Below are 57,671 nucleotides of genomic sequence, written 5' to 3' on the forward strand. Positions count from 1 at the left end.
TCTTATTATCCCATTTTAATTCTTTTATATTATAAAGCATTGTTCTAGAAGCATTTGTATAATCTGTAACATGTACTTTTCCATTAGTAAGCTTCCATACAAGCCATGTATCTACAGTTCCAAATAATAATTCTCCTCTTTCAGCTTTTTCCCTGGCACCTTCAACATTATCTAAAATCCATTTTATTTTAGTTCCTGAAAAATAAGCATCCACAACTAATCCTGTACTTTCTTTAATATAGCCTTCTAATCCTTTTGCTTTTAAATTATCACAAATATCAGCTGTTCTCCTACATTGCCAGACTATTGCATTATAAACTGGATTCCCTGTATTTTTATCCCATACTATAGTTGTTTCTCTTTGATTTGTTATTCCAATAGCAGCTACTTCATCTTGACTAATATTAGTCTTAGCTATAACCTCTTGAAGAACTCCATATTGAGTAGCCCATATCTCTAAAGGATCATGTTCTACCCAACCTTCTTTAGGATAGATTTGATTAAACTCCTTTTGACTTACTCCTAATATATTTTGCTCTTTATCAAATACTATTGCCCTTGAGCTAGTAGTACCTTGGTCTAAAGCTATAATATATTTTTTCATAACTTCTCACTCCTTCATTTATAATTTTATAATAAAATCAAATAATAGACTACCAAATACTCCCCCAAGTATAGGTGCTATAATTGGTATTAAAGCATATCCCCAATCTGAACCTATTTTATTTTTTATTGGTAAAATAGCATGTATAATTCTTGGGCCTAGATCTCTTGCTGGATTTATAGCATATCCGGTTGTTCCCCCTAATGATAAGCCTATTGCCCATACTAAAATACCGACTAAGAATGATCCCATTATTCCTACAGTTCCTACTATTTCTCCTGCTGAACTTTGAAATGTTGTTTTAAATACTTCACTATAAGTTATTCCTCTTATACCTATCAATAATATAAAGCTTCCAGTAAACTCAGAAATAAAGTTATATAAATTACTTCTTATTGCTGGCACTGTACAAAAAGTTCCTCTAATATCCTCCCCATTAGTTGTTTCATCATAATGCAATTTGTAGTTAATATAAACTAAAAACGCTCCTGCCATTGCCCCAAGAATTTGACAAATGATATACATTGGTACCTTACTCCATGCAAATAATCCTGATGAAGCAAGTGAAATAGTAACTGCTGGATTTAAATGAGCTCCACCCATCCATCCTGTAATATAGGCTGCTATGGCAACAGCAAATCCCCATCCTGCTGTAATTACTATCCATCCAGATGAATTTCCCTTTGTTTTTTTCAACACAACATTGGCTACCACCCCATTACCAAGTAAGATTACAATAAGAGTACCTAAGAATTCTGAAAAATAAGCTTGCATTTTTTTCTCCCCTTCTAATTATTTAAAAAATCTTTAAGACGACTTAGAGTCATCGATTTTTTTCAATGTATTATGAATATTAAAGGATTTTTAAATAGTAAAAATAAAAAACTACATAAAACTGCCAGAGCAATTTTATGTAGTTTATCTCTAAATCTCTACTACATTGACCATATTTCTTTTTTAGTTGTAGATATACAAGTTGCACCACTTTTTAATGTCTCAACTACATCTTCCTTATCAGATATTAGACCTCCTGATATTAGAGGCTTGTCTAATGTTGATGAAATCTCCTTAATTATCTTAAAAAGTAATCCTGGAAGTATTTCTACAGCATCACACTCTTTTACTAGATGATTTTTCATATTCTCTTTAGATAAGCTATCAATCATAAATACTCTTTGAATAACTATGAAACCAAGCTTTTTAGCATTTCTTAATACCTGTGGCTTTATACTTATTACGCCTTTGAAATCAGTATTTTCTTTAAGAAATTTTAAAGCAAACTCATTACTAGAAAGTCCCTCTACTAGGTCTATATGCAAAATACCTATCTTATTATTATCAGATATTTTTTTACCTATATCTTTAACACTAAGAATATTCCCAAATAACACAAAGATAACCTTCAAATCACTTTTTAGTGCTACTTCTAGGGCCTCATCATCTTTTACAGCAGCCACCACAGGATTTTCTTCCAACACTTTCTTAAAATTATTCACTCTAACCCCTACTTTCAAAGTCGTTTTGTAATCATTTACAACAACTTTATTCTAACACTTCGATTTCTCAGCTGTCAATAATATAAGTTTTACTTTTTCTTACATATTTTTTATAACCATTTAGTATTTCAAATTAAAGTGTCATATTAATATTTAGTATCATTAGTAATTATTTAGAACTACATACTAATTTAAAATAGACTTTTAACTATATCAATTATAAAATATATAATCCCCAGCTAAAAAGTAAAAAAACTCAGCCAAAGCTGAGTTTTATCAATAATTATTACTTATCAACTATTAATTACCTATAGCACTTTAGATAAAAAGTCCCTTGTTCTTGAGTTTTTAGGATTATCAAATATTTCTTCAGGAGTTCCTTGTTCTATTATATTTCCGCCATCCATAAATATAATTCTATCTCCAACTTCTCTTGCAAAGCCCATTTCATGAGTTACAACTATCATAGTCATACCTTCCTTTGCAAGGTCCTTCATAACACTTAGAACTTCACCTACCATCTCAGGGTCTAAAGCTGATGTTGGTTCATCAAATAACATAACATCTGGTTCCATAGCTAATGCTCTTGCTATAGCTATTCTTTGTTTTTGTCCACCTGATAATGATGCTGGATAAGCATCTGCTTTTTCTAAAAGCCCTACTCTTTTTAGCAATTCTTTTGCCTTTTCTTCTGCTTCAGCCTTTGATTTATTCTTTACATTTATAGGTGCTATCGTTATATTCTCTAAAATCGTCTTATGTGGGAATAGATTAAATTGTTGGAATACCATCCCCATTTTTTCTCTTATTTTATTTATATTAATGTTTTTATCTGTTATATTTTGTCCTTCGAATATTATTTCACCTTTAGTTGGCTCTTCTAATAAATTTAAACATCTTAAAAAAGTACTTTTACCAGATCCTGAAGGCCCTATAACAACTACAACTTCACCTTTTTTTATTTGATCATTAACACCTTTTAAAACTTCATTTTCTCCAAAATATTTATGCAAATTTTTAACGTGAATCACTAGCCTTCATTCTCCTTTCTATATAATTAACAACTCTTCCAAGAGTGAATGTAATAACAAAATAGAATACTGCTGCTACAATTAAAGGTTCAAAGGATCTATATGTTTGTCCTGTAATAACTTTTGCGCTATACATAATTTCTCCAACACCTATTACTGATGCCATTGAAGATTCCTTTATTACTGTAACAAATTCATTACCTATAGCTGGTAAAATATTTTTAATTGCTTGAGGTATTATTATAAGCCTCATAGCCATAAACTGATTCATACCTAGACTTCTTGCAGCTTCTAATTGTCCTTTATCTACAGCATCTATACCTGCTCTTATAATTTCTGAAACATATGCTGCTGAATTTAAAGAAACTGCTATTATACCAGCTGTTATAGCCTTCATATCTATTCCAAATAATTGATCAAATCCATAGTAAACTAACATTATTTGTAATAACATTGGTGTTCCTCTAATTATTTCTATATAAGCTGTTGCCAATATACTTAAAGGCTTCACCTTTCCAATTTTAAACTTTGATCTTTTCATAAGAGTTAATAATGCACCAAATATAACTCCAAGTAAAACACTTAGAAGTGATATTAATAACGTCATTTTAACTCCATCATAGAAATATTGCATATTTCCAGCTAATATACTAAAATCTAGTGACAAAACTTACACTCTCCTTACTAATTTTGTTTTGGTGCTAACTCAGTAGCATCTATAATAAATTGATCTAATAATCCTTCTTCCTTGATTCTATTTATTGTAGCATTTACTTGTTCTACTAAAGCTTCTTGACCTTTTTGAATTCCTACTGCTGATCCACCTTCAGAATCTGTTACCTTTTCTTCTGCCAATGCAAGCTCTGGATTATTTTGAACTATCATTTCTGCAACTGGTAATTCTACTACTAATGCTTCAATTTTTCCACCTTTTAAAGCCATAACTAAATCATTAACATTAGATAAAAGTTGAATATCTCCATCTTGAACTTTTTCTTTTGCAATATCGGCTTGAATAGCTCCCATTTGTGCTCCAACTTTCTGACCTGTTAAATCTTCAAAAGTTTTATACTTATCCTTATCTTCTGCTCTTACTAATATTCCATGTTCAGCAGTATAATAAATATCTGAAAAATCTATTGCTTTTTGTCTTTCTTCATTTGGCGTAATACCAGATATAGCTAAGTCTATTTTACCTGTAGAAACTCCAGCTACTAAATTTTCAAAGTTCATATCTTGTAGTTCTAATTCTACTCCAAGATCTTTAGCTATTTCTTCTGCTATATCAACATCAAATCCAACAATTTGATCTTTTCCATTTTCATCTACTATATGAAATTCATACGGTGCATAGTCAGCACTTAAACCTACTACTAACTTTCCTGATTCTTTAATTGCTGATAGCTTGTCTTCTTTTGAACCACAGCTTACTAAGCCAAATCCCATAACCCCAACAATAGTCACAGCTAATAATTTCTTTAATATTCCTTTTTTCATTTATTTATCCCCCTATTATTTCCTCTTTATTTAACATAGCATAATTATACACTAATTTATTATTTTTATGCAATAGTTTTTTTATAAATTTTAATAAAAAATATATAATTATAATTTTTTATTAAAATCATTATAAAAATTGTAACCATATTTCCTATAATATCTTGATTATTGTCTATATAGTCGAATTTTGATGTTCATATTTTCAAAAAATTTATGCATATAATATATTTCGAATTGAAAATTTATGCATAAATTCAAGTTGTCAGATATAATTAATTTTAATTTGTTTATATAGTTTCATTTTAAAATTAATAGAAGTAGAAATAAATTATAAAAGTTTATTCACAGAGTAATATTTTTATAACTGTTCTAAAGAGAAATATAGGCTCCCTCAAAGACAGCCTATTTTACTGAGTTCATTATAAAAAATAAAGAAATAATAGAAATATTTATGCATATTATTGAATAAATATACTTTTCCTTTCCATATCTATTTAATATAAATACTACGGCCCACAATGCCATAGTAATACATAGACCTATTTGTAAAGGAAGGTATGAGTTAAATATAGGCATATTATTTATGAAATGATATGTCGTTAAAAAAGTAAGTATAATAATTACACTTGTTACAATTACTGCTATTGTACATATAAATGTAAAAAAATCCTTAATATCAAACTTTTTCATTTCTTCTACTCCTTTATTAACCTCTCAAACTCCTCTTCGCTTAATACTTTTACACCAAGTTCAAGGGCTTTATTTAACTTTGATCCTGCTTCTTCACCAGCTATTACAAAGTCTGTCTTTTTACTAACACTACCTGATACTTTAGCGCCTAAAAGCTCTAATTTAGCTTTTATTTCTCCTCTTGAATAGTTATTTAATGTACCAGTAACTACTACAGTTTTGCCTTCAAAAGGACTTGCTATTATTTCTTTTTCTTCGAATCTTGGATTAACTCCAAGTTCTAACAGCTCATTAATAGTATTTATAGCCTTTTCTTCTTTAAAGAATTCTATAACACCTTGAGCTACTATATCTCCAACATCTTGCACAGATACTAAATCTTCAAAAGTTGCACTCTTTAATCCTTCTAAAGATTTAAATCTATTAACTAAGTCTTTTGCAGTTTTTACTCCTACATTAGGAATTCCTAAAGAATATATAAATCTATATAGTTCACAATTCTTACTTTTTTCAACTGCATCTAAAAGATTTTGAGCTTTCTTTGGTCCAAATTTATCTAATTGTAATAACTCTTCCTTATTAAGCTTATATAAATCTGCCATAGATTTAATATCTAACTTCTCAAATAATTGTTCAGCAGTTTTTTCAGAAAATCCTTCGATATTCATAGCATCTCTAGACGCAAAATGAACTATACTCTTAACCATTTGAGGTTTACAAGACAATGTATTTTCACAGAAGTGATGAACTCCATTTTGTACTAAGTGACCCCCACAAGCTGGACAATTATTAGGAACATTTATTTCTTCTGTTCCTTCTAATGACTCTTCAACTACTCCCATAATTTCTGGAATAACATCATTAGATCTTCTTACAAATACTTCAGCACCAATCCTTACACCTTTTCTTCTTATATCATCTATATTATTTAAAGTTGCTCTCTTTACAGTTACTCCTGCAAGTTCTATTGGTTCTAATATAGCTGTTGGTCCAACTCTTCCACTTCTACCAACATTCCACTCAACATCTAAAAGCTTTGTTGTAGCTTCTTGAGCTTCAAATTTATACGCTATAGCCCACTTAGGAAACTTAACTGTATATCCAATAAGCTCTCTAGTTCTTATATCATCAATAGCTATAACTACTCCATCAATATCATAATTTAAATCAAATCTTATACCATTAATATAATTTATTTCTTTTTCTATTTCCTCAATAGTTGTACAGTATCTAACATAGTCATCTATTGGAAAGCCCTTTTGTTTTATAAAGTTTAGCATTTCTTCGTAAGTCTTAAAAGGTTCTCCTTCTTTATATCCTACATCATAGAAAAATGCAGATAAATTTCTCTTTGCTGTTTCCTTTAAATTTAAGTTTCTTAAAGCTCCAGCTGCTCCATTTCTTAAATTTTTAAGAGGTACATCCGCAGTTTTATTATAATTATCAAAGGCTTCTGTAGTCATTATAGCCTCACCATGAATCTCAAACATATCACTATTATCTATTTTTAATGGAATAGATTTTATAGTCTTAACTTGAGCTGAGACTTCTTCTCCAACTTCCCCATTTCCTCTTGTAGCTGCTGCAACTAAAATTCCTTTTTCATCATAAGTTAAATTTACTGTTAATCCATCGAACTTTTTAGTTAATACATATCTAAGAGCTGGTAAATTTTCTCCCCTTGCATTCATTTCATTAATAAATTTAAGATTTCTATTATGCCAATCCTTAAGCTCTTCAATACTTTGAGCCTTATCTAAACTCCAAAGTCTAGCCTTATGAGTATATTTAGTAAAGCCTTCTAATACTCTATCACCAACTCTTAATGTAGGAGAGTAAGGAAGAACATAATTAGTTTCTTCCTCTAAAGCCTTTAATTCATAATACTTTTCATCATATTCTTTATCTGTAACAGATGGATTATCTAAAGAATAATACTCATAGGCATATCTATTTAATTCATCTACTAATTCTTCTATTCTCTTTTTCTTATCCAAATAAAACACCTCTGATTATAATTGATAATTGGTAATTGATAATGGATAATTGTTGAAATAATTTAGCCCTACTAAATTATGAAAATCCCTTTCTAAACTCCTTCGGAGTTTATTCCTTAATTATCAATTATGCATTATCAATTATCCATTCTTTAGATTTTGCTTTGCAAAATCTAAAGTAGTTCTAGGTTTGCTAATGAAAGCATAAGTATCTTTATCCCTTGATTATCAAAGGCTATAGTTATTTTTTTATCGCTTCCTGTATCTGTTATTGATACTATTGTTCCAACCCCAAATTTACTATGCTTAACTTTTCTTCCTACAGTAACATCAGCTCCTGATACATTAGATGTTTGCTTTGGAGCTTGTGGCTTTGTCATAGTCATGGAGCTTCCTCTTAAGCTATGTGGATTATTAAATCTATTATTACTTGGGAACATTGACTTTCTAGTCTCTTGTGCTCCTCCAGTAGCTGAAACATATTCTTTTAAATCTGATTTAATTTCTGCTATAAAGTCAGATTGAGGATAGGCTACAGTTCTTCCAAATTGTCTTCTAACCTCTGCTGAAGTCATAAATAATTGTTCTTTAGCTCTTGTTATTCCAACATAGCATAACCTTCTTGATTCTTCCATTTCAGATTCACTATCAAAAGAAGCAACTCCTGGGAATATTCCATTTTCCATTCCAACCATAAATACTACTGGGAACTCTAGCCCCTTAGCACTATGAACAGTCATTAAAACTATTGTATCATCTTCCTCTTCAAGCTTATCTGTATCTTGAACTAAAGAAACTTTTTCAAGGTATGCAGATAAACTCTTATCTTCATTACTTTTTTCAAAATCAACTGCATCAGATACTAATTCCTTTAAATTTTCTATTCTACTCTTATCTTCTATTTCCTTTGACTTTTCTAATTCAGATAGATATCCTGTTTCCTTTAATATAGTTTCAATTAAAACTGATACAGGCAGAACTTCACTCATATCAATGAATCTATTCATCATTTCCATGAATACTTCTATTCCTCCACAGTTTCTTGCAGTAAGAGTTGGAATATTTCTAACTGTACTTAAAGCATCCCATAAAGGTATTTCATAATCGTCAGCAAAATCAGCAACTTTATTAACAGTTGCATCTCCTATTCCTCTCTTTGGAACATTTATTATTCTTTTTAAACTTATGCTATCTGTTGGATTCACCAATACCTTTAAGTATGAAAGCATATCCTTAATTTCTTTTCTATCGTAGAATCTTGTTCCTCCTAGAATTTTATAAGGAATATCATTTCTTCTTAGGCTTTCTTCAAATATACGTGATTGAGCATTAGTTCTATAAAGAATTGCAAAATCCTTAAAGTTCTTATTTTCTTCATTCTTTATTTTATTAATTTGGCTTGCTACAAAATTTCCTTCATCTGAATCTGCATATGCTCTATAAATTTTAATTTTATTACCTGACTCTTGCTCTGTTCTTAAAACCTTACTTTTTCTATTTGCATTATTAACTATAACTACATTAGCTGCATCTAGTATATTTCCCTTTGAACGATAGTTTTGCTCAAGTTTTATTACTTTTGCATTAGGATAATCTTTTTCAAAGTCTAGTATATTTCTAATGTCAGCGCCTCTCCATTGATAGATACATTGATCATCATCTCCTACCACACAGATATTCTTATGACTTTCTGCAAGTAATCTAATTAATTCATATTGAACCTTATTTGTATCTTGGTACTCATCTACCATAATATATTGAAATTTTCTTTGATAAAACTCTAAAGTTTCTCTATCTTTTTTAAATAATTCTACTGTCTTAAATATTAAATCATCAAAGTCTAGAGCATTATTTTCTTTAAGTCTTTTTTGATACATTTCGTAAACTTCAGCAATTTTCTTCTCTCTAAAATTACTTTCATTTTCTCTCATAAAGCTAGAAGGACTTTGCATATTATCCTTTGCCTTACCTATCTTACCCATGATTTCTCTATCCGTTATATCTTTATCATTTATATTTAATGCCTGCATGCATTCTTTTATAAGAGTTTTTTGATCTGAAGTATCATAAATTGTAAAACTCTTTTTATATCCAAGCTTCTCTATTTCTCTTCTAAGTATTCTTACACAAGTTGAATGGAATGTTGATATCCACATGTCTTCAGCTCTTTCACCTATTAGCGCTTTAACTCTATCTTTCATTTCCTTAGCAGCTTTATTAGTAAAAGTAATTGCTAAAATTTTATATGGTAAAATTCCTAAATCATCTATCATATGAGCCATTCTATATGTCAAAACTCTAGTTTTACCTGAACCAGCCCCTGCTAGTATTAATACTTGACCTTCTACAGTAGTAGCTCCTTCGTATTGTTCTTTATTAAGTAATGACTTTAAATCCATCTATACAGCTCCTTTCATATTACTAACATATTATATCATACATATCTTTTATATTGTTGCCTAAAAGTGTTAAATCAATTATATGATTTTTAATCTATAAGTTCCGGACACAGTCTAAAGCAAAAAAACTCCCTAAGGAGTTTTTAAAATCAAATACTTAGAATATCTGTTACTCTAATACTTCCTTCATTCTAAGTTAATCTAATACATTTTATGCAATATTAATTTCATGTTTTATTTATTTTGATTTTTTATATTCATATTTTAAATTAAATATATACTATTATGCAATTATTGTTAAAAATCCTATCAAATACATATAATAAATTAATTAATTTCGTTTTATTTGAAAGTTCACTGTAATTGTTTTCCTATTATCCTTAATAACAATTGCAATATAGAAAACAATTACATTTGTTTATAAAAACAAAAAAACGCAACCCTTGGGGCTAGGTTGCGCCTTAGCAATAAGCAATAAATAAAAAGGGGGCTATTTATTCCTTTTATTTATCCTTGCAAAATTATTATAGTGCAAATCTGTATAAAATGCAAGGTATTTTGAAAATATTATTGTATATTTATCATATTATGAATGATTTCAATTCATTTTTTTCAAATATTCGTTAAAATCCTTTTAAAATGTTAACTTCCTCTTCTGTTAACTCTCTATATTCGCCTTCTTCTAAATCCTCATCTAGTTTTAACGTTCCAAACTCTACTCTTTTTAAGTAAATAACATTTTTATCTACAGCTTCAAACATTCTCTTTACTTGATGATACTTTCCTTCTTGAATAGTAATCATTACTTCTGATCCTTCTTCTGAAGCTTCTAATATTTCAAGTATAGCCTCTTTACATAAGTATCCATCATCTAATGTTATACCTTTTTTAAACTTCTTAACATCATCTTCTGTTACTTTCTTATCTATCTTTGCATAATAAATCTTATCTACCTTCCATTTAGGCGATATTAATCTATGATTTAATTCACCGTCATTAGTTAGTAATAAGAGACCTACAGTATCCTTATCTAATCTTCCAACTGGAAACGGATTAAAGACTTGATGCTCAATTTCTAATAAATCAACTACAGTTTCATCCCTATTATCAAAGGTTGCAGATACTACTCCATCAGGTTTATTCATCATTAAATAAATATATTTTCTATAAAATATTTCTTCACCATTAACTATTATTCTGTCACTTTCTGGATCTACTTGCATTCCATTGTCTTTTACTATTTCTCCATTAACTTCTATAAGACCTTTTCTTACAGCTTGCTTAATTTCTTTCCTACTTCCATATCCTAAATTAGATAAAACCTTATCTAGTCTTTCCATAAAAGCACCTTCCTTCTTAAGTTTTATTTTAAGCCTTTATGCTTTATTTTATTACTTATAGATGAAAGACACAAGGAATAATAATTAAAAGTTAAGAATGAAGAATGTATAATTAAGAGAAAAATCTCTTAGGAATTTTCAAGATCAAATGTCCATCCCATTTCTTGTAGTTTATCTAAGGTATCCTTAGGTATGTCATTTATACTGCCTCTTTCTATAAATGTACAACTATATATTTGAGTTTTGCCAGGATAAGTCTCCATAATTGAATCATAAGTTATTTCAATTTTATCTCCGCTTTTCAAATCATCAAAAATATTTTCATTTCCTGTTTTATTGCTCATTACAGTGGGACCGCTATCATCACTGACAATAATATTGATTCCGTTATTTGACCTTAAATATATACCAGTCATATAATTTCTACTATTTTCAGAGCATCCTACAATTAAAATTATACTGAATATAATTAGTGAAAAATATACTAATAGTTTTTTCATATTTTATACCTCCAATTGTAGATTTAATTTTTTTATTCTATATTCAATTGAGGCTTAACAGTAAACTCTAAATCAGTATAATCTTCATAATTAACTTTTTTGTAATAACTCTTACTTAAAACCAACATTCTATAATCTCCACTTCTATAGGGAAGAAAGGTATAATAATTTTTTCTGCTATAAGGTTGAACTCTAATCCAATTTCCTTTTTCCATCATATAAAACTCATAACAAACTTCTTTTCCACCTTCACTACTAACTTCAAAGGTTGCTTCTTTTCCTGCAATCACCTCTAAGACATCCAATTTTATCTTAGTATTAGTTACTGGAGTTGCTTCGTTTACATAAAAAGAAACTTCTTTTTTCACATCATACTCATCTTTACATAATATATTCTTAGCATAAATCTCAAAAGTGTATTTTCCTGGACATTTTGGTTTTATTTTAACGTGCTTACTATTAATAAATCCTGTATCTTCAACTTCATGCCCATTAATTTTAGTTACATATCTTAGTAGGACATTTTTAGTATTTTGAGTTATTAGCTCTGTTTCTATTGTATCTCCAACTAAATAAAATTCTTTTTCTGATAATAGTAAATAATCTATTTCTGCTTCTTGATAATCTTTTACTTTAAAGAAAATATATTCATGTGCATCATACTCTCTTGACGAATATTTATCTATTACCCTTACTTCAACCTCATACTCTCCACTATCCTCTGGAGTAAAATTCACCCAATTCATTGCTCCATAGCTACTTCTTTCCTTTTCAACTCCATCCTTATATACAACAAAGGAGTATAGAAGCTGTGTACCACCATCTGCCTTAACTTTTAAGTTTATTGGCTCGCCTTTAATACACCCTCTTGTTTTACTTGAATTTATCTCCAATATATTAACTGGTTTTTCACCTTTTTTATCTATTTTAAAACTTAATTCCTTGGAATCTTCATAGCCTTCATTAAAAGATATATCCTTAACCTTTAAAATAATCTTATATTCTCCCTCTACCTTTGTATCCCAACTAAAATTCCTTGCTCTAATATACCCGGTATCTTCTGCTACAGGTCCCTCAACAATATACCTATATAAAATTTCATTTCCTCCTATTACAGAAGATTTAAAATTCACGGTATTACCAGCTAATTGTGGTGAACTTAATTCTGAAGAAAAACTTCTTATTTTAATTTCCTCATATGGTTTAACTAAATAAATAATAGCAGCTCTATCATCATAAGCTTTATTTGAAAAAATATCCCTAACATAACATAATATCTTATACTTTCCCTTTTCTCTTTCACATATAGATACTGTATTTTTAGTAGAATAATCTTGAATACAACTTATTCTTCCATTTAAATCTACTCTTAAAAACTTATATAAAATAGTTCTTGTCTTTTCATAATTAACTCCAACCTTAAATATAAGCTCCTCACCTACTAAAAGACTTTCAGAAAGACAACTAAATGAATTTATTTCTAAAACTGGTTGATCATTGACCTTAAATTTAATAGTAATAAAATCATCTATATTATTTACTGAAGATGGTCTTTTGCATTCAATTAATATTTCTTCATCTCCAACCTTCGTAGTAGTATAAGTTAACTTATTCTCAGTACTATAGTCTTTTAAAGGTTCCCATCCTTGAAGGCCTCTAATCCAAAATCTATATAACAACAACTCTTCATCATCTTCAGAAAGTACATCTAAATTAATTTTTTCCCCTAAAGTTAAAGTTGTTTTATCTATAGCTACATCTCTAATTAACTTACTATTTTTATTGTTAACTTCAATAATTCCCTTTTCTTCCATATCATTAATTATATATTTAATTCTCCTACTATTAGTCGAGCCTGAGGATTTATCCCTAGCTTGAACCATTATCATATACTCTCCAGGATTTTTAGGATTCCATTTACATACACTATTATCAGAAAAATCTTCAATTTGCTTCCAAACTAAGTTTCTTTCTCCAGGAATACCCTCTAGAAATTTATACTCCAAGTCTTCATTTCCTTCTGATATTGCTTTTATATTAATTGTTTCATCTATTAAAGATGGACTTTCCTTATCAAAAGTTATAATTAATTCACTCATTCTCTCACACCCTATTTTTCTCAATATTACCTAATATTATTATACAATTTACATAACAAAATATATAACGAATTTTGTCAACTGGCAAAAAAAATAAGAATAAACCGTATTTTATATTTCTACAGCTTATCCTCTTATATTACATTCTATTATCTTTATTAAGTTTTTCTCTAATCTTAGGTCGTCTTCTTTTGTCCTTTTTTTAGGATTATTAGTTCTTCCACCTGCACGCCTTATTTTTTGAGATATGTGTCGTTCTTCTAATAATCTATCAATATTCTCTTCATTATAATAATATCCCTTAGGATTAATAACATAAGCACCTTTCCCTAGCGCAATGGCTGCAACTCCATAATCTTGACTAATAACTATATCTTTTTTCTTAGAAATATTAACTACATACATGTCAACACTTTGAAAGCCACTATCTACTACCTTAACTTCTCCATATTCTAATTGTATGTAATGATTAATATCACAAAAGACTATTAATTCAAGCCCATATTTTTTTGCTATATTTTCAATAATGGAGATGCCTGGACAAGCATCTCCATCTACTATAATTCTCATTATTTTAATTTAGCTTCTAATTCAGCCTTTAATTCTTCAAATCCAGGCTTTCCAAGTAAAGCAAACATATTCTTCTTGTATGCTTCTACTCCTGGTTGGTCAAATGGATTTACTCCTAGTAAATATCCACTTATTCCACAAGCCTTTTCAAAGAAGTAAACCATATATCCAAAGTAATATGGGCTAAGCTCTGGAATGTTTACTACCATGTTAGGAACTCCACCATCATTGTGAGCTAATAAAGTTCCATTAAATGCTTGCTTATTAACGAAATCTATAGTCTTTCCAGCTAAGAAGTTTAATCCATCTAAGTTTCCTTCAACTTCTTCTATTGAAACTTCTCTTTTAGCCTTTTCTACATTAAGAACAGTTTCAAACATTATTCTGCTACCCTCTTGGATAAATTGTCCCATTGAGTGTAAATCTGTTGAAAAGTCAACTGCTGCTGGGAAAATACCTTTTTGATCTTTTCCTTCTGATTCTCCAAATAATTGCTTCCACCATTCATTGAAATAGTGTAAACCTGGTTCATAGTTAACTAAAATTTCTACATTTTTACCCTTATTGTATAAGATATTTCTCATTGCTGCATACTTGTAACAATCATTGTTTTTGAAATCATCAGTTGCATATACTTCTCTTGCATCTGCAGCCCCTTGCATCATTTCATCTATACTAATTCCAGCTACCGCTATTGGTAATAATCCAACTGCAGTTAATACTGAGAATCTTCCACCTACATCGTCAGGAATTACAAAAGTTTCATATCCCATTTCATCAGCTAATGATTTTAATGCTCCTCTGCTCTTATCAGTAGTTGCAAAAATTCTTTCTTTAGCTCCATCAACACCATATTTCTTTTCCATATAGTCTTTAAATACTCTAAATGCTATAGCAGGTTCTGTAGTAGTACCTGATTTAGATATAACATTTACGCTTATGTCTAAACCATCGATTGCATCTAAAAGATCAGCTAAATATGTTGAACTAATATTATTTCCAACAAAGAATACTTGTGGAGTATCTCTCTTATCTTTTCCTAAAACATTATAGAAATTGCTATTTAACATTTCAATAGCAGCTCTTGGTCCTAAGTATGATCCACCTATACCTATAACTATTAAAGCATCTGAGTTTTTCTTTATCTTTTCTGCTGCATTTTTTATTCTTTCAAACTCATCTTTATCATAGTTAACAGGTAAGTCTAACCACCCTAAGAAGTCATTACCTGCTCCTGTACCATTTTGAAGAGTGCTGTGCGCACATTTCACCATTGCTTCCATATTGTTTAGTTCTTGTTCTAACTTAACATATGGCTCTACCTTAGATAAGTCTAATCTTAAACCTTTATTCATCATTCTAACCTCCGAATCTTTCTTCGAATTTCTATCGATTAATTCTACGCTGATTAATTCTACTATATTATAACATAATTTAAATTATATATATATATTTTACAAATAAAAAGCTTCTTATGTAAATTTTAAACCCATAGATATCAAAAGATTTTTTTAACATTTAATACCAAAGCTAATATAAAGTATAACAATAAGATAGCGTAAATTTTTGCATTAGAAAATATAACTAAGAAGATTTAAATATGCTATTAATGTACTCTACCATTTTCCAATAATATTTAGAAGATTCATAAGCATCATTAGTAAAATCAATGACTTGTATTAAATAAAGCTATTTATTTTATGTTTTTTCTTTAACTTATAGTTTGTATAACCAGTCAGTAATAAACTTTAAGGATTCGCTGGAAAGTCCTTTTACTTACCCAAATGTCATTTATGTTGCTAAAATACAAATATCTACAAATATTGTGTCATATGATTAATAACATAAAATAGATTTTTTCAATCATCCCTTATAAAACAAACATAATGTTTAATCCACCTATCTCATTTACAGTTAATATATAATTAATCAAAAATAAGTAATTTAATAAAAAATTTGTATTAAAAATATATAAAACAACCTTTTTATAATGTAAAATTATTTTGTATATAAAATTTACAAAAGAATAGTGATTTCTATGCTAAACGTTCAAAAATATTTTGCTACATAATAAAAAACAGTAGAAAAAAATAATAATATATCACAGATTTTTGATACTTTAGTTTTTATTTAAAGTATAGACAAGAACTATCCTTCTTTGATTTAAAATATTTAGATATAAGCAAGATGATACTAAATATTTTATCCATATAAAAGAATAAATTAAATTCTTAAACAAGATATTAACTCCTTATAGATTTATATGCTACCATACTTGCAGATAGATTTTAGAAAATACATGGAGTAATTATTTTAACTATGCAAATATATTATATCTCTTTGTTTGTATAGTTCATTTTTATATAATTTCACTTGGTGTTTCATTTGTTAAAGATAAGAAAAATAAATTATTAGGTTCAACTAATAATATTAAAGAAAAGGAAGTTAGTATTTATTCTTTATTTACCAAAGGTATTAAATAGTTTAAAAATATATATTATTAACGTCTAAAGAAAGCTTCCAGTAATTCTTTTTTGATTGTAGCAAGTTTAGGTGCTGGAAATTCAATGAAAACTAGTTACACAAAATAAATTATAAGAGGAGATTTAAAATGAATCAAATTGATTTAAGTATGCAAACTAATAATTCAACACCTATAAACAAAAAAATTATTTTAAGTGCTAACATTCAAGAAAAAAATAATTTTTATTCTTTTCCAAAACATATACATCAAAGTATTGAAATATATTACTTTATAGAAGGCTCTTGTAAAATGGATATTGGAAAGGAAACTGTAATGTCTGAAGCCGGTAACATTATTATTATACTTACTAATACCGTTCACTCTTTTTATCTAGATTCGAATATATCTTGTAGATTTATTCATATTCATTTTGATCCATACAAATTAAGCTCTATTTTTATGGATAAAGAAGTTTTTAATATAGATCTATCCTCAATTCTATCTTCAATAAATAGTTACTATAAATTAGTAGCTGATGAAAACATGATTTCATTGCTATTTTTAATTATCGACGAAGTAAACGATTCAAATCAATTTTCAGAAACACTATGTACTCTACATTTAACAGAACTTTTAATATATTTTATGAAGAAAGAAAATATCTCATCATTATTTTCAACTTCTAAATCGAATGGTACTTCTAACTATGTTTTTCTTGCCTTTGAATACATAAAACAAAATTATTCTGAAAAGATATTGATCTCTGATATTGCGAATTATCTTAATATATCATCTCGATATTTAAGAAAATTATTTTATGAAGCAACTAATTTAACAGTACTTCAATATATAAATATTTATAGAATTAATAAGTCGATAGATTTAATGGCTACTACAGATAACTCATTAACTGATATATCATTGAGTGTTGGGCTTGGAGATATACAACATTTTTCTAGATTATTTAAAAATATTATTGGTATTAATCCTAGTAAATATAAAAATATGCTAATTCAACATTAATGCAATTTAATAAATAAAAAAAAATCCATGTATATCATTTAAATAGTTAAAGTAATAAAATAAACTCATAAATAAATTTTTATAGTGATAATGGATTATGTAAATAAAAAATTTATAGATATACTATTCTGAAACACTTACTAAAAAGACTGTCGTAAGTCTGATTTATTAGCTCAAACGACAGCCTTTTATTATATTTTAATTTTTAGTTATAAAATTTTCTCCTCTTCTTAACTATAATGATGATCCCTAATGCTGTAAGTGATAAAACTGCCATCGGTATAGCTGCTGAACTATCACCCGTTTTAACAGCTTCTTTCTCATCAGAAGCCTGTGGCTTTGTATCCTGTGCTCCATTTGTATTCTGTGGTTTCTCAGGGTCTGTAGGTTTTTGTGGCTCCTCTGGTTTTTCTGGAATCGGAGGTATTACTATTCCGTCATCCTTCTTAACAAGCCCTTCAATGGCAGCTCTTAATGATGCTATAGCTACATCTATTTCATCCTGTTTTGCATCTGGATTATCAAACACTTCTTTTGCTTGAGCCAGTGATTCTTCCAATATTTCTATAGTTTCATCCGTATACAGTGTTTTATCAATTTCTTCCGCTTCTTTTATAGTTTCTCCCAATTCAGCCTTATCAGATGCTACATATTCTGCTGCCCCGATATCTGTCTTTCCATCAGTAAGTGCTATTCCAAAGTAATCTTTTCCACCATTATTTTCAATATTCACGCCTGCATCGATTGCTGAAGAACCACTCTTAAGCTTATATCCCTCCAGACTATCAATACCTTTTTCCCCAGTTCCTGGTGCAACAAGCATTGGATCTTCCTGAATTATAGTACTATCATTAGACGGAACCTGATCAAAACCGTTAAAGATATTGCTTTCATAATCAATTTCCTGTTCATTGAAAGAATCTACTGTCATTTTTCCTTTATTAACAACGATATTGTTATAGAATTTTCCATCACTCTTTCCACCTGTATAACCATTGTTCATCCATGTTCTTTCAACACTATCATCCAGATAGATCGTGTTGTTGTAAGCCATACTTCCTTCGTGTCCTGGGCGCCAATCAATTACGCCGTGTTTTGCGCCATCATTCTGGCTGATATTATAGCGGTAAATTCCATCAAAGGCTCTTAAATCTTCCGTAGAACACCACATAAACACACCTCCTGCATTATTATGCAGATAATTGTACTGTACAAGTGTATTCTGATTCAGAGCATCAATTTCAATTCCTTGTCCATCACCTGCTCCAAGAAGAGCATCAGCTGGTGATGATTCATACACTTCATTGTATTCAAAAACTACATTGTCTGAGTTCCAGTTAAACAGACCTACACCAAACCAGCAATTATATACCGCACGGTGTACTGTATTATGATCTACAACCGCATCCTTACATCCATCTATGATTGCTCCATCACCATCAATATTATAAATTGTATTGTTGCTAAGATGGAAGTTTTCATATGGTTTCCATGCTCCAACACCATTATATCCAAATGGTTTATATTCATTCCACTTCTCTCCTTCTCTTGTAGTCCAAGGAGATATAAAGTTCACTCCTGATCTTCCTAAATTATACATTTCACAATTTGTTATGCTTATGTCATGTACTGCTGTTGGAATTCTCTTCGAAGCATCATACAAGTCTGTTGTAACAGTCATAATAACTCCGCCTGATGATTTTCCTTCATTTGATATCGGTCCACGGAATCCATGAATTGTCAGATTATCGAACTTAAAATAGTAAAGGTCACCTTGATCTTGGGCACTTATATTAATTCCCCTACGATATACATTGGTATTTGAATTCTGTTCATAAGTTGGATCCCATAGTTCCAGATCACTCACTTCCCAGTACTGCTGATTGTAAAATGTAATAACATTGTTTACTCTCGGAGAGCGTACAATTTTATTTGCAATATTCATATGTGAAATTGTCCAATCTTCACCTGGTTTTAATAAAGGCTTTTTACCTTCCCCATAACTTGCAATTATTATTGGCGCACCATCTACACCAGAACCCTGTGGTTTCAACGCTCCAGTCCATTCTTCACCTGCTTTGAATAAAATCTGGTCTCCTGGCTGAAACACAACTGTATTTACTTTATTAATTGTTTTCCATGCAGTAGCTTCGCTCATTCCGTCATTGCTATCATTTCCTCCAGAAGCATCAACATAGTATTTTATGCCACTTCCAATTTCTACTATAAAATCATCAGTCTTTGATACGTTTTTATATGTTACTTTTACCGTAACATTCTTAGCATCAACTTCTGCTGATATTTTATCAAACTGTAAAGTAACTGTTTTATTTGCTTTATCGTATGCAAATTCTTTAATCTCAACTGGAGTAAATTCTCCGTCATTTACTTTGTACTCTAATGTAAAATCACCTTTTACCGGAGCAATTGTAGGAATTTTATCAATATTTGCTGTTACAGTTCCATTTTCTGCTGAAATTTCTGTCAGTGCATCCTCTACAATTTCCTCTCCGGATGCATCCACCTTAAAGTCTACAATCAATGGTTGATTGTTTGGTTTGTATGTTGATGTTACTGTAATGTTCTGCTCTACAGGTTGTGCTACAATCTGGTCAAATTTCATTGTCAAAGTCCTGCCAGATACACTTTCTTCTGTAATATCTAGCTTTTTCGCAACGTCCGGTTCTAGTGAAGACGTATAAGAAATATCAAAATCTGTACTCTTCATTTCACCTGTATAATCTTCTTTATACTCTGCTTTTAAAGAACCATTGTCTACACTTAGGCTCTTTAGGTTGCTAGATATCTCAAATGCCCAGTCATCTACATAAATATTACCGTTTGTTCCACTTTCTACCCATATTGCAGTTCTCGTATTTTTGCCCGATGTATCTCCGGTATATATAAACTCCACTTCATACTTTTTGTACTCTGTTGAGTCAATCACTACCTTTTTCTCATTTCCTCCATAAAATTTCAGACACAGATATGCTCTAACATTACTCGGATTGGTGTTCTTTGCCCACACAGATACCTTGTAAGTTGCACCTTTCTGAAGATTTGGTATATCCTGCTCCAATGCATCATTTGTCTTTCCAAGAGATACGGCCCACTCTCCAGTATGCGCATTTCCTTGTTCTTTCTTCACCGTATTCTGATAATAGAACCAGTTTCCAACTTTATTATTCTGATTACTGTCATTATGCTCTTCCAACGGAACATCTTCCTCAAATGTTGGATATTTGAAAAGATTCTCGTTTGTTACTATAGATGCTGCATTTGCAACAATAACTCCTGATCCATCCCATGCCGGAAACATTGTTACCACCATCGCTGCTGATAAAACAGCTGCCAGAAGACGTTTTACAGTCTTTCCTTTCATAATTCTATTCCTCCCCTTTATATATATTCTTAAATTAGGAATGTTTTTATACTATTCCTTATTTAATTCAAACTCCAATGGGTTTGCCTCTGTCATCCTATCAACTAGCTGCCCATAATATACATCTGAAATATATGTTCTTAGTACAGCGGCTTTATCTTTCCCAAAATCGATTACATTCAACTCTTTACTTATTATTTCTCCATCAATGATTTCTTCATTTAGTACAATTGAAAATGTATCTCCTTCTTTTCCATTATATAAATATTCAAACAGCTCACTGTTTGTTTTTTCCAATGTCGGCAGTTCAGCTCTGGAAATCGTTTTTATTTCATCCCCTAAGTGGTATTCAATCTTTTCAACAGTCTCAAATTTATCTGGATTTTTATCCAGATATTTTTTTGCTTCTTTTTCCAAATCTCTGTCATGGCTTTTCACAAGATAATCTACAGTTTTCAGCTTTAGATTATTCAATGTATATCGAAGATAGCCGTCCATACTATATTCCAATACTCCATACACAACTTCTCCCTCATCATTTTTTGTTTTTCTTTGCTGATTTTCAGCTTCCACATCCATTTTCAGCGACTCATATGAATACGGCTTGCACAAACGATATTCTGTTCCTAATGCAAACTGTGCATAAACTTCTTCTGCATATTTTTTTGCTTTTTTGTATAACTCTTCTTCATCTGTGCCTTTATATTCTTTTTGTACAATATCACAATAAAACTGGAACTCTTCTTCCTGTATGACAGTCACAACTTTCTGTATCTGTTCCTCTTCACTTGACTGCCCCTCTATTACCAGTATGATTGTCATTATAATCATTACAAATACACATATGCCAATCCAAGATTTCTTCATTTTCAAAGCATTACCCCCTCCATGGTCTTACTCTATATCACGTTTTTCAATTAATATTCTTGTATATTACTATAATAACTCTTCTATCTAAAAGTTTCTTGCACAATCCAACTATCTTTAAGGTTATTTTTATACAATTCGGAACTATTACTCTTTTATTACATTCTTTCACTTCAGACAATCCTTTTACTGTAAATTATGTAAATAAAAAAAGTAACTTATATAATTAATTTGATATTTGTCCTGTGTATTTTATACATAATTTTTTGCACTTCTCAAATTTAAAACCCTTCAACCAAAATTTGTGATTTATTAATTTAAGTATCTAGCCAAGCTTTAGCTTCCATTGGATTTATCAAAATATGAACGTCTTCACTTAGCTACAGCTGATACCTGGGGGTTATTGATGAGAAATGACTGCCCATTAGCTACAAAGCTATTATTGAGCCAAAAGACTTGGAGACTATTCCTATTATTGCACCAAAGCGTATAGGACTTCAAAGATAATTTTCTAGTTGGATGAAAAGGGATTTGCAAAATCTAAATATCGTTGCAACCTATAATTTAATTTACAATGCTTCTTTGCTTGTGAAAGAGGGATTTGGATATGCCATAGCACTTGATAAGCTTATTTATACAGGAGAAGATAGTGAATTATGCTTTCGTCCCTTTTCACCTATAATGAAAGGCAACCTTAGCATTGTATGGAAAAAATATCAGGTATTTTCAAAAGCCTCTAAAAAATTTATTGAAGCATTAACTGAGAGTGTTTCAAAAAATACTCCATAGCTGTAAATTCATATTAAATTAATAATTAGCTAAAAAATATAAACCTCATTCAAATAAAAATACAAGAAATTTCATTAGCTATTATTGTATCATTTGCAATATTATGAATACAAATTCCCCTCGGTATCATTGAATATGGACATTTTAAGCTATACTTATCCGATGAAATAAGTCTTTGAATTAAAGCCATTTAAAATCCTCTCCTTTTATATAATTATTTAAGGAAGTTATCATCCTCACTTATTAAATACGTAGTTTGAGAGATATTTTAAAAAATACCCTAAAATTTATTCAAAATTTAACTCTAACAAATATTTCCTTATAATTATTAATTTATGATAAAATCAAATCATCATATTATATTAAAGGGGAATAGACTATGAGTATAAAAGTTCAAAATAATTGTGCAAATATAAATTGGCATGAAGTTAGAAATATATTAAAAACAGTTGGTATGTCTTATGTCGATGTAGATATTCATAAAAAATCTTTTGAAAATAGCTATACTGTTGTATTTATTTTTGATGATGAAAAACTAATTGGATTTGGAAGATCTATCTCAGATGGAGTTCGCCAATCTGCAATTTATGATATTGCAACACTTCCTGAATATCAGGGTAAAGGCATTGGAAAGTTAATTATAGAAAATATAATTAAAAATACTCCAACTTGTAACTTTATTCTATATGCATCTCCTGGTAAAGAAGGCTTTTATGAAAGCTTAGGTTTTAGAAAATTAAAAACAGGTATGGGGCTTTTTATAGATATGGAAAGAATGAAAAATAAAAATTTTATAAAGTAAAATTTTTAATCTAATATCATTTATGTAACATATAGCTTCTCAGCTACATATTATAGAATATGTGCAATACAGAAATGTAATGCTCAAATACGTTATAATTAATGGGGATGAATATAATATGATGTACAATAAATGGTGTAAAGAAGATGAAGAGAGAGAATTATCTTATGAAGATTATTACAACTGGCGTAAAAAATATGAAAAAGAAAAAGAAAAAGAAGAATTAGATAAATGCTGTAAAAAGCATGAAGACAAAGATAAAGACAAGGATAAATATTGCAAGAAAGATGATGACAAATACGACCATTGTAAAGATAAAGACAAAGATGAAAAAAAGAAAGATTACGAAGATTACAATGAATGGCATAAGAAATGTGAAGAAATCTACTATAAAAAATATTGTAAGAAGTATGAAGATAAAGATAAGGACAAAGACAAAGATAAATGCTGTAAAAAAGATGATGATAAAAAGAAAGAGCATTCTTACGAAAATTACTACAACTGGCGTAAAAAATGTGAAGAAAAAGATTATGGCAAAGATTACGATGATTGCTGCAAAAAGCATGACGATAAAGACAAAGATAAGGACAAGGATAAATGTTGTAAAAAAGACGATGACTACAAAAACTATGACAAACATTGCAAGAAAGATGATGACAAATACGATCATTGTAAAGATAAAAAGAAGGATGAAAAGAAAAAGGTATATTGCTGCGAGTACTCCTACAAATGCTGCAAGTATGTTGATGAACCTTCAAAAGATAATGAGTAAAACAAATGTCATTTTAAATAATATTTAATTATGTATTTTAAAATTTAGATTGGTTATATCTAGGTGTTTTTTTATCCACTTAGATATAGCCATTTTTTATTATAAGATAAACTTTTAAGTGAATGAATAACATTTATATAACATAAAAAAGATAGTAAATATATACTTACAAATATACTTACTATCTCAAAATTTAGACTTAACTAGAATAATATATTAGAATTAAATTCATCTCTACTGCACTGCCAATTTATAATAAATCTAGCAGTGATCATTTTCACCTATAGGATTTTCAATTAAAGTTGCAATCCTAAACATATGCTTATGACCATCTCTTTCCTTTGTACAGGCATAAACAAAATGAACATGTCTTCCATTACCTACTGGTATTGCTGGGCCAGTAAATACATCAATTATATGAAAATGATCATTAAAAAAATCTGTTCTAGTTAATATTCTGTGAATATGGCTTCCCTTACAAGGTACAGCTTCCCCAGTAACCCCTGCAAAGCGATGATTATGAACGTCATCACTATTAAGTTCAGCTAATTTTACACTTCCAACAAATTCATGAACGTGTTTTTGCTCTGATTCGCAATATTTCATGGCTTAACCCCTTTCTCTTTTGTTACATAATATATAGTATTTAAAACATATCCATTTTGTTACTATGATATAAAAAATCGTAAAGATTATCGTTATTAAGCAATGAAATTTTATGGTATAGTATTCTCTATTTTTTTCTATTCCTCATCCTGTAATGCATCGTATCCATGTTCATTTGTACGAATCTTAATTACATCTTCTACATCGTAAATAAATATTTTTCCATCCCCAATTTTCCCTGTATAAAGTACCTTTTGAACAGTTTCAACAATGGTTTGAATTGGAATTTTACATATTATAACATCAATCTTAACCTTTGGAAGAAGTCTTGTATCCATAGGTACACCTCGGAAATAAGTTGGATTTCCCTTTTGCATACCATGACCTAGAACATTTGTAACTGTAAGTCCAGTTACTCCAAGCTTTTCAAGTGCATCTTGCAATTCTGAAAATTTACTTTGATTTGTAATAATAGTAACCTTCGTCATTTTTTCATCAGAGTGTTCTTTGTGAACAACAGGAATTGAAATATCTGCTGAAACATTAGAAATATCTGTATTATTTGATTTTAACTCTTCCACACTAGTTGTATATTCTGTTGTAGTAGTAACTGAAACAAAGTCTGGATAAGCTATATTTCCATGTTCCCCAATATCAAGACCAGCAATTTCTTCTTCAGGGGATACACGAATTCCAAGTGTAATCTTTATTAAATACCAAACAAGTAAAGATGAAGTGAATACAAATGCACCTACAGCAATAATTCCGATAAGTTGAACACCAAGTAATTCAAATCCACCACCATAAAATAAACCATTTATAGTAGATAAACTTGTAACCCCTTCTTTTGCAAATAATCCCACAAAGATTGTCCCTAAAACACCACAACAAAGATGCACAGCTGTTGCCCCAACTGGATCATCAACTTTTATTTTGTCAAAGAACATTACTGCAAATACAACTATGATACCAGAAATAGCTCCAATTAATAACGAAGCCCCAATACTAACATAAGCACAACTACCTGTAATTCCAACTAGCCCTGCAAGACAACCATTTATAGTCATTCCTAAGTCAGGTTTTCCTATTATAACCCAAGCAGTAGCAGTAGATGTTAATACAGCTGCAATTGCAGCAGTGTTAGTTGTCATCAATATATGCATTACATCAGCTGGATTTTGAAAACTCATTGTTGATCCAGGATTGAAACCAAACCAACCAAGCCAAAGAACAAATAAACCTATAACTGCTAGGGACATATTGTGTCCTGGAATAGCTTTTGCCTTGCCATCACTACCATATTTTCCAATACGAGGCCCAAGAATTAATGCACCTGCAAGAGCTGCCCAACCTCCAACTGAATGTACAACAGTGTCACCTGCAAAATCCATAAATCCTAAATTTGAAAGCCAGCCACCTCCCCATATCCAATGACCTATTATTGGATATATAATAAGAGTAAGCACAAATGAGAAAATAATAAATGAGATGTATTTTACACGCTCAGCAACTGCACCTGAAACTATAGTTGCTGCAGTACCACAGAAAACTAGTTGAAAGAAAAATTTCCCCCAGAAAGGAACATTGGATGTCAATGTTTCATTATAAAAAGAAAGATCCGAGTTTCCTAAAATAAAAAGATTTTCAGTTCCAATGAAAGGGTTGTCCCCACCAAACATGAACCCCCATCCAAGTAGCATAAATCCTAGAGATGAAACAGCAAATACGATAAAATTCTTTGATAGAATGTTAACTGTATTCTTTGATCTTGCAAAACCTGATTCAACAGATGCAAAGCCTAAGTTCATAAAGAAAACTAAAATAGCTGCAAGAAATACCCACATAGTGTCAATAATCATTGTAGTATTCATATATAATACCCCCTAACTAAATAAAGAAGAGAGCAGAGACATTCTTTCTAAGAACGTCTCTGCTCTCTTCTTGTTATTGATAATATGATATCACCAGTAAAAAAACATGTCAATATTTTACTTGGAATTTTTTTCATTTTATTTTCTACTTTAAATTCACTATTTTTATTTTCAGTATTTTTACCTTATACTCTTTTACTAATCCATAAATAATATCTATATACTTATTTTCCCTACTTAATTTTCTTACACTATTTTAAAATTATCTCTTTAATCATCTTTTGAATGTCTTTCTCCTACTTGGAAATCATCAGCATGTTCAAACATATATGAGACACTAATAGGATCATCACCAGTTAACTTTTTAAAATCATCTGTAAAAGTATCCATTTTTCCAAGTCTAATAGCTTGTGCAAATGTAACCATACCATCACTTGAGAATGGTGCTTCAGAATCTTCATCAAAATTCCCATCTGTTGTTCTAGGTACACCCATTGCATCCCAGACTTGATAGTTTTCTTCATCAGTAATTTCTTGATAAGAAACATGGTTTCCTGTTGCTTCATTACCATATTCAATAAAATTAGAAATAGTCATTAATTCTAAACCATTAATATTTAGAATGGCTTCATGATATTCACTACCTCTATGTAAAGCATAAGCAACTGCTTTACCACAATCAACCCTAGAAATATAAGCCATTTTACCATCACCCTGAGAATTCTTTAATACACCATCACCCTTAACATATGTAAAATAGTTCGTAATCATTGCTTCAGCATATTGAGAATTTCTTAAGAAAATATAATCTAATCCAGCATCTTTTATATAATTTTCTGTATAAATATGATCTTTCTTTTCAACACTTGGATTGGTTTCATCTGCAGCATTTACTAAAGAAGTATAAATAATTTGTTTCACTCCAGCAGCTTTAGCAGCATCTATAGCTTGACGATGTGCCTTTTGTCTTTTAGGACCAACGAATGGCATGGAGATTAATGCTAACCTATCAGCATTAGCAAATGCTTCTTTTAGCCCTTCTGTTTTATTAAAATTTGTAATATGTGTTTCAATACCCATGTCAGCATATTTTTTTAAAACTTCAGGATTATATCCACAAAAAATTAAGTTATCTTTACTTTCTATTTCTAATAATTTTTTAGCAGCAATACTACCTAGATTGCCATCAACACCAGTTAATAATAATTTACCCATATTTTCTCTCCTTTTTTTTTGATAAATCTATTATAACTAATATTAGTATCATTCAATCATTCTAAATAATAATAGGTTATTCTATTTTCGAATAATATCTAATAATAAAGAAATAGATTCATTATGGTTACTTTTTAAATAACCTAATTCTATTTGAAAAGTATGTGTAGAATCCTTAATAGGTATCTTTCTAAGCTCTAAAGAAAAATCATTTAATTTATAATTATCAGGAATAAAACCAATTAAATCATCAACAATAATCTGAATCATTTCAGAATCAAAATCATGGGCAGTCTTTTGAATGATAGGAAAATACCCATCTTTTTGACTCTTCTCTATCATCTTATCATAGGATTTACCAATAATATTTTTATCTAACATAATTAAAGGATATTTATACAATTGCTCATTGGTAATTTCACTTTTATCATATAAAGGATGATTACTACTCACAATAGCATTGTAATAACCACTATACAAGGAATATGTTTCAATATCATTTTCTTTATCAAATTCCGAATCAATTGTAATCACAATATCATATACTCCCGCATGTAAAGCATTGGCTAAATCTTTCATCAAAACTTGTTTAAAAATAAGATTAATATGAGGATATTTTTTCTTAAACGTCATGATATAAGGAAGAATCATCTGTGCTTCTACAACTGATGTATAAGCAATTTTTAAAGGAATACTTTGCTTATTATGAAAAGAGGCCATAACCTCTTGCATTTTTAAGTATTGTTCATAAATAAGTTTAGCTTCTTTGTAAAACAATTCACCAGCTGAAGTAGGCTTTACAGGTGTCACACTACGATCAAATAATTGAATATTGAATTCTTCTTCTAATGAGTTAATATATTGAGTAATAGATGTTTGAGAAATATAGTTAATTTTTGCTGTCTTAGTATAACTACCACAATTATATAAATCAATAAATGCTTTAAGCTTTTCTATTTTCATATAAATTCCTTTCATATAAACTCTTCTTTTTTTGTTATTATATCATTTTCTATTCTAAAAACACTAATAAGTGTCGATGTTTATCAAGAGAGCTGTCATATAAATTTTTTGAAAAATTATAACGATAATTTCAGCTAGTTGTAAAATGAAATTTAACTAAATAAAAAAGTACTTCTATATAATTTTGCTTATTCCGTCGCAAGCTACAAGTCATCACAAAATTAATAGAAGCACTTCAGAACTAAAGGAAGGATAATTACACAAAATTATCTAGAGTCTCTAACTTTTTATTATATTCATCTATTTCCTTTACTCTTCTTATCTCTAATTGACTTAAACCTTCTAGTTCCTTAAACAAGTTTCCTATCTCAAGTAAATTCTCTTTCTTAAATCTTTTTAAGATAGTCATTTTCTTATACTTCTATTGCCTTGTATCGCTTATAATATCTATCATTTCGATTAGTAATTCTTCATCTACTACTACATAAGACTTAAGAAACATTATAAAAGCTTTTCTAGTATTTCTCTTTATCTCATGATAATGATTTAACATCTGGTTCAGCTCTACCTGTTTAAGTTCCTCTAATGTATATCTATCGGTACAATAGTAAGCTTTAAAATTTCTCTTTCTTATAATATTCAGTTGACCTGTATTATAGTTTATATATTTACTTCTATAAAATCTTTCTTCACTAACATCAAGCATTACTTTAACCTTTGCTTTTTCATTTATAGAAATCTTATTTGATTTTTCTTTAGAGCTTTCTACACAGTATAAAAGTTTAATATTTTTTCTTCTATCTAAACTTATTTCTCTACACTCTTCTAAATCAAAAATTCTTTCATTAAATTCCTCATTTGTTAGCATAGATTATTCCTCCATTTTTTATCATTTATAAGTTTGTTCGCTTATGCTCCCCACTTTTGAAATTGAAGCAAAGCTTCAATTTCAGATATTATTACCCCATTTGAAGACATGTATATATTTATTAGTATTATATATACATGTCTTTAAACGGGGTACCTTAAACAATAAAATATATTATTAATCTTTCAAAACTTTTTAAATAATTGCATGCTGCAATAGGATTATTCTCTAACAAAGGTTCTCCAAATACAGTTTTCTCATATTTTTTTTTTACTTTTCTTCTATAATTACTTTTCGCAAATTCTCGAAGCCTTATTTTTACTAAGTTTCTCAATATACAAACATTTTGTATAAACTCATCATCAGTAATTAGTTGTGCTTCTTCAGAATTAGCAAATCTACATACTCCATCATTAGTTACAATAACAATTCCTTGCTCATATGATATTACATTCTGTCCCTTAAGACTTGTTAAAGCTCTTGCAACTATTCTTTTAACTTCTCCAAATGCTTCGACTTTGAAACCTCTTAATAAAAAATTACTTACATCTAAATTACCTGTTATTTTTATATACTGTTCCCTAGTGCATATGTTATAAAATTCTTCTTCAAATACTCTAATAAGCTTAATAATAGTTGTCATACTCATGAAGTCATTATTCTCACCATTATTTGTATTTTCATGAAGACTAAATAACAATGCTTTCCTTATAAAATCAATATAAATAGATTTCTTTCTCCTATTATCTTGTATTAATAATGGCTTAGAATAAACCTCATCAATAACGAATACTCTCTTTTCCTTATGCCATTTACATAAAGAATCCAGCTTCTTCATTTGTGCCTTATATGAATTACTACCGCTTTTATATATTTTCCATGACATATGCTCACATAGCACTTTGTAGTTATTAAATTTCATTCCTGATTGCAACATATCAATTCCTCCTAAATTTCTATTCATGCTACAATACGAAATGAATTTATAAAACGTAAAAGCTTAACTATAATGCAATACTTAATTCATTAAAAAATTCATTTTCTATATCTCCATCCAAACCTCTAATTGCTTTCATTTGAGAGGGCTGTACTAATAAATTATCAACTTTTCTATATTTATTGAATACAACTATTGGCAAATCTACTCCTTCTTTAAAATATGTATCTATACATTCCTTAAGCAAATTAGATGCACAATTTTCTTTTAACTTTCCTAATTCTAATTTATTTTTAAAAGAGCTGCATCCTTTTCTAACTAAGGATTCATCAAGCTTAGATATTAGCTCTTTTGCAAATTTACTTGAATCAATATTAGTATATTTTCTTGCAACTCTAACTGAAATATTATTATCAATATCTTTTTGCTTTCTTTCTTCAACTGATAAAATTCTCACTTCTTTATCTAAAACTTCATCTATATAAATCTGAACTCCTGATTCTTTATAATCACTTACTATTAATTGTTGCTTTTCTTCAAGTTCCTTCTTTTCTCCAATTAAGTGCTTGAAATTACTATATTTATTGTAATGGCCTATTTTCTTTTTTTTTGCTTTTCTATCTTTATATATCCTAGATCATTTAATCTTTTAATGCTTTTCTTAACTGTAGTTAATCCTATTGATAACTTCTCAGCAATTGTTTATTGGCTAGGAAATGAACAACCTTTTTCCTTATTATACAGACTCATTAAATACACATATATTCTAAACTCATAAGTATTTATAGCTTTATCTGTAATTAATTCATAAGATAGTTTTAAAAATTGTATCTTTACTGCCATTAGTCGTTCACTCCTTTCATCCTAAGTTTTATTATACATAAAGTGCACCATAGGTGTACCACCTTTGCAATATATATTTTCTCTTCTTTTAAAAAAATTGTCTTTAGTGGTACACTTGTGATATAATCCAAATGAGTAAATTACTTAGTTTAGGAGTTGTTTTTTATGGCAATATCTGAAGGAAAGAAAAGAGTTCAAGTGACTTTTGATTTAGAAGATTTAGAAATTATCCAAACTATTTCTAAGAAGAATAGGCATACAGTTAGTGACACTATTGCTATTTTAATTGAGAAATATTTAAAACCTGAATACGAAGAACTAAAGAAAAAAGATGTTAAATAAATAGCATCTTTTTCTTACTTTTAGGCATATTAATTTCTAATGACCTATTAGTCTAATATTTTAAGCTAAATATAAATATAGATAAATATAGATATTGGTTATTTAACGACCTTTATTTAAAAGTTCGTCAAATGACCTTTTAATAATTTTAAAGGGTATATTGCTTTTCGTAATATATTTTTCTACGCTCTACAACATTTTTTAACCCTGGATTAAGAAGTTCTATTACATATCGTGCAATAAGTTCTAATATTATGTTTACATCATTAATATGTTTATAGTTTTTATCATAATCATATTTCATATTATGCTCACCATTTCCTCCATGCGCAACTAAGTTTCGTCCAATATTATAGATAATTTCTCCTCTAGTTTTACTTTTTTTATAAGGATGTTCAGACCATTCTTTAAAGATTTTTCGTGCTTCTAACTTTAACTTAGTAAAATAATTAGTAACCTTTCTACTGCCAAAATCCATATAATATAATGGGTTGGGATTATAACCTATTGCCTTTTCAATATAATATTCAATAGCATCTTCTTGCTTATACTCTGTAGGTCTAATCTTTACTTTATAGTCAACAGACGCTGCATATTCAAATACCCTATATAAAAATACACACCTTGGTAATGGTTCAAATTGCTTTAATGACGAATGATATAAATCAACTATTTCTGCATGTTTTAATGTTTTAAATAAAACTACACTATAATTATTATAATTCTTTAAAATTGGTAATTGTAATGATATAGATTCTTCTGTCTCCTCTTTAAAATATTCATTTTTTCTTAATCTCAACATATCTAATAAATCAAATTGTTGATATAGATCATCTATCTTTCTATTAAAACTAGGATTTTGTGTAAATAAAAATATTGGGGTTCCATTTAAATAAGCTAATATATTTAAAATATCTCTTTTAGTTTTTTCTTTTGTCTTTTCATTTGTGTAAATAGCAAAATGATGTGATTCACTCTGTAATATATTAACATCTTCATATATTATTGCCTCAGCATCATACCTATATCTAAAATCTCCCCCTATATATTCATCCATACTATTCATATACAAACTTGGATGAAAATTTAGTAAAAATAACTCTTCATTAACCTTATTTATACAACAATTTATTCTTTGTCTTAAAAAATACCTTGAATTTTCTTTTAAAGATATATCCTCTCTATATGTATGAAACTTTTGTAAATATTCCTTATTAACTACTGATTCAATTTTAGGAACAAACTCTACTTTATTATTTTTCAAGTTATTTAAAATTTTATTTAGCTTTCTTTTTTTACTTAAAAAAACAAATTTATATTTTTTAATCAAAGATTTTCTAAACTCTAAGTTTTGGTTTTTCTCTCTTTCCCTGTTAATATTAACTATAATTTTTTCATATTGTTCTAAATCAAATAAAGTAATACTCATTACTCCGTATGGTAATATAATTTTCGTTTCTGAAATTTCTTCTTCAATTTTCCTAATATCATCCTCTATTTTTTTCACACTTACATCCTCCAATAAATATATCAATACATTTAATTTTATAACATTTAATTTCATTTTTACAATAAAATGATAAAAAGCAAAGAACTCTTTGCAAACTAATGCAAGAGTTCTTTGCCTTTTATTCATACTTTATTCCCATAAACCTATCTTCTGCTTTTTCATTATCTAATTTAGCTACTATAAAGTTTTTATCTTCAATATTTTTAATATCTTCATCTTCTAATTCACCAATATTCATTGTTACGAAATATTGCCCTCTACCTGCATCTTTTAAATAATTGTCTATAAAGCTTAATAACTTATATTTTGCTTTATTATTATCTGGTTTAACATATGAGCCATCGTGAATCAAAAACTGTATTGGATAATTATATTCTACACGTTGTAATAACCATGTTAAGTCAAACATATTTATTTTCATGTAGGATCTTCCGTGAGATTGGTCGTCTTTTATATTACATGTAAACTTAATCCTTCCAGTAGTATCCTTTTTACCTGTTTTACTGTTAAATTCAATTAAAAGTGATCCACTTTCATTATATGTTTCTTCTACAATTTGATTAAATCTAATTTGCGCATTAGTAACTATATCCTTATATGATAGAAATACTTCTCTATTCATATTAGTTTTTGTAATTATTTCTTGCTGCAATTCATCAATCTCATTAATTATTTGATCCTTTGAATCATATTGTTCTATTTGCGTAGTTACATCTGATAATTCCTTATTCTTATCACTTATCATTTGTAATATATTATTAATATCTCCAACTACTGTGGTACTTTGTAATGTATCTATCTGCTTATCTATTTCATTTTTAATCTTTTCTTTCTTCTCTTCTAATGAAGAAATCATATCCGAAACTTTATCTATACGCTCATTAAAATATCTACCTCTACTACTAAGCATAAATTGATAAAATTCTAATGAATCATCATAATTTTGTGCTAAATTATCAGGAAAGTACTTTAATACTTGATTATAAAATTCTTTTACATCATCTAATTCTTTTACCTTTGATACTGTTATTTTAAGATTCTCAATGTTAACCTTATACTGTTCTTTTATACTTTCTAACTTTAATATTTTTTCATTTATCTCATTATAGTTCTTCTTTAATTTTTTATAATCTTTTCTTGATATTTCAATGTTCTTTGTAACTTCAATTTTTTGTGATATATCTGTAAGTTCTTTTAATTCATCAGTTAATTTTTTTTCCTTAACTCTTAATGTCGCTATATCAGATACTATTGAATCTATAAATTTTATTCTATCATTTAATACTTTTTCCTTTTCTTTTAATTTGGATATTTCATTTTCTGCTGACCCATCTAATCCAAATAAATATGCCAATATTTTGTATTGATTTATAGCTTTACGAGATAATGCTATATCATTAAATCCTTTTTTTTCGTCTCTAATTAAATATTCTCTTAAAGCAGAAAAGGTTGGTGGATTTGCTATTTTATTACCACACATAAATATTTTTTCAACTTCATCTTTATATTGTTTATCTTTATATTGTTCCCACTCATGTATATTAAAATTTAATTCTCCTGTTCTATTAATATACCCTATATTTTCATCGCTAATTACTCTAGCTAAATACAGCTTTCCTCTATTATTTGAAACAGTTAATATTAATGTTATATCCTCTTCTAGAATTTTTGATTTTTTCTTGAAAATATCTGGTATTCTTGAACCTAACAAATATCTTATACTCTCAACAAAAGATGTTTTTCCTACTCTGTTACTTTCTTCTTCCTTTTCTTTTTTAATTCCCAAAATAATATTTACTCCAACTGTATTAAAGGGATATCTTTTTAATACTTTGTAGTTACTTCTGGAGTATACAATTAATTCTTCTAAAATCATTTTGCCCTCCTAATTAAGCACCCATCTTTTTCTATTAGCCCAACTGAAAACAGGAACATCATTGATAAATATAGTAACCTCTCAAGATTAATACTTAAATCTAAACCTGTTTCATCTGTATAACTCTTAAATAATACATCTATATGCACAGGGTTATTTAATAAATTATAAAGTTTCATGGCTGTATATGGAATATTTTCATTTATTGAATGGTACTTGTTAAACTTAAAAAAATCAATCATGAAACTCTCTACCTCCTCATTAATATATGGTTGAATAAAAGCTATCGGAAAATAATTATTTACTCTCATTATAAATACTACAAGCGTTTATACTCCAACAAATAATAATTTTAAAATATTCACTTAATTCATCTTCACTAATATCTACTTTACTACTATATTCAGCCACAAGTATTTCTATCATATCGCTCATTATTCCTGTACCAGATTGATTTTTATCCAATACCTTATAATATGTAGTTTTTATCTTACCTGGAATCACATTCTTTCTATCAAATGGCAGGTATGATGTATCTAATAGTATTTTATCCATTAATGGAAAGTACTCTGCTAAACTATTAAAATCTGTTACTAAGGTAGTGCAACATTTCATATTTTCAAATTTATTTTCTACATCTTTTTTTATATCTAGATTTTCTTCTTTGAATTCATATTCTTGAATTTGTGTACAAAAATCTAAAAGAAACTTTTGAAACTTCTCTATCTTTACCTTTGGTTGTATTAGTCTTTCTATTTCTTCATCTATGTCAGTTACTTCTCCAGAGTCATCTTTAATTTTTTTTAATCTTTCAAGTTCAAAATTCACTTGATCTTCCCTATTAATTTTCCTATGAATTTCATTATCTTTAGCCCAACTATTTATCCCATCAGACCACTTATGATATTCTATTGAACATGTAGATAAAATAAAATCAATATTACCAATTACTATACTTGCATCTGCGAAACTATCCTTCATATTTGCCCCACATACTATTGATCTAATATCCCTTTTGCCTTGTCCATAAAAATTAATATTACTTTTATGCATATGCCCACATAAATATAAATCAATATCATAATCATCAAATAAATAAACTAATGTTTCTTGTTCCTTATCATTAAAGCACTCTAATCCATGGTGACCTATTGCTATATTTACTTTATTACTTCCTTTTATTTTTCTAAGCTCTCGTATTAACTTTTTAGTATTAACACTTAATGATTCTTCTTCTTTTTCGCTTCCACATATTAAACATGTATTTAAATTAATAATATTAAAATCATCACGTTCATTTATGAAATGTAGATTTTCATACTTATCATCTCTATCTAAATATTCATTATGAAAATCCCAAAACTCCTTTTGATCATTAATTAAAATTCTTATAGCATCATCTGGTAAAGAATCTACTTTCTCTTTTATATTACCCGATGAAATTATTCCATCTATCATAAGGCTTCTAACTGAATTTCTTTTCAGGTCATGATTTCCTGGAATAATAAATATGTTTTCCTTATCCACTTCAACTATAGATGCTATAGTATCTATATATTCAGCTACATCTTTATAATTTCCTTGTCCTTTATATAACAGGTCTCCTGTTATAACCATAAAATCACATTTAACCTTTTCTTCCCTTAGATATTCAGGCAACATATCTCTTAACCATTGACTATCACAATTATCATATTGAAAATGTATATCTGATAATTGTATCCACTTCAAATTGTCCATCCTAATCCCCCTATAGTATTTATCTATCTATTTTACCATAATATAGGTAAAATGTTTACTCTGCACCTAAACTTATAAAAAATATAGCTATGCAACTATCTTTAGCATTTTGAAATTTAAATTATTATAATAAACTTTATTTTATATAATTTAATAAAAATTTATTTCTGTATTTTTTCATATTTCTTTTGCTTTGGTTTAAAATCTTCAAGTGGATTGAATTCATCAACAATATTAACAAGATCAGTAGGATTAAAAGCATAATATCTTTCAAGCATCTTCATGCTCTTATGTCCTGTAATTCTTTTTAGCATAACTGGTGACATTCCCTTTCTAACTGATAAAGTAATAAATGTATGCCTATATAAATGTAAACCATACCTTTTTACTCCTCGTCTTAATGAATAACGCTTTACAAGTGTTTGTAATACTGTTCTTTGAATCTGCTCACCATAAATATTACAAAATAAGAAATCTTCCTTTGATGCATTTCTAACCTGTATCCATTCACTTAATGCGATATGAAGCGATGATGGAATTGGAATAATACGAGCTTCTTTATTCTTAGTAACATTTAAAGTTATATAGCCTTGCTCTAAATTCACATCTTTTATTTTAAGAAATCTTAATTCCTGTGCTCTGATTCCAGTAGCAAGAAATGTACTTATAATTACCCATGCACGAAATTCACAAAAATCATTTGAAGTAGGTCTTTTTAATAAAGCTTCTAATTCTTCATGTGTATAGATCTCTTTAATTGTTTCCTGCTCAACCATATGAGTAAACTCAATCTTTTCATTAATATATCCCTTTTCCACTCCATATAAAATTGTTGGTGATATCTTAAATACATAACTATTTATAGTTGTGGCTTTATGTACCTTTTGTAAATGAAGATAGTAGTTATTTATAAGTTCCTGTGTTACGTCATAGCACATCAAATCATATCCAGCAAAATCAAGAAAATATCTTGTAGCATATTCATATCCCTTAATTGTTGTTTCAGTTAAATTTTTAATTTTACACGCTCTAACATATAATTCAAATAAACTTCTATAACTTATATTAGTTACTGCAAAATCTGATGATACTTTTCTTTTTCTTCTCTTAATTTCAGGTAATATTGTTTGTTCCATTGGCTCTTTCTTCATATGAAAGCCTCCTTTAAAATAAAAAAATAGGTAGTCATGATTGCCACTTTTTCAATAAAAATAGCTTTCTTAACTACCTACCTTATAAATTTATTAATTTAATTAAAACCTAGTAAAACTAAGAGTTTACAGTACTTTAAATCACTCGAATTCAATAGTTGCTGGTGGTTTTCCTGTGCAATCATAAAGCACACGGTTAACCCCTTTAACTTCATTTACTATTCTAGTTGTTACTTTTCCAAGGACTTCCCATGGAAGGTCAGCTGATTCTGCTGTCATAAAATCACTTGTAGTTACTGCACGAAGTGCAATTGCATAATCGTAAGTTCTTTCATCTCCCATTACACCTACTGATCTCATATTAGTAAGTGCTGCAAAGTATTGGCCTATTTCCTTATCAATACCAGCTTTTGCAATTTCCTCTCTGTAGATTGCATCAGCTTCTTGAACTATCTTAACTTTTTCAGCTGTTACTTCACCGATGATACGTATTCCAAGACCTGGTCCTGGGAATGGTTGTCTGTAAACTAATTTTTCAGGTATACCAAGCTCTAAACCTGCTTTACGTACTTCATCCTTGAATAATAATCTTAATGGTTCTATTATTTCTTTGAAATCTACATAGTCTGGAAGTCCTCCAACATTATGGTGTGACTTTATAACTGCAGATTTTCCAAGTCCACTTTCAATTACGTCTGGATAAATAGTTCCTTGTACTAAGAAGTCTACTGTTCCAATTTTCTTAGCTTCTTCTTCAAATACTCTTATAAACTCTTCTCCAATTATTTTTCTCTTTTGCTCTGGCTCTTCTACACCTTTTAATTTTTCATAGAATCTTTCTTGAGCATTTACACGAATAAAGTTTAAGTCATATTGTCCATTAGGTCCAAATACTTCTTCAACCTCATCTCCTTCATTTTTACGAAGTAAGCCATGATCAACAAATACACATGTTAATTGGTTTCCAACAGCTTTTGATAATAATACTGCTGCTACTGATGAATCAACACCACCTGATAATGCGCATAATACTTTACCATTTCCAACCTTTTCACGGATTTCTTCAATTGTTTTTTCTACAAATGAATCCATTTTCCAGTCACCAGCACATCCACAAACATTATATAAGAAGTTTGATATCATCTTTGTTCCTTCTTGTGTATGCATAACCTCTGGATGGAATTGTACTGCATATAGATTTTTCTCTTCGTATTCCATAGCCGCTACTGGACATACTGGTGTATTACCTACTACTTTAAATCCTTCTGGTGCTTTTTCTATGTAATCTGTGTGACTCATCCAACAAATTGTAGATGGTGATACACCTTCAAAAATCTTAGAATCTATTTTAACATCAACTTTTGTCTTACCATATTCACTTACAGGTGCAGTAGCAACTTTACCTCCAAGCATATGTGCCATTAATTGTGAACCATAGCAAATTCCAAATATAGGGATTCCAGCTTCAAATAAAGATTTATCACATAAAGGAGAATCTTCACCATATACACTGTTTGGTCCTCCTGTAAATATAATTCCCTTTGGATTCATTTCTCTTATTTCATCCACACTTAAAGTATATGGATGAACTTCACAATAAACTCCACATTCTCTAACTCTTCTAGCTATTAATTGATTATATTGACCACCAAAGTCAATTACTAAAACTAATTCTTTTTTCATTGGCCCCTCCAACGTAATTTATTTGAATAAACTTACTATATATAAGTCTAATGGAAAACTCCTATATTGACAATTAACAATTAGGAAATAATTTTTTGAAATTTACTTAACCTAAATTTATTTAAAAATTCAATTTATTGAGTTTTCCCCTTAATTATTCATTATCAATTATTAATTATACATTTATAGTAAATATGCTTACCTATTTACTATAATTTGGTGCTTCTTTAGTTATATTAACATCATGTGGATGGCTTTCTCTTATTCCTGATGATGTTTGAACTACAAACTTAGCATTTTCATATAAGCTTTCTAGATTTGCTGCTCCTAAGTATCCCATTCCTGATCTTATTCCACCTAATAATTGATATATTGTATCTGCTACATAACCTTTATATGCAACTCTTCCTTCAATACCTTCTGGAACAAATTTCTTAGTTCCATTTTGGAAGTATCTATCACTTGATCCTTTTTCCATAGCTCCAAGAGATCCCATTCCTCTATATACCTTGTAGCTTCTTCCTTGGTATACTTCCATAGCTCCTGGTGCTTCTTCACAACCAGCAAACATAGATCCCATCATAGCTACTGATGCTCCACCAGCTAATGCTTTAACTATATCCCCTGAATATTTTAATCCACCGTCAGCAATCACAGGGACTCCATGTTTTCTTCCTTCTTCTGCACAATCCATAACAGCAGTTAATTGAGGAACCCCAACACCAGCAACTATTCTTGTTGTACAAATTGATCCAGGTCCGATTCCCACCTTAACACAATCAGCTCCAGCTTCAATTAAATCCCTAGTTGCTTCAGCAGTTGCAACATTTCCAGCTATTATTTGAAGTTCTGGATGTTTATCTTTTATTCTTCTTACTGCATCCATAACACCTTTAGAATGTCCATGTGCTGTATCTAATGTAATAACATCAACCTTTGCTTTAACTAAAGCATCTACTCTATCCATCATATCCTTAGTAATACCAACTGATGCTCCACATAATAATCTTCCCTTAGAATCCTTTGCAGCATTTGGAAATGCCTTTGCTTTTTCTATATCCTTAATAGTTATTAATCCCTTTAAGTTATTTTCATTATCCACTAATGGTAATTTTTCTATTTTATGCTTCTTTAATATTTCAAGAGCTTCTTCTAAAGTCGTTCCTTCAGTAGAAGTTATAAGTGGACTCTTAGTCATAACTTCTGAAATTAATCTATCATAATTTGTTTCAAAAACTATATCTCTATTAGTTATTATTCCAACTAGCTTAGTTCCTCTTGTTATTGGAACACCAGAAATTCTATATTGAGCCATAAGTTCTTGAGCTTGTCTAACTGTATGTTCTTCTGATAAGAATATAGGATCTGTAATTACTCCATTTTCTTGTCTCTTAACTCTATCTACTTCTTTCGCTTGCTCTTCTATAGTCATATTCTTATGAATAATACCGATTCCGCCTTCTCTAGCAATAGCAATAGCCATCTTAGATTCTGTTACTGTATCCATACTTGCACTCATTAAAGGAATATTTAATGTTATTTTCTTAGTTAATTTAGTTTTTAAACTAACCTCATTAGGTAAAACCTCAGATTTATTTGGTACTAATAGTACATCGTCAAAAGTATAAGCAGTTTTAATAATTGTTGCCATTGTTCTTCCTCCTTTAAATGATTTTTTTCTTTCATTATATTTTTAATATGAATATAATTATTCATTTCAGTTCTATTTTTATGTATAAAAAAAAGCATATTAATCTTCTAAGTGAAGTTAATATGCCTAACTCTACATAATAATATATATAGATATAGTATACCAAAATCACTCATAGTCGGAAATTTAAGGTTTCCGGTAGATACTCTCTGCCATATTCAGAGGATATACGAGTTTTTTATCTAACTATTCTTAATTTATAGATATTATATATCTAGCCCTTATACTTGTCAATAATATTGCAATTTATAATTCAAATATTTATTTTTCTTTTTTGAAGATTCTTTCATTTTAATTACTAATAAACTTATACCCCTTCTTATGAACATTCTAATTTTATATCTCAATAAAAAAGTTAGACTATAAATTTTACTTATATAAGCATTATTCAGCTTTATCTGGGAATAACTCTTCTTCATCAACTGAGGATGAAACACTTACATTTCCATTAGTTTCTATTGATATTGTAAAATCTCCATCTTTATTACTCAACTTTGGAACCACTTGCAAATAATTTCTAATTTTTTCTGCTTTTGAATCTTTAGCATTAAGATTAATTGTTAATTTTCCACTCTTTTCTGGAGTTATTTCTCCATCTGCAATTAATGATGTTGTTACTGTTGCAATAGCTTTTGCATTTGCTATATCTGATTTTTTATTTGCACTTTCTCTAATATCTCCAAATTTAGGAATAGTTATAGCTGATAGTATTGCAATAATTGCTAGAACTATAATAAGTTCAATAATTGTAAATCCTTTCTTCTTTTTCCTTATCATATTAACACCTCCTTCTTTTTTAATTTCATTATCACCTCTTAGCTTTAAATCTTTTATGTCAATATATAATTTTATCAATTTAAGTAGTCCATTAATTAATTTCAACGATATAATAATATATATTTTAAATAGTTATTTTGTAGCGAATTATATTTTTATAATTTTATTGATTATCATTCATATATACAAATTCATATATAGTACCAATAATCTTTCTCCCATAAATATACACATTAAAGTTCCCATTGCTATATATGGACCAAATGCAATCTCTGATTTTCTATCCTTAAATTTTAAAATTAAAACTATCGAAGCAACTATACCACCTAATATTATTGCCAAGAATAAAGTTACTAATACTCCTTTTATTCCTACAAAAAGTCCGCAAATTCCGGCAATATCCGCATCTCCATTCCCCATGCCTCCTGTTAATGACACTATCAAAAATATAATTCCATATCCAATTAAACCACCTAGTAAGCTATTTAATATCTTTATTTCACCTAAATATGATCCAATTGTTATATAAATTATTGCTAGTAATACTCCTACTAAAGTTGTAGATGAGTATATATACTTACTTTCTAAATCTATAATTGAGATTACTATTAGTAATGAAGTTAGTAAGCAATAAAAAACAAAGTTAACACTGAATCCGTATTTTCCAAATAATAATAAATATAATAATGCATTTAATATTTCTATTAATGGATATTTTATAGATATCTTATCTTTACATTTTCTGCATCTTCCTCTTAAAAATATATAACTAAGTACCGGAACTAACTCATAAGCCTTAAGCTCATGCCCACATCTAGTACAATGAGATCCTGGAAATGCTATTGATTCTTCTTTTTGTATCCTATAGATACACATATTTAAAAAACTCCCTATACATAATCCTAAAATTAAAACCCAAAAATACATATATACTCCTCATTTATCAAAATTTATATTTTAATATTGTTATTTTATATTCTTTCCAATTTAATAATAAAAAAAACATATCGTTAAAAATTACGATACATTTTTTACAAAACAATATGTTATTTTCTTTATTTAATCTTCACAAAATTTCCTTCTCTATTAATTTCAAAATCTACTTCATTATTCAGTATTTTTCGTGCATCTGCTATAGTTAAAGATTCTATACTATTAAAATCATCTATATCGCTATATTTTTCTAATGCTTGTAGTTTTGATCCATTTTCACTTTTAATATTTGATATAGTATCTGTTTCTTCAATATCTATGGATTCATTTATTTCAACAGTTTCCACCGTTAATATTAATTCTCTTATAGAGTCCTTAATTTCTACCTTCTTAATAGTATTTTTATAATTAATATAACTAATAATTAAAGTTGAAGATAATATAATTATTAAAATTGTAATTATTATCTTTCTTATTCTAATAATTTTTTGTTTTCTACTTTTCTTTGTCATAATATCCTCCAACTTTTATAATTCTTAAATAATTATAGATTAAAGTTGAAATTATATCAATATAATATGTAAACTTAAATATACAAAAAGAGCTGCCATAAACGACAGCTCTTTAATGTAAAATTGTGCAACAGCACACTTATCTATCTTAAATTTTAGTACATTCCGTCCATTCCCATTCCTGGTGCTCCTGGCATTGGAGAATCCTTTTGAGGAATATCTACTACAGCAGCTTCTGTAGTTAAGAATGTTGATGCTACTGAAGCAGCATTTTGAAGTGCTGATCTTGTAACCTTAGTTGGGTCAACTATACCAGCCTTTATCATATTTACATACTCATCTCTTAAAGCATCGTAACCAACACCTGCTTCACAGCCCTTAACATGTTCAATAATTACTGAACCTTCAAGTCCTGCATTAGTTGCAATTTGTCTCATTGGTTCTTCTAATGCTCTAACTATAATGTTAATACCAACTTGAGTATCTGGTACATCTGAAGTTACTTTATTTACTTCATTTATAATATTAGCGTAAGCAGCTCCACCACCTGGAACTATTCCTTCTTCAACAGCTGCCTTTGTTGCTGCTAAAGCATCTTCTATTCTTAATTTCTTTTCTTTTAATTCTGTTTCTGTTGCAGCTCCAACTTTAATTACTGCTACACCACCAGCAAGTTTAGCTAATCTTTCTGTTAATTTTTCTTTATCAAATTCAGAAGTAGTTTCTTCTATTTGAGCTCTTATTTGCGCTACTCTTTCCTTAATAGCTTCGCTATTTCCTTTTCCATTAACTATAGTAGTATTTTCTTTTGTAACCTTTACGCTTTCGCATTGTCCAAGCATATCTAAAGTTACTTCCTTTATGTCTATGCCAAGCTCTTCAGATATAACAGTACCACCTGTTAATATAGCTATGTCTTGTAGCATTTCTTTTCTTCTATCTCCAAAGCCTGGTGCTTTTACAGCTACACATGTGAAAGTTCCTCTTAATTTATTAACTACTAATGTAGTCATAGCATCTCCTTCAACATCTTCAGCTATAATAAGTAATTTCTTACCTTGTTGAACTATTTGTTCTAATATTGGAAGTAATTCTTGAATGTTTGAAATCTTCTTATCAGCAATTAAAATTAATGGGCTATCTAAAACAGCTTCCATTTTTTCAGTATCTGTTACCATGTAAGCTGATACATATCCTCTATCAAATTGCATACCTTCAACTACATCTAGTTCAGTACCCATTGATTTTGATTCTTCAACAGTGATAACACCTTCGTTACCTACCTTTTCCATTGCATCTGATATTAACTTACCAACTTCTTCATCTGCTGCTGAAATAGCTGCAACTCTTGCAATATCTTCTTTTCCATTAACAGGTTTAGAAATCTTCTTAATTTCATCAACAGCCTTATCTACAGCCATCTTAATACCATTTCTAATTAATATTGGATTTGCTCCAGCAGTAACATTCTTTAAACCTTCTCTAATTATTGCTTGTGCTAAAAGAGTTGCTGTTGTAGTACCATCCCCTGCAACATCATTAGTCTTAGTTGCAACTTCCTTAACTAATTGAGCTCCCATATTTTCATATGGATCTTCTAATTCAATTTCTCTTGCAATTGAAACACCATCATTAGTTATTAAAGGTGCTCCAAATTTTTTATCTAAAACAACGTTTCTTCCTTTTGGTCCTAATGTAACCTTAACAGTATCAGCTAATGTATCAACACCAATTTGCATTGATCTTCTAGCTTCTTCACTAAATTTAATCATCTTTGCCATAATTAATTCCTCCCTTATTCAACTATTGCTAAAATATCATCTTGTTTTAAAATAGTGTATTCTTCACCATCAACCTTAACTTCAGTTCCTGCATACTTTGAATAAAGTACTTTGTCTCCAACCTTTACTTCCATAGCTACTCTATTTCCATCTACTATAGCTCCTGGTCCAACTGCAACAACTTTTGCTTCTTGTGGTCTTTCCTTTGCTGTTCCAGTTAAAACAATTCCACTTTTTGTTGTTTCTTCTGCTTCTAATTTCTTGATAACTACTCTATCTGCTAGTGGTTTGATATTCATAAAAAAATCCCTCCTATTTTATAACTAAATTGATTACCCTTTTATATTAGCACTCATCATCATTTAGTGCTAACAATTTTATAATAAGCTTTTACTTTAGTTTTTTCAAACAGTACACTTTATATTTTTGACTTAAAATAAATAAATATTACCATTTTTCATAAATTACTTTCCATTTTCTTAAACTTATATCTATTTACTCCTTTTTAAGCACTATTTTATTATATGTAAAAATATAATATTTAAGACTATATTCTTTTGTAAATAAAAACCCAGCAAAAGCTGAGTTTTTACTAATTATCTTCTTTCTAAATCTATGCCTTCGTACTCTTTTAATTTTTCATTAGCAGTAACTGATTTCCTAGTTGCTTGTGCATTAGTTTTATTAAATACTCCTTTAGATTTAAATGGAGTAACTAATGTTCCAGCTCCATTGATACAACCACCTTCACACATCATTCCTTCAATAAAGTTTCCTTGAAGCTTACCTATCTTAGCCATAGTCATAGCTTTCTTAATTTCAGTTCCACCAGAAGCTTTAACTGGAGCAAAGTTAACTTCTAGCCCCTGACTTCTAATATAGTTTTCAATAGCAGCTGTTAAACCTCCATGGGCCCCAAACCCTCTTCCATAAATTGAAGCTTCATCAACTACTTCATCTTCACAGTTTTCGACATCAATTTCAAAAGCACTAAACAAAGCTAATAATTCTTCAAAAGTTAGAACGTAATCTACAGCACCTCTTAATGATTCTTTAGCAGCTTCGCTTTTTTTAGCAGTACAAGGCCCTATGAAAACTACTTCCGTTTCTGGATCAATATTCTTAATATATCTTGCTATAGCTATCATTGGTGATACTGTTCCAGAAACTCTTTCTATTTCTGATGGCATAGTCTTTTCTATATAATTTAAAAATCCTGGACAACAAGAATTAGTCATATATTTATCTCCAGCTTCCATTCTTTCTATAAATTCATTGCTTTCATGGACTGTCACTGCATCTGCTCCACAAGCAGCCTCTAGCATATCTTCAAATCCTAATTTCTTAATAGCATTTTTAATTTTCCCATAACTAATCTTAGCTCCAAACTGCCCAGTAATAGCCGGAGCAACTATTGCATACATTTTTCTTCCTTTTGAAAGTTTTGTTGCCACTGGGACTATTAAACTCTTATCTGATATAGCTCCAAAAGGGCATGCACTCATACATCTACCACAATTTACACAAAGATCTTCTTTTATCATAGCCCTTCTATCACTTTCATTTATATCTAAGGCACCTGTAGGACAAACTTTCTTGCAAGGCCTCATAACTTCAGCAATTGCATTGTAAGGACATGCATTCTTACACATTCCACATTCTTTACATAATTCTTGATTAATATAAGCCCTTCCACCTGCATAAGTTATAGCGCCAAAATTGCAGGCCTCATTACATTTATGTGCAATACAATTCCTACAGGAATCTGTAATACTAAACTTATTGATTGGACATCTATCACAAGCTGCCTCTATAACATAAATGATTTGATCATCCTCTTTAATATCAACAAATTCATCATCTACGCTATCCCCATTTGCTAAATACCCTGCTGCAAGTTTTGCTCTTTCTAAAACAATAGCTCTTTCCTTATAAACGCAACATCTATACATAGCCTTGTTACCTTGTATAATTTCATACGGAATTCTTTCTATTGATTCAACAGTTAAGTTATCATCCTTAGCTAGTCTTGCAACTTCTGTTAAAACCTCATACTTTAATTTTTTTAACTGAGTCTCAAATTGAAACATACCAAAACCCTCCTATATAAATTAATATAATTCAATACCACCTATTATTATATCAGTTAATTTATCCCAAATGTTATATTAATAATATTCGAAGTAAAGATGATAAAATATTTATTTATAAAGAAAAATTTATATGTTTCAATTAAAGTTTTTATAACCTAACTCACTTTTCCATCTATAGCATAAATATAATCATCTATATATTCACAAATTCTATCCTTTAATAATTCTTCAACCTTTGGTGATAACTCACCATTTCTTACTTTTTTATATTGCTCATGCATAAATTGGCTAATAAGAGTAATAGGTATTTCAATATTACTTAAATTATTTATAAGCTTCTCTAAAGCTAAATTCACTTCCTCCTTAGGCATATAATACCTAGCTCTATCAGACAAGCTATACTTTCTTTCTAACCTAATTTTCGATTCAGTTCCAATATAATGATTTATCCAATCCTTTGGCTCCTTTTCCATTGAAGAATCTAAAATATCTATAAAATTAGATAGTTCTATATTTGAATCAGATTTAAACATTTCATTTTCTATATGATTTAATGCAAATACAGCTTCTCTGAATCCATAAGTAAAAGCTGGTCCAACTTTCAATATAGCAAAGCCATCTTCAACCATTTGTCGTAAAGCTTTTTGAGTTTGATAATCTGTTGAATGTGCTTCAAAAACTAAATTTGGATAATCCTTCAACGCATTACTTAAATCTCTTGCTTCTTCTCTGTTATAGTCCCAAATATCACTACTGCCAAACTCAACGCCTGGTTGTACTACAATACCAACTACATATTGAAATGCTTCTTCTAATCCGAAAGCATAAAAAGTATTTTTAAAAGTTTCTATAGTTCTCTTAAAATCCTCTATCTTAGTTACAGTAGGCCCTTCTTCCTCCTCTTGTGCTCCCCCTGGAATTGGAACTTCGCTTCCTATAATATAAACTGGATGAATAGCATTTTCATTATCTTTCTTTAAGTTTAAATAAGCCCTTTCTGCAACCTTACACAATTCTGCCGCCCTATATGATATTAAGTCGTCACCAAAAATATTCCCCTCTATATCTCCTAATAGTGGCATACTTGTATCAATATGAATTTTAGTAAATCCAGCCAATACATATTCTTTTATTAGCTTTTTTGCATTATTCATCGCCTCTCCAGAATCTATATTTTTCCATGTTAAAGGACCTAAATGATCTCCCCCTAATATTATTCTCTCTTTAGGAAAAGATACTTTATCAGCTAACTCATATATATAATTAACATAATCTTTTGGAGTCATTCCAGTATAACCACCAAATTGATCTACTTGATTAGCTGTTGCTTCTACTACTAAAGGCATATCTTTATCTAAGATCCTTGTCATTGCAGCTTCAATTACATAACTATTCGAACAACATACTGAGAATACCCCTTCAATATTCCCACTTTTATACCTATTAACCATACCCTTTATTTGATTCATAAAACCCACCCTCTCAAAATTCTTATTTTCTATATAAAATGAAAGAAAATAATACTTAAGTTTTCACCTTCATATTATTTTCTCTCTAGTTTATTATATTTTATTAAGCTTTATTATTACTTCCACAAACCATTATTTTGTGTGCAACTACTTTCTTCATAGCTTCTTTTCCTGGTGTCATATATTTTCTTGGATCATTAGCATTAGGATTTTCTATAAAGTATTTCTTTACTGCATCTGAAAATGGAATCTTTAAATCAGTTGCCACATTTACTTTACATATTCCAAGTGATATTGCTTTTTTAACTAATTCATCTGGTACATCTGATGCTCCATGTAATACTAATGGTACATCTACTACATCTCTTATTTCCTTTAATCTATCTAAATCTAATTTTGCTTCTCCATGATATAATCCATGTGCTGTTCCAATTGCTACTGCTAATGAATCTATTCCTGTTCTTTCTACATATTCCTTTGCTTGCTTTGGATTAGTATACTTACTATCTTTTTCATCTACTACTAAGTCATCTTCTTGTCCACCTAATCTACCTAGTTCAGCTTCTACTGTTGCATCATATTTATGCGCATATTCAACTACCTTTTTAACTGTTTCTATATTTTCTTCAAAAGGTGCATGAGATGCATCTATCATTGTTGATTTAAATCCTAAATCAACGAAGTGTTTTATTTCATCTATTACCTCAAAATGATCTAAGTGTATTGCAATTGGAATATTATATTTTTCAGCTGCTGCTTCTGCCATTGCTACTATAAACTCTCCTCCTGCATATTCAATAGTTGATGGAGTTCCTGCAAGTATTACTGGTGATTTCAGTTCTGCTGCTGTTTCTACAACTACCTCTAATGTTTCTAAGTTATGAATGTTAAAGGCCGGTACTGCATATCCTTCTCTTTGAGCTTTTTTTAGCATTTCTCTTGTTGATAATATTTTCATATTACTTCAACTCCTTTTTGTAAAATTTAAATTCTCTACTCTTAGTGTTTTCTCATCATTAGTAATTTATTTGCTTGTAAAAAATTTGATTACTTTTTATTTAAATAATAGAAAGTAAAACAATTCATTGCCTAAATGTTTTATTTATTATATTTATGAATAATTACCCCTTTTACTACTCTATTTACAGTTCCATCTGGTCTTGGATTATCTGGTGATATTCCTAATTTTAATGAACTAAATAACCCAAACATCTGACCAAATAACATATAATTAAATACTGTGAATACTTCCGGAATTGCTTGTCCATCTATTTCTATATATTTATTACATAATCCATTTAATTCTTCATTTTTTCTATAACTAATTACTGCTAATTTATGATCTCCTGAATCTCCACTTATTTCTTTGATTAAATCTATATCATAAAGGTTTGTATATTTATTTGTTGAGTTCATAAATATAACTAGTGTATTATCATTTATTATTGATTTAGGTCCATGCCTAAAACCAAGTACAGATTCACATACCGTAACTTTTTTCCCACTTGTAAGCTCAAGATTTTTAAGAGCCATTTCTTGACATAATCCTTTTAATATTCCAGACCCTAAATAAACTATTCTTTCTGAATCATAATCTACTAATTCTTTTACATCTTGCCATTTATTTTCTAGAATCTCATTCCCTTGATTAACTACTATATCTACATACTTTTTATTTTTATCTATATTTTCTATATCAAAACTTAATAATGTTGCTAATAACATACAACTAAAGGAGCTTGTCATAGCAAAGCTTTTATCATTAGAAAGCTCAGGCATTAATAAGCAAAGATTATTATTACAATCTCTAGCCTTTTTAGCTAACTCCCCCTCCTTATTACAGGTAATTACAAGTTGTGATATATCTTTTATATTTTCTTGAAATATATCATATGCTCCAACACTCTCTGGACTATTTCCTGATCTAGCGTAAGAAACTAATATAGTTGGTGTATCTTCCTCAATAAATTCGTATGGATTTGATACTAGATCAGTTGTAGCTATTGCTTCTACTCTTAAATTCAACGTCTTTGCTAAATGCAAGTAAGCTGTATCACCTACATAATCTGATGTTCCTGCTCCAGTTAGAATTATTCTAGTATTAGATTTAAGCCTTCTCTTAAAAAAATCTTTTATCGTCTCCTCATTTTCCTTTACTATATTGTATGTTTCTAACCACAGTTTTGGTTGTTGCTTTATTTCAGTTGCAGTATAAGTTGCACCTAAAGCATTAATTTTGTCCATTTCCATTCCAAAAATCATTTTAATACCTCCCAAACTGATAATGTTGTCATTACCAGTTGACTCAAAAAAATTTATTTTATTTTTAATTATTTAACTTCACCCTATATTTAAATTTATCTCCCCTAGCTACACTTACTGTATACTCAATTACATTAGTATTTTCATAAGTGAATCTTTCTATTTTTAAGCTTGGCGAGCCTTCTTTAATATCTAAGTAAATACTTTCTAATTTATTAGTTAGAATTGGTCTAAAGTACTCTTCAGCTGATGTAATCTTTGTATTAAAATTTTTAATTAAAACATCATACATTGGCTTTTCTTCCAATTGTTCCCTTGTTATTCCCTTAAACCTATTAAATGGAAGATATGTAGTTTCATACATCATATGGACTTCATCAGCTTTTCTTATTCTAGATACCTTATATAATAATTCTTCCCTATCTATTTTGAAGATTTTACTTATCTTATCTCCTGCCTCAACTATTTCAAAGCCTGTAACTTCTGAAGTAGGAGTTTTCCCTATCTTTTTCATTTCCTCAGTAAATGAATAAAAAGAAATTAAGTCTTGATTCATTCTTTTAGGGGATACAAAAGTACCCTTTCCATGAATCTTATATATATATCCTTCCTTTTCAAGTTCATCCATAGCTTGCCTTACAGTAGTTCTACTTACATTGTAAATTTCACATATTTCTCTTTCAGAAAGTATTTGATCATTTTCCTCCAACTTATTTTCTATTATATCTATTAAAATATTCATAAGTTGTAAGTATAGGGGCGTTCTAGAGCTTTTATCTACTATTGCACTCATTAAATTCACCTCATTGATCTTATTTAAATTATATCATAATACTTAATAAAAAAATAATTATAATCTATACATATTTTATCTTCTTAAAATCTATTATTTAATTTTATTTTAAAGGATATATTTTTTTATGTCAATATATCCCTTACCACTTTTATACAATAGTAGATAGACTCTTATAATAAAGTCTATCTACTATTTTTAATACTTTTTACTTATTTAATCTTTCTTTTTTTAATAATAGATACTCCTAATAATGAAGTTAATGTTCCTATTAATACTATTGTACTAGATGCTGTTCCTCCTGTACTTGGCAATTTACCTCCATTATTACTGTTGTTATTATTTCCATTACCATTATTGTTTCCACTACCATTGTTGCTTCCATTTCCGCTTCCGTTGTTTCCATTGCCACTGCCGTTGTTTCCGTTGTTATTTCCATTACCGTTGCCGTTGTTTCCTTCGTTTCCGTTACTTGCAATTTCTAAACCATCTAAAGCTGATTTTAATCCACCTGCTGCTTCATCTATTTCATTTTGAGTAACGTCTTCTTTATTTAAAATTGATCTACTATTAGTTAATGCTAAACTTACCTTATTAGCACTTTCCTTAGTATATTTAGATAAATCTATTGCTTCAGCCTTGCTTATTAAATCTTCAAGAAGAGATTTATCTGGGATTAATCTTAAATCAAGGTAAGCTTTTATTAACTTATTATAAGCTTCATTTATTTCTTCTTGACTTGCATCCTTATTGCTTAAGATTCCCTTAGCATATTCTAATTCTGCCTTGAACTTATTAACAGTTCCTGTTGTATACTTAGATAAATCTTTACCTTCTAATTCAGCTACTAACTGTGCAAGTTTAGAATTATCAGCTACTAATTCTAATTCAGCGAATGCCTTATTTAAGCTTTCATAAGTTTTAGCAACTTCTTCTTCCATTGCATTTTCATCTGCAATTACTTTATCAGCTTTTTCAAGCTCTACTTGCAACGCATTCCAAGTTGAAGTTGTATATTTACTTTCATCTAAAACTTTAATTATTTCAACAAGTTCTTTAAGCTTTGTCTTATCTCCCACCTTGAACTCTAGCATATGAATTACGTTTATTAATCTCTTTTCAGCTATATCTACTTGAGCTTGTGTAGCATTTTCATTAGCTAAAACTTCTTTAGCTTCTTCTAATGCAGCTTCAAGTTCTTTAATTACTGCTGGAACAACATCTTCCAGATCTCCATTTTCCTTTAAGTTTTGAACATATTCTATAGCCATTGCTAGAACTGTTTTATTAACTTCTTCAACATCCTCTTTCTTAACAAGATTATCAATTGCATCACTTAAAATATTAATTGCTTCATTAACTTGCTCTTGAGTTGCTGAATTATCATTTAATATTTCCTTAGCTGCATCAATTGCTACCTTAACTGCATTAAAGCTTTCTGCTGTGTAATCAGCTTCAACTAATGCCTCTGCCTCGCTAATCTTAGAACTTAAATTTGATTTATCTATTTCTGACTGTCCATAGAATTTAAGTTCAGCAACACTTGCATATTTATCACGAGTATCACCTAAAGTTTTTAATGCAGTAAATCTAACATATTGAGCTTTAGTAGTATTGAAACGTATTGGATTGTAGCCCTTATTTTCTAGTCCTGAACCGTTACTTGCTTCTTTGAAGGTTCCTTTTCTAGCTTCTGTCCAATTTTCGTTATCTAAACTAGTTTCAAGAATATATTCAGTTACATGTCCATTTCTACTGCTTTGTCTTGGTAAATAATCAACTTGATTAAGATTATAAGGCTTATCTAACTTAATTACTATTGAAACTGGTAACTTATGACTACTTTGATAACCTGAATGCCATATTGTATTTTCATCTCCATCTACAGCATTTTCCTTAAAGTCACTATCTGCTTCAGAAGTAGCAAATATAGCTTCTAAATTACTAAAATCAATTACATTTAAATTAGCATCGTCACGTTCTTTTAATCCATTTATAGCTACTCTTATTGATATAATTGCAGAACTTAATTCTGATTCTGTCTTTGCTGTTTCTAATATTTTTTCAGCATTTTCTATAGCTTTTAGTAATTCGGAATAAGTTTCCTCTGTATAAATTTCACTATTCTTTGAGTATGACTTACCCTTTTCAATAGCCTCAATTAATACAGATTTATCAAATCCATCAAGTACTGTAACTTCATGTTCAACGCTAAGCTTTCCATCAGCAGTTGTAGCTTTTACCTTTACAGTACCAGGCTTAACCCCTCTTAAATAATAAGTAGCTGAATTATCATTATCTACACGTATAACCTTTACTATCTCTTCATTTTCTGAAGTAAGTTTATAATTTAAATTTGCAGTTTCAGGTAATACTTTTGCAAATATAGGAGCTATCTTATTAATATAAATATTCGTTGGTGCATTTTCTAAGAATTCTATTGATGATGGTGCTTGTTGCTTTTCTTCATAGAATTCTATTTCATTTATTGCTAAAGTGTACATATCTTTATTAGATTCTAAAGCTGTAATTACAATTTTATCAAAAGATTTACCCTCTAAATTGTATATAGTTTTTGAAGTTGTAATATTAGATACTTCACCTAAATCCGTTGCAACGCCATTTAAGTATCCAACTGCTTTTACCTTTTTCATTGCTGCAATATTATTTTTACCATCAGCATTAGTTCTATTGTATATTGTAAAATTATCAAACTTCTTAGCTTCATTAAATGTAAATGTCATCTCAAATGGAAGCTTTCCTTTATCTGCTTGATCAGCAGTATATACCCATTTTAAATCCATACGAGAACTATCATCACTACTTGTAGTTCCATCTATTAATCTGCTTAATCCCATTCCTGTTTGTAATTGTGATTCATCACCAGTTACAGTAATACTTTCTTTTCCAACCTTCACTACTGAATCTTTATCACCTGGTAATGGCTCTTCTGGATTAGTAATATTAGCAACTGCATTTTTAGAATTTAGATTACTATCAACTACTAATGCATCACTTAATGCTAAGTCAAAATTAATATCACTTTTTGCTTTTAAAGTAATTGTTGCAAGGGTATCTGTTCCATTAAGTCTTACATTCTCACCAATATTAGTAAACACAGTGTAAAGATCTTGTGAATTATCACTATGAAGCCTAATCTTTGATAAATTCTTCATAGAAGCTGTTGCTACTGCACCTTCTGTTTTTATAAATTCATACTTACTTGAATCTAAAGGAATCTCTGCACTAAAGGCATTAACATCTGATAATCCAGTACCTACAACATCAACGGTAAAGGTTTCACCAGCTGAAATACTTGTTTTGTTAGGAACTAGCATAACTTCTCCAGCAACATTTCCACCTTCTGTTGGTACAATGCCACCTTCTAATTGGCTTGCTACATAACTTATATCATAAGCATCAATAACATTGTTAAAGTTTAAGTCAGCCATGGATACATAATCCCAATCTGCATCTACAGATGATAAGCCAGTGTAATTTTGAAGGAATGTTAAATCTCCTTCTTCTATTGTTCCACCATTGTTCCAGTCACCAACAAGTTGACCTTTACTTCCATCTACCATATATGGTCTAAACTCCCTAATGGCTAAGAAGTTACCAACTGACTCCTTAGTTATAATCTTAAAGTAACGAGCTTTAATTGGAGCATCAAATCCTATAGTTTTTACTTGTCCATCAGTAGACCAAGCTGCATTTCCAGAATCACTTGCATTGCTAAATACTTTTTGATAGTTCACACCATCTAAACTGCTATATATTTCAGCACGCTTTACAGAACCATTTCCTGCATTTCTAAATAGCAACTCTAACTTTTCAATTTGATAAGCTTTTTTCATATCAATTATAAATGGCACATCAATTGCATTACCTTTTGAGTGGAATTGAGAGTTATCATCTCCATCTACAGCATTTGCTGGCGCATCGCTACTATATTGACCTTCTGTCCACTTAACAGTCATGTCTTTAGGAACATTTCTATATGGATCTAAGTCTGTTTTAGCAGTTAATTCTTTACTCCACTCTGAATAACCATCCTTATTTACACTACGAATACGATAGCTATACTCAGTATCAAAATCTAAGCCTTTATGACTGTATTCTGTTGATATAATATTTTTTTGTATTATTCCATCTATTTCAATTTCATAAGATTCTGCATCATCTACTTCATCCCAAGTTAATTCGATTGAACTTGAAGTTATTGATTCTTCCGGAGCAGTGAAATTTGTAGGAATACTCAAATTATTATTTACTTCATTTTTAGAAATATCTTGAGTATTTATAAAATCATTAATAATTAATTCAACTTCATTATCTGTTACATCTGTTTTATCTACCTTTACGTAAAGCTTAGGAGTTGTAATTATTTCTACATCTTCAAATTCTGATCCTTCTGTAGAATATTTATTAAGATTTGGACTTTCATTATAGAAATATAAGTTTGTTCCATTTTTAAATTCTTCTAAAGATGTAGCTTCTTTTAATGCAACATTTTCGCTTCCAACTTTTAATTCTAAATCTGTTGGCTTTTCACTAACATTTACTATAAATTCTGTTGATCTTTCTGTAACAATCCCCTCATAATCTCCTTCTAATAATCCAGCTTTAATAACAGCCTTTCCTTTTCCTGTCTTAGGAGCTGATGAAGTTATCATTGTTGTTGCTGATTTTCCCTCCTTATAGTCTGTTGTTAGTCCATCATCTTCATAAACTTCAAAACTAGTATCTCCACTCGGATATACCTCAAATATTCTTTGTGAATCATCTATATCTTCTGGAGTGTTATTTTCATTTGCCATTGGAATTATAGCACCATTCTTCACGAATAAAGGTAATTTCCACATAGGTGCATCAAAATTATTTAATACTCCGCCACCTCTGTATTGTTTTCCTGTAAAGTAGTCAATCCATATTTGATCTTCATCTGGAAGATATATATCATTACGTATATCATTTCCTACTGAATCAGAAGCAGTATCTTGATATATAGGGGCTACTAGTAAATTTTCTCCCCACATATATTGATATTGAGTATTGGTTCCATAGGTATATGAATTTGGATATTCTAGCATCATAGCACGTACCATAGGCACTCCACCTGTACTTGCCTCATTAGCAATTGTATAATTATAAGGCATCATCTCTGCCTTTAACTTTAGATACATACGGTTAATTGAAGTATATGGCTCTCCAAATACATAAGGAGTTTTCTCATTACTTCCCCATCCATCCATATCTATTTCAATTGGTGTAAATGCCTTCCATTGAATATCTCTAGTTTGTATTAATTTATTTCCACCAAATATACCATCTATATCTGAACCTACATTAGGCTGTCCAGATAATCCTGATCCTATATAAGTTGGTATATGGAAACGAATATACTCCC

The 57,671-nt window shown here is 29.3% G+C and carries 49 protein-coding genes and 1 riboswitch (2 of these 50 cut by a window edge); of the genes, 5 read left to right on the plus strand and 44 right to left on the minus strand.

Annotated features, from left to right (window positions below):
- The 14 genes from glpK to ACQPUY_RS08040 all read right to left on the minus strand — a co-directional run.
- Nucleotides 1-604, minus strand: partial view of a glycerol kinase GlpK gene (gene glpK, locus ACQPUY_RS07975; RefSeq protein ID WP_430840619.1) — the beginning only. Its footprint begins 896 nt before the window's first position; the window shows 604 of its 1,500 coding nt (coding positions 1-604); its start codon is at nt 602-604; its stop codon lies beyond the left edge, outside the window.
- An 18-nt stretch (nt 605-622) separates the two neighbouring features.
- A complete protein-coding gene (locus tag ACQPUY_RS07980) occupies nt 623-1,378 on the minus strand; it encodes an MIP/aquaporin family protein (RefSeq protein ID WP_430840620.1) in 756 nt (251 codons plus the stop codon).
- 161 nt (nt 1,379-1,539) lie between these two features.
- Nucleotides 1,540-2,100, minus strand: coding sequence for a glycerol-3-phosphate responsive antiterminator (locus ACQPUY_RS07985; protein ID WP_430840621.1), 561 nt, complete (start codon nt 2,098-2,100; stop codon nt 1,540-1,542).
- A 308-nt stretch (nt 2,101-2,408) separates the two neighbouring features.
- Nucleotides 2,409-3,131: an amino acid ABC transporter ATP-binding protein gene (locus tag ACQPUY_RS07990; RefSeq protein ID WP_430840622.1), complete on the minus strand. Its 723-nt coding sequence runs from the start codon at nt 3,129-3,131 to the stop codon at nt 2,409-2,411.
- Complete coding sequence (locus ACQPUY_RS07995; RefSeq protein WP_430840855.1) at nt 3,118-3,765, minus strand: amino acid ABC transporter permease; 648 nt, start codon at nt 3,763-3,765, stop codon at nt 3,118-3,120. Before ACQPUY_RS07995 ends, ACQPUY_RS07990 begins: the two co-directional genes overlap by 14 nt.
- A gap of 50 nt (nt 3,766-3,815) precedes the next feature.
- Entirely contained in the window at nt 3,816-4,628 is an 813-nt protein-coding gene (locus ACQPUY_RS08000; RefSeq protein ID WP_430840623.1) for a transporter substrate-binding domain-containing protein, read from the minus strand.
- Between the two features lie 405 nt (nt 4,629-5,033).
- Nucleotides 5,034-5,321 carry a hypothetical protein gene (locus ACQPUY_RS08005; RefSeq protein ID WP_430840624.1) on the minus strand — a complete coding sequence of 96 codons (288 nt, stop codon included), beginning with the start codon at nt 5,319-5,321 and terminating at the stop codon, nt 5,034-5,036.
- Between the two features lie 5 nt (nt 5,322-5,326).
- Entirely contained in the window at nt 5,327-7,318 is a 1,992-nt protein-coding gene (ligA, locus tag ACQPUY_RS08010; protein ID WP_430840625.1) for an NAD-dependent DNA ligase LigA, read from the minus strand.
- Between the two features lie 173 nt (nt 7,319-7,491).
- Nucleotides 7,492-9,717: a DNA helicase PcrA gene (pcrA, locus tag ACQPUY_RS08015; protein ID WP_430840626.1), complete on the minus strand. Its 2,226-nt coding sequence runs from the start codon at nt 9,715-9,717 to the stop codon at nt 7,492-7,494.
- Nucleotides 9,718-10,340: 623 nt separating this feature from the next.
- Nucleotides 10,341-11,057 (minus strand): pseudouridine synthase, encoded by a 717-nt coding sequence (locus ACQPUY_RS08020; RefSeq protein WP_430840628.1) that lies wholly within the window; start codon nt 11,055-11,057, stop codon nt 10,341-10,343.
- Nucleotides 11,058-11,185: 128 nt separating this feature from the next.
- Nucleotides 11,186-11,557, minus strand: a complete 372-nt coding sequence (locus ACQPUY_RS08025; protein ID WP_430840629.1) for a hypothetical protein — start codon at nt 11,555-11,557, stop codon at nt 11,186-11,188.
- A gap of 32 nt (nt 11,558-11,589) precedes the next feature.
- On the minus strand, nt 11,590-13,656 hold the full coding sequence (locus ACQPUY_RS08030; RefSeq protein ID WP_430840630.1) for a triple tyrosine motif-containing protein: 2,067 nt from the start codon (nt 13,654-13,656) through the stop codon (nt 11,590-11,592).
- 126 nt (nt 13,657-13,782) lie between these two features.
- Nucleotides 13,783-14,226 (minus strand): YaiI/YqxD family protein, encoded by a 444-nt coding sequence (locus ACQPUY_RS08035; protein WP_430840631.1) that lies wholly within the window; start codon nt 14,224-14,226, stop codon nt 13,783-13,785.
- Nucleotides 14,226-15,581: a glucose-6-phosphate isomerase gene (locus ACQPUY_RS08040; RefSeq protein ID WP_430840632.1), complete on the minus strand. Its 1,356-nt coding sequence runs from the start codon at nt 15,579-15,581 to the stop codon at nt 14,226-14,228. Before ACQPUY_RS08040 ends, ACQPUY_RS08035 begins: the two co-directional genes overlap by 1 nt.
- Before the next feature lie 1,256 nt (nt 15,582-16,837).
- Here ACQPUY_RS08040 and ACQPUY_RS08045 point away from each other — a divergent pair.
- A complete protein-coding gene (locus ACQPUY_RS08045; protein ID WP_430840633.1) occupies nt 16,838-17,713 on the plus strand; it encodes an AraC family transcriptional regulator in 876 nt (291 codons plus the stop codon).
- Nucleotides 17,714-17,918: 205 nt separating this feature from the next.
- On the opposite strand, the gene ACQPUY_RS08050 is transcribed toward ACQPUY_RS08045, so the two are convergent.
- Nucleotides 17,919-21,095 carry a right-handed parallel beta-helix repeat-containing protein gene (locus ACQPUY_RS08050; RefSeq protein WP_430840634.1) on the minus strand — a complete coding sequence of 1,059 codons (3,177 nt, stop codon included), beginning with the start codon at nt 21,093-21,095 and terminating at the stop codon, nt 17,919-17,921.
- Nucleotides 21,096-21,146: 51 nt separating this feature from the next.
- A complete protein-coding gene (locus ACQPUY_RS08055; RefSeq protein ID WP_430840635.1) occupies nt 21,147-21,968 on the minus strand; it encodes a hypothetical protein in 822 nt (273 codons plus the stop codon).
- A gap of 513 nt (nt 21,969-22,481) precedes the next feature.
- On the opposite strand from ACQPUY_RS08055, the gene ACQPUY_RS08060 reads away from it, so the two are divergent.
- Nucleotides 22,482-22,751, plus strand: coding sequence for a hypothetical protein (locus tag ACQPUY_RS08060; protein WP_430840636.1), 270 nt, complete (start codon nt 22,482-22,484; stop codon nt 22,749-22,751).
- Between the two features lie 49 nt (nt 22,752-22,800).
- On the opposite strand, the gene ACQPUY_RS08065 is transcribed toward ACQPUY_RS08060, so the two are convergent.
- The gene (locus ACQPUY_RS08065; RefSeq protein ID WP_430840637.1) at nt 22,801-22,941 is read right to left on the minus strand and encodes a hypothetical protein; all 141 of its coding nucleotides are present in this window, start codon (nt 22,939-22,941) and stop codon (nt 22,801-22,803) included.
- A gap of 189 nt (nt 22,942-23,130) precedes the next feature.
- Here ACQPUY_RS08065 and ACQPUY_RS08070 point away from each other — a divergent pair, with 189 nt between their 5' ends.
- On the plus strand, nt 23,131-23,553 hold the full coding sequence (locus ACQPUY_RS08070) for a GNAT family N-acetyltransferase (protein WP_430840638.1): 423 nt from the start codon (nt 23,131-23,133) through the stop codon (nt 23,551-23,553).
- Between the two features lie 79 nt (nt 23,554-23,632).
- A complete protein-coding gene (locus ACQPUY_RS08075; protein WP_430840639.1) occupies nt 23,633-24,325 on the plus strand; it encodes a hypothetical protein in 693 nt (230 codons plus the stop codon).
- A 261-nt stretch (nt 24,326-24,586) separates the two neighbouring features.
- On the opposite strand, the gene ACQPUY_RS08080 is transcribed toward ACQPUY_RS08075, so the two are convergent.
- The 9 genes from ACQPUY_RS08080 to ACQPUY_RS08120 all read right to left on the minus strand — a co-directional run bounded on the left by ACQPUY_RS08080 (nt 24,587) and on the right by ACQPUY_RS08120 (nt 31,628).
- Nucleotides 24,587-24,931 carry a YmaF family protein gene (locus tag ACQPUY_RS08080; protein ID WP_430840640.1) on the minus strand — a complete coding sequence of 115 codons (345 nt, stop codon included), beginning with the start codon at nt 24,929-24,931 and terminating at the stop codon, nt 24,587-24,589.
- A 137-nt stretch (nt 24,932-25,068) separates the two neighbouring features.
- Nucleotides 25,069-26,802 (minus strand): ammonium transporter, encoded by a 1,734-nt coding sequence (locus ACQPUY_RS08085; protein WP_430840641.1) that lies wholly within the window; start codon nt 26,800-26,802, stop codon nt 25,069-25,071.
- Nucleotides 26,803-27,072: 270 nt separating this feature from the next.
- Nucleotides 27,073-28,017, minus strand: coding sequence for an NAD(P)H-binding protein (locus tag ACQPUY_RS08090; RefSeq protein ID WP_430840642.1), 945 nt, complete (start codon nt 28,015-28,017; stop codon nt 27,073-27,075).
- An 81-nt stretch (nt 28,018-28,098) separates the two neighbouring features.
- Nucleotides 28,099-28,980 (minus strand): LysR family transcriptional regulator, encoded by an 882-nt coding sequence (locus tag ACQPUY_RS08095; protein WP_430840643.1) that lies wholly within the window; start codon nt 28,978-28,980, stop codon nt 28,099-28,101.
- Nucleotides 28,981-29,236: 256 nt separating this feature from the next.
- Nucleotides 29,237-29,389 (minus strand): hypothetical protein, encoded by a 153-nt coding sequence (locus ACQPUY_RS08100; protein ID WP_430840644.1) that lies wholly within the window; start codon nt 29,387-29,389, stop codon nt 29,237-29,239.
- A 12-nt stretch (nt 29,390-29,401) separates the two neighbouring features.
- Nucleotides 29,402-29,848: a hypothetical protein gene (locus ACQPUY_RS08105; protein WP_430840645.1), complete on the minus strand. Its 447-nt coding sequence runs from the start codon at nt 29,846-29,848 to the stop codon at nt 29,402-29,404.
- 157 nt (nt 29,849-30,005) lie between these two features.
- Complete coding sequence (locus ACQPUY_RS08110) at nt 30,006-30,785, minus strand: hypothetical protein (RefSeq protein WP_430840646.1); 780 nt, start codon at nt 30,783-30,785, stop codon at nt 30,006-30,008.
- Nucleotides 30,786-30,852: 67 nt separating this feature from the next.
- Nucleotides 30,853-31,242, minus strand: a complete 390-nt coding sequence (locus ACQPUY_RS08115) for a hypothetical protein (RefSeq protein WP_430840647.1) — start codon at nt 31,240-31,242, stop codon at nt 30,853-30,855.
- Nucleotides 31,243-31,487: 245 nt separating this feature from the next.
- On the minus strand, nt 31,488-31,628 hold the full coding sequence (locus ACQPUY_RS08120) for a hypothetical protein (RefSeq protein ID WP_430840648.1): 141 nt from the start codon (nt 31,626-31,628) through the stop codon (nt 31,488-31,490).
- Between the two features lie 165 nt (nt 31,629-31,793).
- On the opposite strand from ACQPUY_RS08120, the gene ACQPUY_RS08125 reads away from it, so the two are divergent.
- Entirely contained in the window at nt 31,794-31,970 is a 177-nt protein-coding gene (locus ACQPUY_RS08125; RefSeq protein ID WP_430840649.1) for a hypothetical protein, read from the plus strand.
- 148 nt (nt 31,971-32,118) lie between these two features.
- Here the strand turns inward: ACQPUY_RS08125 and ACQPUY_RS08130 are convergent, their stop codons facing one another.
- The 18 genes from ACQPUY_RS08130 to ACQPUY_RS08215 form a co-directional block, all read right to left on the minus strand.
- Nucleotides 32,119-33,477, minus strand: a complete 1,359-nt coding sequence (locus ACQPUY_RS08130) for a hypothetical protein (RefSeq protein ID WP_430840650.1) — start codon at nt 33,475-33,477, stop codon at nt 32,119-32,121.
- Between the two features lie 121 nt (nt 33,478-33,598).
- The gene (locus ACQPUY_RS08135; protein WP_430840651.1) at nt 33,599-35,356 is read right to left on the minus strand and encodes a DUF2326 domain-containing protein; all 1,758 of its coding nucleotides are present in this window, start codon (nt 35,354-35,356) and stop codon (nt 33,599-33,601) included.
- Nucleotides 35,353-35,598, minus strand: coding sequence for a hypothetical protein (locus ACQPUY_RS08140; RefSeq protein WP_003429910.1), 246 nt, complete (start codon nt 35,596-35,598; stop codon nt 35,353-35,355). Before ACQPUY_RS08140 ends, ACQPUY_RS08135 begins: the two co-directional genes overlap by 4 nt.
- Before the next feature lie 55 nt (nt 35,599-35,653).
- Complete coding sequence (locus tag ACQPUY_RS08145; protein WP_430840652.1) at nt 35,654-37,096, minus strand: metallophosphoesterase family protein; 1,443 nt, start codon at nt 37,094-37,096, stop codon at nt 35,654-35,656.
- 161 nt (nt 37,097-37,257) lie between these two features.
- On the minus strand, nt 37,258-38,247 hold the full coding sequence (locus ACQPUY_RS08150; protein ID WP_430840653.1) for a tyrosine-type recombinase/integrase: 990 nt from the start codon (nt 38,245-38,247) through the stop codon (nt 37,258-37,260).
- Between the two features lie 141 nt (nt 38,248-38,388).
- Complete coding sequence (gene guaA / locus ACQPUY_RS08155) at nt 38,389-39,930, minus strand: glutamine-hydrolyzing GMP synthase (protein ID WP_430840654.1); 1,542 nt, start codon at nt 39,928-39,930, stop codon at nt 38,389-38,391.
- Nucleotides 39,931-40,132: 202 nt separating this feature from the next.
- On the minus strand, nt 40,133-41,581 hold the full coding sequence (gene guaB / locus ACQPUY_RS08160; protein WP_430840655.1) for an IMP dehydrogenase: 1,449 nt from the start codon (nt 41,579-41,581) through the stop codon (nt 40,133-40,135).
- A gap of 155 nt (nt 41,582-41,736) precedes the next feature.
- Nucleotides 41,737-41,834, minus strand: a riboswitch (purine riboswitch).
- A 191-nt stretch (nt 41,835-42,025) separates the two neighbouring features.
- Nucleotides 42,026-42,418, minus strand: a complete 393-nt coding sequence (locus tag ACQPUY_RS08165; RefSeq protein WP_430840656.1) for a type II secretion system protein — start codon at nt 42,416-42,418, stop codon at nt 42,026-42,028.
- 177 nt (nt 42,419-42,595) lie between these two features.
- Nucleotides 42,596-43,345: a prepilin peptidase gene (locus ACQPUY_RS08170; RefSeq protein ID WP_430840657.1), complete on the minus strand. Its 750-nt coding sequence runs from the start codon at nt 43,343-43,345 to the stop codon at nt 42,596-42,598.
- 128 nt (nt 43,346-43,473) lie between these two features.
- Entirely contained in the window at nt 43,474-43,863 is a 390-nt protein-coding gene (locus tag ACQPUY_RS08175) for a hypothetical protein (protein ID WP_430840658.1), read from the minus strand.
- A gap of 155 nt (nt 43,864-44,018) precedes the next feature.
- A complete protein-coding gene (gene groL, locus ACQPUY_RS08180) occupies nt 44,019-45,644 on the minus strand; it encodes a chaperonin GroEL (protein WP_430840659.1) in 1,626 nt (541 codons plus the stop codon).
- 14 nt (nt 45,645-45,658) lie between these two features.
- Nucleotides 45,659-45,943, minus strand: coding sequence for a co-chaperone GroES (gene groES, locus ACQPUY_RS08185; RefSeq protein WP_430840660.1), 285 nt, complete (start codon nt 45,941-45,943; stop codon nt 45,659-45,661).
- 297 nt (nt 45,944-46,240) lie between these two features.
- A complete protein-coding gene (locus tag ACQPUY_RS08190) occupies nt 46,241-47,734 on the minus strand; it encodes a 4Fe-4S dicluster domain-containing protein (RefSeq protein WP_430840661.1) in 1,494 nt (497 codons plus the stop codon).
- A 158-nt stretch (nt 47,735-47,892) separates the two neighbouring features.
- A complete protein-coding gene (locus ACQPUY_RS08195; RefSeq protein WP_430840662.1) occupies nt 47,893-49,206 on the minus strand; it encodes a class II D-tagatose-bisphosphate aldolase non-catalytic subunit in 1,314 nt (437 codons plus the stop codon).
- Between the two features lie 103 nt (nt 49,207-49,309).
- Complete coding sequence (locus ACQPUY_RS08200) at nt 49,310-50,164, minus strand: tagatose bisphosphate family class II aldolase (protein ID WP_430840663.1); 855 nt, start codon at nt 50,162-50,164, stop codon at nt 49,310-49,312.
- 140 nt (nt 50,165-50,304) lie between these two features.
- Nucleotides 50,305-51,468, minus strand: a complete 1,164-nt coding sequence (locus ACQPUY_RS08205; protein WP_430840664.1) for an SIS domain-containing protein — start codon at nt 51,466-51,468, stop codon at nt 50,305-50,307.
- Nucleotides 51,469-51,532: 64 nt separating this feature from the next.
- A complete protein-coding gene (locus ACQPUY_RS08210; RefSeq protein ID WP_430840665.1) occupies nt 51,533-52,261 on the minus strand; it encodes a GntR family transcriptional regulator in 729 nt (242 codons plus the stop codon).
- A gap of 212 nt (nt 52,262-52,473) precedes the next feature.
- Nucleotides 52,474-57,671, minus strand: the 3' portion of a protein-coding gene (locus tag ACQPUY_RS08215) for a discoidin domain-containing protein (protein WP_430840666.1). The gene runs 1,450 nt beyond the window's last position; 5,198 of the gene's 6,648 nt are visible here — the last part of the coding sequence; its start codon lies off the right edge, out of view — the gene reads right to left on this strand; it ends in the stop codon at nt 52,474-52,476.

This window comes from Clostridium nigeriense (assembly GCF_050585245.1).
GTDB lineage: Bacteria > Bacillota > Clostridia > Clostridiales > Clostridiaceae > Clostridium > Clostridium nigeriense_A.

Bases quoted from the DNA above. Each gene is read 5' to 3' on its own strand.
- ACQPUY_RS08040 (WP_430840632.1), bottom strand. From the start codon at position 15,581: ATGAATAAAGGTTTAAGATTAGACTTATCTAAGGTAGAGCCATATGTT.
- ACQPUY_RS08045 (WP_430840633.1), top strand. From the start codon at position 16,838: ATGAATCAAATTGATTTAAGTATGCAAACTAATAATTCAACACCTATA.
- ACQPUY_RS08190 (WP_430840661.1), bottom strand. From the start codon at position 47,734: ATGTTTCAATTTGAGACTCAGTTAAAAAAATTAAAGTATGAGGTTTTA.
- ACQPUY_RS08065 (WP_430840637.1), bottom strand. From the start codon at position 22,941: ATGGCTTTAATTCAAAGACTTATTTCATCGGATAAGTATAGCTTAAAA.
- ACQPUY_RS08175 (WP_430840658.1), bottom strand. From the start codon at position 43,863: ATGACAAAGAAAAGTAGAAAACAAAAAATTATTAGAATAAGAAAGATA.
- ACQPUY_RS08005 (WP_430840624.1), bottom strand. From the start codon at position 5,321: ATGAAAAAGTTTGATATTAAGGATTTTTTTACATTTATATGTACAATA.
- ACQPUY_RS08205 (WP_430840664.1), bottom strand. From the start codon at position 51,468: ATGATTTTTGGAATGGAAATGGACAAAATTAATGCTTTAGGTGCAACT.
- ACQPUY_RS07980 (WP_430840620.1), bottom strand. From the start codon at position 1,378: ATGCAAGCTTATTTTTCAGAATTCTTAGGTACTCTTATTGTAATCTTA.
- ACQPUY_RS08120 (WP_430840648.1), bottom strand. From the start codon at position 31,628: ATGGCAGTAAAGATACAATTTTTAAAACTATCTTATGAATTAATTACA.
- ACQPUY_RS08135 (WP_430840651.1), bottom strand. From the start codon at position 35,356: ATGATTTTAGAAGAATTAATTGTATACTCCAGAAGTAACTACAAAGTA.
- ACQPUY_RS08165 (WP_430840656.1), bottom strand. From the start codon at position 42,418: ATGATAAGGAAAAAGAAGAAAGGATTTACAATTATTGAACTTATTATA.
- ACQPUY_RS08140 (WP_003429910.1), bottom strand. From the start codon at position 35,598: ATGATTGATTTTTTTAAGTTTAACAAGTACCATTCAATAAATGAAAAT.
- ACQPUY_RS08170 (WP_430840657.1), bottom strand. From the start codon at position 43,345: ATGTATTTTTGGGTTTTAATTTTAGGATTATGTATAGGGAGTTTTTTA.
- guaA (WP_430840654.1), bottom strand. From the start codon at position 39,930: ATGAAAAAAGAATTAGTTTTAGTAATTGACTTTGGTGGTCAATATAAT.
- ACQPUY_RS08000 (WP_430840623.1), bottom strand. From the start codon at position 4,628: ATGAAAAAAGGAATATTAAAGAAATTATTAGCTGTGACTATTGTTGGG.
- ACQPUY_RS08030 (WP_430840630.1), bottom strand. From the start codon at position 13,656: ATGAGTGAATTAATTATAACTTTTGATAAGGAAAGTCCATCTTTAATA.
- ACQPUY_RS08210 (WP_430840665.1), bottom strand. From the start codon at position 52,261: ATGAGTGCAATAGTAGATAAAAGCTCTAGAACGCCCCTATACTTACAA.
- ACQPUY_RS08050 (WP_430840634.1), bottom strand. From the start codon at position 21,095: ATGAAAGGAAAGACTGTAAAACGTCTTCTGGCAGCTGTTTTATCAGCA.
- ACQPUY_RS08145 (WP_430840652.1), bottom strand. From the start codon at position 37,096: ATGGACAATTTGAAGTGGATACAATTATCAGATATACATTTTCAATAT.
- pcrA (WP_430840626.1), bottom strand. From the start codon at position 9,717: ATGGATTTAAAGTCATTACTTAATAAAGAACAATACGAAGGAGCTACT.
- groL (WP_430840659.1), bottom strand. From the start codon at position 45,644: ATGGCAAAGATGATTAAATTTAGTGAAGAAGCTAGAAGATCAATGCAA.
- ACQPUY_RS08100 (WP_430840644.1), bottom strand. From the start codon at position 29,389: ATGACTATCTTAAAAAGATTTAAGAAAGAGAATTTACTTGAGATAGGA.
- ACQPUY_RS08095 (WP_430840643.1), bottom strand. From the start codon at position 28,980: ATGAAAATAGAAAAGCTTAAAGCATTTATTGATTTATATAATTGTGGT.
- ACQPUY_RS08195 (WP_430840662.1), bottom strand. From the start codon at position 49,206: ATGAATCAAATAAAGGGTATGGTTAATAGGTATAAAAGTGGGAATATT.
- ACQPUY_RS08110 (WP_430840646.1), bottom strand. From the start codon at position 30,785: ATGTTGCAATCAGGAATGAAATTTAATAACTACAAAGTGCTATGTGAG.
- guaB (WP_430840655.1), bottom strand. From the start codon at position 41,581: ATGGCAACAATTATTAAAACTGCTTATACTTTTGACGATGTACTATTA.
- ACQPUY_RS07995 (WP_430840855.1), bottom strand. From the start codon at position 3,765: ATGCAATATTTCTATGATGGAGTTAAAATGACGTTATTAATATCACTT.
- ACQPUY_RS08035 (WP_430840631.1), bottom strand. From the start codon at position 14,226: ATGAGAATTATAGTAGATGGAGATGCTTGTCCAGGCATCTCCATTATT.
- ACQPUY_RS08075 (WP_430840639.1), top strand. From the start codon at position 23,633: ATGCTCAAATACGTTATAATTAATGGGGATGAATATAATATGATGTAC.
- ACQPUY_RS08125 (WP_430840649.1), top strand. From the start codon at position 31,794: ATGGCAATATCTGAAGGAAAGAAAAGAGTTCAAGTGACTTTTGATTTA.
- ACQPUY_RS08150 (WP_430840653.1), bottom strand. From the start codon at position 38,247: ATGAAGAAAGAGCCAATGGAACAAACAATATTACCTGAAATTAAGAGA.
- ACQPUY_RS08080 (WP_430840640.1), bottom strand. From the start codon at position 24,931: ATGAAATATTGCGAATCAGAGCAAAAACACGTTCATGAATTTGTTGGA.
- groES (WP_430840660.1), bottom strand. From the start codon at position 45,943: ATGAATATCAAACCACTAGCAGATAGAGTAGTTATCAAGAAATTAGAA.
- ACQPUY_RS08025 (WP_430840629.1), bottom strand. From the start codon at position 11,557: ATGAAAAAACTATTAGTATATTTTTCACTAATTATATTCAGTATAATT.
- ACQPUY_RS08070 (WP_430840638.1), top strand. From the start codon at position 23,131: ATGAGTATAAAAGTTCAAAATAATTGTGCAAATATAAATTGGCATGAA.
- ACQPUY_RS08090 (WP_430840642.1), bottom strand. From the start codon at position 28,017: ATGGGTAAATTATTATTAACTGGTGTTGATGGCAATCTAGGTAGTATT.
- ACQPUY_RS08085 (WP_430840641.1), bottom strand. From the start codon at position 26,802: ATGAATACTACAATGATTATTGACACTATGTGGGTATTTCTTGCAGCT.
- ACQPUY_RS08060 (WP_430840636.1), top strand. From the start codon at position 22,482: ATGAAAAGGGATTTGCAAAATCTAAATATCGTTGCAACCTATAATTTA.
- ACQPUY_RS08200 (WP_430840663.1), bottom strand. From the start codon at position 50,164: ATGAAAATATTATCAACAAGAGAAATGCTAAAAAAAGCTCAAAGAGAA.
- ACQPUY_RS08020 (WP_430840628.1), bottom strand. From the start codon at position 11,057: ATGGAAAGACTAGATAAGGTTTTATCTAATTTAGGATATGGAAGTAGG.
- ACQPUY_RS08105 (WP_430840645.1), bottom strand. From the start codon at position 29,848: ATGCTAACAAATGAGGAATTTAATGAAAGAATTTTTGATTTAGAAGAG.